This is a genomic window from Thauera terpenica 58Eu, from assembly GCF_000443165.1.
GTDB classification, from domain to species: Bacteria; Pseudomonadota; Gammaproteobacteria; order Burkholderiales; family Rhodocyclaceae; genus Thauera; species Thauera terpenica.
On record NZ_ATJV01000001.1, the window covers coordinates 168,909 to 226,579 of the forward strand.

46 protein-coding genes, 1 CRISPR repeat array and 1 riboswitch (2 of these 48 cut by a window edge) are annotated in these 57,671 nt (G+C 64.1%); of the genes, 28 read left to right on the top strand and 18 right to left on the bottom strand.

The genetic code is table 11. From position 1 onward, the window contains the following. Positions 1 to 76, bottom strand: partial view of a molybdate ABC transporter substrate-binding protein gene (gene modA / locus M622_RS21585; protein WP_021247622.1) — the start only. Its footprint begins 680 nt before the window's first position; 76 of the gene's 756 nt are visible here — the first part of the coding sequence; its start codon is at positions 74 to 76; the stop codon falls past the left edge of the window. Positions 77 to 111: 35 nt separating this feature from the next. Beyond that, a complete protein-coding gene (locus M622_RS21590) occupies positions 112 to 933 on the bottom strand; it encodes a TOBE domain-containing protein (protein WP_031346038.1) in 822 nt (273 codons plus the stop codon). A gap of 210 nt (positions 934 to 1,143) precedes the next feature. On the opposite strand from M622_RS21590, the gene M622_RS21595 reads away from it, so the two are divergent. Together M622_RS21595 and dksA are read left to right on the top strand one after the other, a co-directional pair. Then, positions 1,144 to 1,572 (top strand): TOBE domain-containing protein, encoded by a 429-nt coding sequence (locus M622_RS21595; RefSeq protein WP_021247624.1) that lies wholly within the window; start codon positions 1,144 to 1,146, stop codon positions 1,570 to 1,572. 126 nt (positions 1,573 to 1,698) lie between these two features. Continuing rightward, the gene (dksA, locus tag M622_RS21600; RefSeq protein WP_021247625.1) at positions 1,699 to 2,133 is read left to right on the top strand and encodes an RNA polymerase-binding protein DksA; all 435 of its coding nucleotides are present in this window, start codon (positions 1,699 to 1,701) and stop codon (positions 2,131 to 2,133) included. Between the two features lie 8 nt (positions 2,134 to 2,141). Here the strand turns inward: dksA and M622_RS21605 are convergent, their stop codons facing one another. From M622_RS21605 to M622_RS21615, 3 genes are all read right to left on the bottom strand, one after another. Next, entirely contained in the window at positions 2,142 to 2,939 is a 798-nt protein-coding gene (locus tag M622_RS21605) for a type IV pili methyl-accepting chemotaxis transducer N-terminal domain-containing protein (protein WP_031346039.1), read from the bottom strand. 146 nt (positions 2,940 to 3,085) lie between these two features. Further along, complete coding sequence (murB, locus tag M622_RS21610) at positions 3,086 to 4,111, bottom strand: UDP-N-acetylmuramate dehydrogenase (RefSeq protein ID WP_021247627.1); 1,026 nt, start codon at positions 4,109 to 4,111, stop codon at positions 3,086 to 3,088. Position 4,112: 1 nt separating this feature from the next. Next, positions 4,113 to 4,592, bottom strand: a complete 480-nt coding sequence (locus M622_RS21615) for a PACE efflux transporter (protein ID WP_021247628.1) — start codon at positions 4,590 to 4,592, stop codon at positions 4,113 to 4,115. Between the two features lie 302 nt (positions 4,593 to 4,894). Between M622_RS21615 and M622_RS0119695 the strand changes: the two genes are divergently transcribed. After that, positions 4,895 to 6,430: an MFS transporter gene (locus tag M622_RS0119695; protein WP_021247629.1), complete on the top strand. Its 1,536-nt coding sequence runs from the start codon at positions 4,895 to 4,897 to the stop codon at positions 6,428 to 6,430. Positions 6,431 to 6,521: 91 nt separating this feature from the next. On the opposite strand, the gene M622_RS21620 is transcribed toward M622_RS0119695, so the two are convergent. Further along, on the bottom strand, positions 6,522 to 7,460 hold the full coding sequence (locus M622_RS21620; RefSeq protein WP_021247630.1) for a sodium-dependent bicarbonate transport family permease: 939 nt from the start codon (positions 7,458 to 7,460) through the stop codon (positions 6,522 to 6,524). A gap of 145 nt (positions 7,461 to 7,605) precedes the next feature. On the opposite strand from M622_RS21620, the gene M622_RS0119700 reads away from it, so the two are divergent. Next, positions 7,606 to 8,535, top strand: a complete 930-nt coding sequence (locus tag M622_RS0119700; protein WP_031346044.1) for a LysR family transcriptional regulator — start codon at positions 7,606 to 7,608, stop codon at positions 8,533 to 8,535. On the opposite strand, the gene M622_RS21625 is transcribed toward M622_RS0119700, so the two are convergent. Beyond that, positions 8,438 to 11,701: a transglycosylase domain-containing protein gene (locus tag M622_RS21625; protein WP_021247632.1), complete on the bottom strand. Its 3,264-nt coding sequence runs from the start codon at positions 11,699 to 11,701 to the stop codon at positions 8,438 to 8,440. The genes M622_RS0119700 and M622_RS21625 overlap by 98 nt on opposite strands. 192 nt (positions 11,702 to 11,893) lie before the next feature. After that, positions 11,894 to 13,024 (bottom strand): trans-sulfuration enzyme family protein, encoded by a 1,131-nt coding sequence (locus tag M622_RS21630; protein ID WP_031346047.1) that lies wholly within the window; start codon positions 13,022 to 13,024, stop codon positions 11,894 to 11,896. Between the two features lie 410 nt (positions 13,025 to 13,434). Between M622_RS21630 and proV the strand changes: the two genes are divergently transcribed. From proV to proX, 3 genes are all read left to right on the top strand, one after another. Beyond that, on the top strand, positions 13,435 to 14,643 hold the full coding sequence (gene proV, locus M622_RS21635; protein WP_031346048.1) for a glycine betaine/L-proline ABC transporter ATP-binding protein ProV: 1,209 nt from the start codon (positions 13,435 to 13,437) through the stop codon (positions 14,641 to 14,643). Further along, positions 14,640 to 15,782 carry a glycine betaine/L-proline ABC transporter permease ProW gene (proW, locus tag M622_RS21640; RefSeq protein WP_021247635.1) on the top strand — a complete coding sequence of 381 codons (1,143 nt, stop codon included), beginning with the start codon at positions 14,640 to 14,642 and terminating at the stop codon, positions 15,780 to 15,782. The genes proV and proW overlap by 4 nt, the downstream gene beginning before the upstream one ends. Before the next feature lie 62 nt (positions 15,783 to 15,844). Then, complete coding sequence (gene proX, locus M622_RS21645) at positions 15,845 to 16,864, top strand: glycine betaine/L-proline ABC transporter substrate-binding protein ProX (protein ID WP_021247636.1); 1,020 nt, start codon at positions 15,845 to 15,847, stop codon at positions 16,862 to 16,864. Positions 16,865 to 16,949: 85 nt separating this feature from the next. On the opposite strand, the gene M622_RS21650 is transcribed toward proX, so the two are convergent. Beyond that, complete coding sequence (locus tag M622_RS21650) at positions 16,950 to 18,257, bottom strand: tryptophan--tRNA ligase (RefSeq protein WP_021247637.1); 1,308 nt, start codon at positions 18,255 to 18,257, stop codon at positions 16,950 to 16,952. A gap of 251 nt (positions 18,258 to 18,508) precedes the next feature. Between M622_RS21650 and M622_RS21655 the strand changes: the two genes are divergently transcribed. The 4 genes from M622_RS21655 (at position 18,509) to M622_RS21670 (ending at position 22,407) form a co-directional block, all read left to right on the top strand. Next, positions 18,509 to 19,354: a mechanosensitive ion channel family protein gene (locus M622_RS21655; RefSeq protein ID WP_021247638.1), complete on the top strand. Its 846-nt coding sequence runs from the start codon at positions 18,509 to 18,511 to the stop codon at positions 19,352 to 19,354. Positions 19,355 to 19,478: 124 nt separating this feature from the next. Then, positions 19,479 to 20,126, top strand: coding sequence for a DOMON-like domain-containing protein (locus M622_RS21660; RefSeq protein ID WP_040830183.1), 648 nt, complete (start codon positions 19,479 to 19,481; stop codon positions 20,124 to 20,126). After that, positions 20,123 to 21,343: an exo-beta-N-acetylmuramidase NamZ family protein gene (locus M622_RS21665; RefSeq protein ID WP_021247640.1), complete on the top strand. Its 1,221-nt coding sequence runs from the start codon at positions 20,123 to 20,125 to the stop codon at positions 21,341 to 21,343. Before M622_RS21660 ends, M622_RS21665 begins: the two co-directional genes overlap by 4 nt. Positions 21,344 to 21,462: 119 nt before the next feature. Beyond that, positions 21,463 to 22,407 carry a ribose-phosphate diphosphokinase gene (locus tag M622_RS21670; RefSeq protein WP_217995292.1) on the top strand — a complete coding sequence of 315 codons (945 nt, stop codon included), beginning with the start codon at positions 21,463 to 21,465 and terminating at the stop codon, positions 22,405 to 22,407. Between the two features lie 115 nt (positions 22,408 to 22,522). Here the strand turns inward: M622_RS21670 and M622_RS21675 are convergent, their stop codons facing one another. Next, a complete protein-coding gene (locus tag M622_RS21675; RefSeq protein WP_021247642.1) occupies positions 22,523 to 22,996 on the bottom strand; it encodes a phosphate-starvation-inducible PsiE family protein in 474 nt (157 codons plus the stop codon). Between the two features lie 46 nt (positions 22,997 to 23,042). After that, positions 23,043 to 23,465 (bottom strand): tellurite resistance TerB family protein, encoded by a 423-nt coding sequence (locus tag M622_RS21680; RefSeq protein ID WP_021247643.1) that lies wholly within the window; start codon positions 23,463 to 23,465, stop codon positions 23,043 to 23,045. Between the two features lie 154 nt (positions 23,466 to 23,619). Between M622_RS21680 and M622_RS21685 the strand changes: the two genes are divergently transcribed. Beyond that, positions 23,620 to 24,528, top strand: coding sequence for a LysR family transcriptional regulator (locus M622_RS21685; protein WP_031346056.1), 909 nt, complete (start codon positions 23,620 to 23,622; stop codon positions 24,526 to 24,528). Positions 24,529 to 24,545: 17 nt separating this feature from the next. On the opposite strand, the gene M622_RS21690 is transcribed toward M622_RS21685, so the two are convergent. The 5 genes from M622_RS21690 to M622_RS21705 all read right to left on the bottom strand — a co-directional run bounded on the left by M622_RS21690 (position 24,546) and on the right by M622_RS21705 (position 32,002). Next, complete coding sequence (locus M622_RS21690; protein ID WP_021247645.1) at positions 24,546 to 24,923, bottom strand: thioredoxin family protein; 378 nt, start codon at positions 24,921 to 24,923, stop codon at positions 24,546 to 24,548. An 83-nt stretch (positions 24,924 to 25,006) separates the two neighbouring features. Further along, the gene (locus M622_RS0119705) at positions 25,007 to 26,827 is read right to left on the bottom strand and encodes an ATP-binding protein (protein ID WP_157281915.1); all 1,821 of its coding nucleotides are present in this window, start codon (positions 26,825 to 26,827) and stop codon (positions 25,007 to 25,009) included. Between the two features lie 85 nt (positions 26,828 to 26,912). Further along, positions 26,913 to 30,674, bottom strand: coding sequence for a methionine synthase (gene metH / locus M622_RS21695; protein WP_031346058.1), 3,762 nt, complete (start codon positions 30,672 to 30,674; stop codon positions 26,913 to 26,915). A 76-nt stretch (positions 30,675 to 30,750) separates the two neighbouring features. After that, positions 30,751 to 30,827: riboswitch (S-adenosyl-L-homocysteine riboswitch) on the bottom strand. Between the two features lie 82 nt (positions 30,828 to 30,909). Next, complete coding sequence (locus tag M622_RS21700; RefSeq protein ID WP_370696020.1) at positions 30,910 to 31,491, bottom strand: hypothetical protein; 582 nt, start codon at positions 31,489 to 31,491, stop codon at positions 30,910 to 30,912. 19 nt (positions 31,492 to 31,510) lie between these two features. Beyond that, positions 31,511 to 32,002: a hypothetical protein gene (locus M622_RS21705; RefSeq protein ID WP_021247649.1), complete on the bottom strand. Its 492-nt coding sequence runs from the start codon at positions 32,000 to 32,002 to the stop codon at positions 31,511 to 31,513. 76 nt (positions 32,003 to 32,078) lie between these two features. Here M622_RS21705 and M622_RS21710 point away from each other — a divergent pair, with 76 nt between their 5' ends. Next, a complete protein-coding gene (locus M622_RS21710) occupies positions 32,079 to 32,423 on the top strand; it encodes an ABC transporter substrate-binding protein (protein WP_370696021.1) in 345 nt (114 codons plus the stop codon). A gap of 250 nt (positions 32,424 to 32,673) precedes the next feature. After that, a complete protein-coding gene (locus M622_RS21715; protein ID WP_031346062.1) occupies positions 32,674 to 33,018 on the top strand; it encodes a cupin domain-containing protein in 345 nt (114 codons plus the stop codon). Positions 33,019 to 33,157: 139 nt separating this feature from the next. On the opposite strand, the gene M622_RS21720 is transcribed toward M622_RS21715, so the two are convergent. Continuing rightward, on the bottom strand, positions 33,158 to 34,000 hold the full coding sequence (locus M622_RS21720) for a hypothetical protein (protein WP_157281917.1): 843 nt from the start codon (positions 33,998 to 34,000) through the stop codon (positions 33,158 to 33,160). An 86-nt stretch (positions 34,001 to 34,086) separates the two neighbouring features. Between M622_RS21720 and M622_RS21725 the strand changes: the two genes are divergently transcribed. The 14 genes from M622_RS21725 to M622_RS21785 all read left to right on the top strand — a co-directional run bounded on the left by M622_RS21725 (position 34,087) and on the right by M622_RS21785 (position 56,876). Then, positions 34,087 to 34,797, top strand: coding sequence for a CRISPR-associated endoribonuclease Cas6 (locus M622_RS21725; protein WP_021247653.1), 711 nt, complete (start codon positions 34,087 to 34,089; stop codon positions 34,795 to 34,797). A gap of 174 nt (positions 34,798 to 34,971) precedes the next feature. Then, positions 34,972 to 37,725 carry a hypothetical protein gene (locus M622_RS21730; protein ID WP_174377401.1) on the top strand — a complete coding sequence of 918 codons (2,754 nt, stop codon included), beginning with the start codon at positions 34,972 to 34,974 and terminating at the stop codon, positions 37,723 to 37,725. After that, entirely contained in the window at positions 37,682 to 38,752 is a 1,071-nt protein-coding gene (gene cas7d / locus M622_RS21735) for a type I-D CRISPR-associated protein Cas7/Csc2 (protein WP_217995293.1), read from the top strand. Before M622_RS21730 ends, cas7d begins: the two co-directional genes overlap by 44 nt. Beyond that, positions 38,749 to 39,432, top strand: coding sequence for a hypothetical protein (locus tag M622_RS21740; RefSeq protein ID WP_021247656.1), 684 nt, complete (start codon positions 38,749 to 38,751; stop codon positions 39,430 to 39,432). The genes cas7d and M622_RS21740 overlap by 4 nt, the downstream gene beginning before the upstream one ends. Positions 39,433 to 39,444: 12 nt before the next feature. Continuing rightward, on the top strand, positions 39,445 to 41,439 hold the full coding sequence (locus tag M622_RS21745; RefSeq protein WP_021247657.1) for a DEAD/DEAH box helicase: 1,995 nt from the start codon (positions 39,445 to 39,447) through the stop codon (positions 41,437 to 41,439). Next, the gene (locus M622_RS21750) at positions 41,417 to 41,983 is read left to right on the top strand and encodes a Dna2/Cas4 domain-containing protein (protein WP_021247658.1); all 567 of its coding nucleotides are present in this window, start codon (positions 41,417 to 41,419) and stop codon (positions 41,981 to 41,983) included. Before M622_RS21745 ends, M622_RS21750 begins: the two co-directional genes overlap by 23 nt. After that, complete coding sequence (gene cas1 / locus M622_RS0119710) at positions 41,983 to 42,957, top strand: CRISPR-associated endonuclease Cas1 (RefSeq protein WP_031346064.1); 975 nt, start codon at positions 41,983 to 41,985, stop codon at positions 42,955 to 42,957. Before M622_RS21750 ends, cas1 begins: the two co-directional genes overlap by 1 nt. Continuing rightward, positions 42,957 to 43,256, top strand: a complete 300-nt coding sequence (gene cas2 / locus M622_RS21755) for a CRISPR-associated endonuclease Cas2 (protein ID WP_021247660.1) — start codon at positions 42,957 to 42,959, stop codon at positions 43,254 to 43,256. Before cas1 ends, cas2 begins: the two co-directional genes overlap by 1 nt. 116 nt (positions 43,257 to 43,372) lie before the next feature. Then, a CRISPR array of direct repeats spans positions 43,373 to 51,148; the repeat unit is 28 nt; unit sequence GTTCCCGTTCCCCATGAGGGGTTAGGAG. A gap of 478 nt (positions 51,149 to 51,626) precedes the next feature. Then, positions 51,627 to 52,742 carry a branched-chain amino acid ABC transporter substrate-binding protein gene (locus M622_RS21760; RefSeq protein ID WP_021247661.1) on the top strand — a complete coding sequence of 372 codons (1,116 nt, stop codon included), beginning with the start codon at positions 51,627 to 51,629 and terminating at the stop codon, positions 52,740 to 52,742. A 163-nt stretch (positions 52,743 to 52,905) separates the two neighbouring features. After that, positions 52,906 to 53,838 (top strand): branched-chain amino acid ABC transporter permease, encoded by a 933-nt coding sequence (locus tag M622_RS21765; protein WP_021247662.1) that lies wholly within the window; start codon positions 52,906 to 52,908, stop codon positions 53,836 to 53,838. Between the two features lie 15 nt (positions 53,839 to 53,853). Continuing rightward, positions 53,854 to 54,951, top strand: a complete 1,098-nt coding sequence (locus M622_RS21770; protein ID WP_021247663.1) for an ABC transporter permease subunit — start codon at positions 53,854 to 53,856, stop codon at positions 54,949 to 54,951. Then, entirely contained in the window at positions 54,948 to 55,721 is a 774-nt protein-coding gene (locus M622_RS21775) for an ABC transporter ATP-binding protein (protein WP_021247664.1), read from the top strand. The genes M622_RS21770 and M622_RS21775 overlap by 4 nt, the downstream gene beginning before the upstream one ends. Beyond that, complete coding sequence (locus M622_RS21780; RefSeq protein WP_021247665.1) at positions 55,711 to 56,445, top strand: ABC transporter ATP-binding protein; 735 nt, start codon at positions 55,711 to 55,713, stop codon at positions 56,443 to 56,445. The genes M622_RS21775 and M622_RS21780 overlap by 11 nt, the downstream gene beginning before the upstream one ends. A gap of 38 nt (positions 56,446 to 56,483) precedes the next feature. Next, the gene (locus tag M622_RS21785) at positions 56,484 to 56,876 is read left to right on the top strand and encodes a rhodanese-like domain-containing protein (protein ID WP_021247666.1); all 393 of its coding nucleotides are present in this window, start codon (positions 56,484 to 56,486) and stop codon (positions 56,874 to 56,876) included. Positions 56,877 to 56,880: 4 nt separating this feature from the next. Here the strand turns inward: M622_RS21785 and M622_RS21790 are convergent, their stop codons facing one another. Then, positions 56,881 to 57,671 carry the 3' portion of a YifB family Mg chelatase-like AAA ATPase gene (locus M622_RS21790; protein ID WP_021247667.1) on the bottom strand. It continues 709 nt past the right edge of the window, so the window shows 791 of its 1,500 coding nt (coding positions 710-1,500); its start codon lies off the right edge, out of view; its stop codon occupies positions 56,881 to 56,883.

Genomic DNA, 57,671 nt, shown 5'->3' on the forward strand with positions numbered 1-57,671 from the left:
CTTCGGCGGCGTGGGTGAGGCCGGCGAAGAGACTTGCGCCCAGGGCAGCGACGAGGCGGGACAACGAGGGGTTCATGACAGCTTTCTCCAGAGGAAAGACAAGGGGGGGATTCACTCGGCAGCGCCAAGGATGACGCTCGACGCCTTGAAGATGGCGGCGGCAGCGACACCGGGCGCGATGCCCAGCGCGCGGCAACTGTCATGCGTCACCACGGCAGTGAGGCTGCGGCCGGACGGCAGGACGAGCGTGACTTCATTGTTGACCGGGCCTTCGTGCACGACGGCGACCTCGCCCCACAACTGGTTGCGCGCGCTCAGTCGCAGCGCGGGATCGATCGCAAGCAGCACCGAAGACGACTTGACCAGCGCAAACACCTCCTTGCCGATGGCCAGGGCGAGGTTTTCTGCGCTGCTGCGAGTGATGATGGCGGCAATCTCGGTGCGCTCATCGATGCGCACCCGCACTTCATAGTCGACCCCACCATCGCGCAGCCCGGTGATCACGCCGGCGAACTGGTTGCGCGCGCTGGTCTTCATGCTCATGCGCCGCATCAGCCGACGAAAGCCGCTGACATCGCAGCCACCGGCCTCATCGAGGCGCGCAGAGAGGCGATCGAGCGCGGCCTGATATTCGATTTCAAGGGCGCGGTACATCGCCACCATGTTGCGCCCGTATTCGGTCAGCTCGGTGCCGCCGCCCTGGCGCCCACCGGTGACGCGGACCACGAGCGGCTCGGGCGCAAGGTTGTTCAGCGTATCGATCGCATCCCAGGCCGCCTTGTAGGACAGCGGCACCGCCTTGGCAGCCTGATTGATCGAGCCCTTGCGACCGATTTCTTCCAGCAAGCGGATGCGGGTGTCGGAGAGCGCCACGCCAATTTCGGTCTCGAGCGACATGCGGGCGTGGAAACGGGTAGCGGTCGGGGTCTTCATTAACTATATCCGCAGGTTTATATAATTACAGGTCACAGAAGCGTCCCTTTACCGTGCTCGCTTCTTTACAGCGCATCCATGTACAGTTCGGTCCGCGGACGGAAGGACGATACCGGCGCATATTATATGCACTAAAAGCTATAACGTGCGCCACTCACAAGCTCCTGTTTTTCGCTCCGCCTTTACCGTCACCCCATCTCAGGAAAAATCATGAAAGTAAGCGCGCGCAACGTATTCGAAGGCATTGTCGGCAGCGTACACAGCGGCACGGTCAATGCCGAAGTGGGCATCGAACTCCCCAGCGGTGACAAACTGGTCGCCGTCATCACTCTGGAAAGCGTCAAATCCCTGCAGCTGACGCCGGGCAAGCCGGTGCTGGCCTTGATCAAGGCGCCCTGGGTGATGCTGATGACCGACGCCAGCGGCATTCGCCTGTCCGCCCGCAACTGCCTCGCAGGCAAGGTGACGAGCGTCAACGCAGGCGCAGTGAACGCCGAAGTCGTGGTGACCCTGCCCGGCGGCACCGAGCTCACCGCCATCGTCACCAACGACGCCGTCGCCGAACTCGGCCTCGCCCCGGGCGTGGCTGCAAGCGCGGTGATCAAGGCCTCCAACATCATCCTTGGCGTTCCGGCCTGAACTTCGGACATAGCAAACTTCGTGCAGCCACGCGGTCAGATAGCCGTGTATGTTGACGGAATGATCGGCCGCCAAGCGCACGAACCCCCTGTTCGGCTCGCATCGCAGCCAGGAGGAGGAAACACCATGAACGAGACCGCCACCACGTCCGAACTCCTGCCCACCGAGGCGGAAATTCGCAAGGCCCCGCTCAAGGACTACATGTCCGCAGCGCAACAGGCTTTCTTTCGTGCAAAGCTGATCCACGAACGTGACGAACTGCTCGACTCCGCACATCGCACGACGCTGCATCTGCAGGAATTCGAGAGCACGCCCGACCCCTCGGACCGCGCCTCACTCGAAGAGGACCACACCCTCGAACTGCGCGTTCGCGACCGCGAGCGCAAGCTGCTGCACAAGATCGATGAGGCGCTGATTCGCCTCGACAACGGCAGTTATGGCTGGTGCGAGGACACCGGCGAACCGATCGGCATTGCGCGTCTGCTGGCACGACCGACGGCCACGCTCAGCGTCGAGGCGCAGGAAATCCACGAAGCGCGGCGCAAGATGCGCCGGGGCTGAGACCGCGTCTAGCGCTGGGCTTCGTAGCCCGAAACCACCTCTTCCATCATTTCCAGGATGCGTTCGCTGGTGCTGGCCACGTTGGTGGCGCGCGTCATCGCGTCCTGCTCCTTCTGGTCCAGCGCATCCTGAAAGAAGAACCACTGCTGGGACGTCAGCTGCAGATCACGCTTGAGCTTGTCGGTGTTGAGCGGCGCGGCCTCAAGCTCAGCATGCGCGGCGCTGAACTCCTTGCGCGCGAGCGCGAGATCCTCGCGCATCCTGCCTGCAGGCAGGTTCCAGTGCAGGGCCTGGTAGAGCTTGGCCATACGCTGTGACAGCATGCGCTGGCGACCGGCAAGATTGACCAGACGGCCCGCCGGCGTTCCGGACAAGGCCTCGAACTGAGTCGTCAGCGTGTTCGCAAGCGCCAGCACCTCGTCGGAAAGCTGCAGCACCTGTGGCGCACGCTCCTGACTCGGCGCCATGCCGATCAGCACATCCTTGTAGGCAATCCAGGCCTTTTCGAGCGCCAGGCTGGTGGCGCGTGTATCCGCATTGGGCGCATAGTTCTTGAGCTCGACAAGCTGACGATCGAAGAGCGCGACCGACGCATCCAGCACACGTCGCGAACGCGTCATGTCGACATTCTGGCCGAGCTGAAGATAGGCCTTGGCCATACGCTGCGACAACATGCGCTCCCGACCGGCCTTGTTGATCGCAGCGTTCAGATCGGTGACCTGGGCCTGAGCGAGCGCCGGCATCAAAGCCAGGGCGCACAGCAGCGCAAGCAAGACAGCGCGAGGACGAGAGACAAAGCGGATCATTCGGGAATCCCTAAAATGGGCAGCACTGCAGCAGGGCTTGCAGTTTATGCTCGACGACTGAGATGCTTCATGACCTTGCTCAAGTATTTCTGTTGCAAGCTCGCGGTGCCGCGCGCGCTCCGCGTCATCTTGAGGCGGGCCGCGGTCTAAACGAAGACCGGTTCAGGCTCCAGTCGCACCCCGAAGCCTGCTTCGACATCGGCCATGATGGCCTGGGCCAGGCGCATGAGGTCCGTACCCGTCGCCCCGCCACGATTGACCAGCACCAGCGCCTGGCGCTCGAAGCTGCCCACCGCACCGAGATCCCGCCCCTTCCAGCCGGCCTGCTCGATCAGCCAGCCCGCAGCCAGCTTCACGCGCCCGTCCGCTTGTGGGTAGTGCGGCATTGCGGGGTGGCCTGCCAGCAGGCGGGCACCATGTGCTGCATCCACCACCGGGTTCTTGAAGAAGCTGCCTACATTGCCGATTTCTGCCGGATCGGGCAGCTTGCGCCGACGAATCGCGCACACCGCGTCGGAGATGTCGAGCGCGGTGGGCGAGCTCACGCCGGCTGCCTGCACTTCGTGCACCAGTTCGGCATAAGCCAGTCGCGCCTGCCACGGTCGCGGCAGCCGAAAACGCACGGCCGTGACCAGCCAGCGCCCCGGATTGCGCTTGAACACGCTGTCGCGATAGCCGAAGGCACAGTCCTGCAGACCAAAGCTCTGACGTGCTCCGCTGCGCAGATCGAGCGCGTCCAGCCCCTCGAAGCGCTCGGCCAGTTCAAGGCCATAGGCGCCGATGTTCTGGATCGGGGCTGCGCCCACCGTGCCCGGGATCAGCGACAGGTTTTCCAGGCCTGGCCAGCCCTGCGCCAGCGTCCAGCGCACGAAATCGTGCCAGCTCTCGCCACCCGCCGCCTCGACGATCCAGGCCGCCGCCTCCTCTCGCACCAGGCGCCGCCCCCTGATCTCGACTTTCAGCACCGTGCCGGAAAAATCGCCGCACAACACCACATTGCTGCCCCCCCCAAGCACCAGCCGTGGCGCGCTCGCCCAGGCGGGCTCGGCGATCACCGCCGCAAGCTGCTCGGCCGAGCGCAGGCGCACCAGGCGCGCTGCGCGTGCGCGCAGCCCAAAGGTATTGAGCGCAGACAGATCGACATCCAGCTCCACCCCAGGCGAGGCTCCCATCTCAGCGCTCCAGCACGATCTTGTCGACCGCAGCTGCGCCCGGCGCCTGCTCAATGGGGAATACGCGGTCGTAACCCATGTTGAACAGCAAGGCATACACGGTATAGGTGACTGCCAGGCCGATATCGGCGATCGCCGCCTCGACCCAGCCCATCGCGGTCCACCACACGATGATCGGCAAGGTCATGCAGAACAAGCCCATCTCAAAGCCCAGCGCGTGCGCGCAGCGCAGGCGGAAGGGGCGGCGGTCGGCAGTGCGCCCGGTGACGCGTCCCTCCACCCAGTCGAAGCAGGTGTTGTAGCTGCCATTCCAGATCGAGGCGATCAGCGCCAGCACGGCAAGCAGACCGATCGACTCGGCAATGGGCACGCCGCTCGCCCATGCGAAGGGCGGCGTGATCAGCAGCAGTCCGCCGATTTCGAACAGCGCAATCTGGCGCAGCCGATCGCCGAAGGAGCGAAGCTTGGGTTTGGATGACACAATTGAATCCTGCAAGGCAAGCGAAACCGGGGACAAGCTCCCCCAACACGGGTCGTCCCGTGAAAAACCGACGGTCGGCGCTTACAGCGGGCGGGGTCGTCCCCGCATCGGAACCAGAACGGCCGCGTGCGCGGCCACCTTCCTTGTAGCAAATCGACAGTCAAGCTGGCAAGCGCATCACGCATCACACCAGACCGTGCGAGCACAAGGCCTCTCCGCTGCGCACCGCCAGGATGGTGCACGACGGCGTCGCGGCTGCACCCTGTTACAACGCCTCCAACCCAAGCCCCCGGACACGGGCCATGAGCACCGCCTCCGGACTCCTTGCCGACTCCAAGCCTGCCGAGCTTCGATTCAGCACCATCGCAGGCTGGATCCATGCCACCAAGCGGCTAAACTGTTCACCCAAGCAACTCTCTCAGAGCGATTCCATCGCCACGTCCTGGGCGACGCGGCGACATCGCAAGGTTTCATACATGCTCACCACCCTACTCCCGACCGGCGCGCTCTTTGCCGGTGTAGCTCTTTTGTTGCTCGGCTCCGGCCTGCTCAATACCGTCGTCGCACTGCGTGGCAGTCTGGAAGGTTTTTCCGACACCACGCTCGGCCTGATCGGCTCCACCTATTTCCTCGGCTACTTTCTCGGCACCTTCATTGCGCCACGCCTGATCCGGCGCATGGGCCATATACGCGCCTTCGCCTTCTTCGGCGCGGCGGTGGCCGTGTGCATGTTGTTGCACGCCCTCATCGTCCATGCCCTGTTCTGGATGCTGCTGCGCGTCATCACCGGCGTTGCGCTGGTGGGCTTCTATGCCGTGATCGAGAGCTGGCTCAACGAGCAAACCCCCGCCGCACGTCGTGGCCAGGTCTTTGCCGTGTACATGGCGGTCAACCTGCTCGCGCTCGCTGGAGCCCAGCAACTGTTGCGCGTGGACGGGCCGGAGAGTTTCACCCTGTTCGCGATTGCCGCCATCTTCGTGTGCCTGTCACTGCTGCCGATGACCATGACACGCCTGCCGCAACCCCAGATCGGGCACGCCGCGAAGCTCGACCTGGGCATGGTGTGGCGGGCCGCGCCGGCGGCTTTCGTGGGAGCGATCTCTTCAGGCATCGCAATGGGCGCGTTCTGGAGTCTGGGCCCGATCTACGGCGAGCGCATCGGCCTCGACGCCGGCGGCATCGCAATGCTGATGACCAGCGCCATTCTCGGCGGCGCCCTGCTGCAGTGGCCTATCGGCCATCTGTCTGACAGCGGCGATCGCCGCAAAGCCCTCGGCATGGTCGCCACCGCGGCCACCGTCACCGCTGCGGTGATGGTCGCGATGGGCAGTTTCGAGATGGTCGCGCTGGTCGGGTTCTTCATCTTCGGTGGCGCGGCATTCACCGTTTACCCGATCGTGGTCGCGCACCTCATCGACCACCTGCATCAGCACGACATCCTCGCCGGCAACACCGGCATCCTCTTCCTGCACGGAGTCGGCGCAGCGGTCGGGCCGCTGATCGCGGGCGGACTCCTGGAGTATGTCGGCCCCACCGGTCTGCCCCTGCACTTTGCCATCTCGTTCGCACCACTGGCGATTTTCGCGCTGCTGCAGGCCAGGCGCAGCAAGGACGAAATCATCGATGAGGCGGCGGAATTCGCACCGATGTTGCGCACCTCGCCGGTCGCACTCGACATGGTGTCACCCGACGCGGAGACAGACTCGGCGCCCGCCTGCGCCACGGCAGACAAGGGCGAAGAAGACGGCGCGCCCGCGGTCGCTGCTGCCGAAACAGCGGCAGCAGCGACCGAAAAGGGTCGGGACATCGACTCCATACCGCCCATGCAGAGCCAATAGTTGCTGCCGCCCTCAGCAGAACCTTCGCAACAGCGGAAATCGAAGCGTTTGTTCATTTCAATCGCCGTCACGACGCAGGCTGACGCGGAGCTCAGCCTGCCATCCGCTGCGCCCACCACAGGTAGAGCGGAATCCCCAGCACCAGGTTGAAGGGGAAGGTCACCGCCAGCGCGGCTGCCACCCCCAGGGCCGGGTTGGCCTCGGGCACCGCGATGCGCATCGCGGTGGGCGCGGCAATGTAAGACGCGCTGCCAGCCAGCGTCATCATCAGCACCGTGCCGCCCAGACCCAGATCCATCGCCTGCGCCACGCCCCAGCCGCCCAGCGCCAGCACCGGCGGCAAGCTCAGCGCGCAGCCGATCAGGAACAACCCGGCACGGCGCAGATCGGGCAGGCGCTCGGCCGCGACCAAGCCCATCTCAAGCAGGAACAGGCACAGCGCTCCCTTGAACAGATCCACGAACAAGGGCGCCAGCGGCGCCGCACCTTCGGGGCCAGCCGCCCAGCCGATGAGGATGCCCCCGCCCAGCAACAGCACGCTCTTGTTTGCCAGCACTTCGTGCACCAGGGCCGCGGTGGCCGAGCTACCGTCGCTGGAACGCTGGCCCAAGCGCGCAAGCAAGGTGGCGACGATGAGCGCCGGCGCCTCCATCAGCGCCGCCAGCAGCGCGAGATGGCCTTCGACCTCGACGCCCCGCCCCGCCAGCACGGCCGCGCCCACGGCGAAGGTGACGATGCTCACCGAACCATAGTGCGCCGCCAGCGAGGCGGCATCGGCCCGGCCAAAGCGCAAGCGGAAGAGCGGAAACACGAAAAGCGGGATCACCGCCCCCAGGCCCATGGCCAGCCCAGCATCGCGCCACAGGGCGACATTCTCCGCGCGTGCAATCTCCACCCCGCCCTTCAGGCCGATGGCCAGCAGCAGGTAGATGGACAGGGTTTCAAACACTGCCGCCGGCAGGCGCAGGCCACTCTTGAGCAGCGAGGCCACAGCGCCGAGGGCAAAAAAGAAGGGAACAGCATCGATCATCGTCTGGTTTCCTGAGAATGTACGGGTAGGCCGCGCGTAGCAGCGGCTGCCTGGGATGGCTTGAGGCGCATTTTGCCGCAGCGCACACATACAGAAAAATCATTTATTCTTTTTGTTTTTATAGATTTTTATCTATGTATAAATCATGCGCCTGACCCTTCACCAACTACGCCTGCTACTCGCCGTCACCCGCGAGGGCAGCGTCTCGCGCGCCGCCCAGCGCCTGCACCTCACCCAGCCCACGCTGTCGACCCAGCTGCGCCAGCTCGCCGAACAGGTCGGCTTGCCACTGTTCGAGCGCGTCGGCCGCCGCCTGCATCTGACACCGGCGGGCGAGGTCGTGGTGGCAAGCGCAACGCGGCTGGAGCAGGAGCTCGAGCTGCTCGACGAGACGCTTGCCGAGCTGCGCGGCGACATCGGCGGGCGCCTGCGCCTGGCCGTGGTCAGCACCGCGGAGACCTTCATCCCCCGCCTGCTGGGCGAGTTCCGGCGCGAACGTCCGGCGGTGGAAGTGTCGTTGGTGGTATTGAACCGCGACGCCGTGCTGCGCCGGCTGGCAGACAACCTCGACGACCTCTACATCATGAGCCGCCCACCGCTGGCGCCGCCGGTGGTCGCCACGCCCTTTCTCGCCAACCCGCTGGTGGTGATCGCCGCCGCCGACCATGCGCTGGCCAGCCACAGCGGCGTGGCGCCGAGTGCGCTGGCCGATGAGGAGTTCGTCTTGCGTGAGCCCGGCTCGGGCACACGTCAGGCGGCAGAAGCCTTCTTCGCCAGCCATGGCCTGACGCTGCGCCCGCGCCTGGAGCTGGGCAGCAACGAAGCCGTCAGGCAGGCGGTGGCGGGCGGACTGGGCTTGTCACTGATGTCGGCACACGCGCTCGCGCATGCGGCCGAAGAGGGCATTGCCGTCCTGGCGGTTGAAGACACGCCGGTCATTACCCACTGGCAGGTGGTGCATCCCAGCGGCAAACGCCTCACTCCGCTGGCGGATGCCTTTCTACGCTTTCTGCAGGCACGCGCTCCGGAGCTGAATCGGGCGGCACAGGCACGGCTGGCAGCGGCACGGCACTAGCCGCGCCACCGTCGATGCGCCCCATGCGCAGGCGCGGCAAGGGTGCGGCATCACGGGCCGCGACCTCGCCACCCGCCACAACTTCGTCCCTGGCTACAGCCTCTTCCCTGGCTACAAGGTCACCGGCTGCAAGGTCACCGTTCACCGGCGCGGCCTGCCCGCCTGCTGGCATCAGCTCTTCCAGCGCCGGACACGCCTTGTCCGCACCCGCCTCCAGCTGCGGCAGCAGCGCCGTCGCCATCGACTTCAGGATCTGCACCGGCAGCGCCGAAGTAAAACGATGGGCGGCCGCGTCAGCTCCGATCACGTAGGCGGTGAGCACGCCAAAATGGCGCGGGCCGAGATAGAACACGAAGGTCGCCGTGCGGTTGAGCGCCGTGCCTGCACGCCCCCCGATGACGATGCGGTTGTCGCCAGTACCGGTCTTGCCGCCCAAGGTCAGCTCGCTGCCATCGGCAAGCCGGAAACTGCCCGCCAGGCGACGTGCGGTGCCACTTTCAACCACATCCGACAGCGCCCCGCGCAGGGCTGCTGCCACCTCCGGCGCCATCACCTGCTCGCCCGCGCCCGCGCGCACCGCGAAGGCGGTCTCGTAGGGCGTGGCCATGGCGAAGCGCAGGCGGTCGATGCGCAGCGTTGGCAGGCGCACGCCGTCGTTGACGATGATGCCCATCAACTCGGCGAGCGCCGCCGGACGGTCTCCCGAGCTGCCCAGGGCCGTTGCCAGCGAGGGCACGAGATGGCCGAAGGGATAGCCCAGCCGCGCCCAGCGCCTATGGATGTCGAGGAAGGCCTCGACCTCGAGCATGGTGAAGATGCGCGAATCCTGCGCGCTGCGCGAGCGCGTGCGAAACAGCCAGCGGTACACCGCCTGACGCTGCTCGGCGCTGGCCGCCAGCGCATCGGCCAGGCTGGCCTGGGGGTGCTGCATGCGATAGCCGACCAGCCACAGCTCGAGCGGATGCACGCGCGCCACATAGCCGCGATCGGGCAGATCAAAGGCTTGCGGCGCGTTACGGCTGTAAAGCTGGGCAATGCGCGCCTCAGTCAGCGCGGCATCGCCCAGGCGACGTGCGAGGAAGGCGGCGAGCGCGGCCGGCGGCGCTTCCGGTTCGAGATAGCGAAACACCGCCGACAGGCGCTCGGCGCTGGGGCGCAGGCCGTCGAGCAGCAAGCTGCGCATCTCTTCTGCCGAGCGCCCCTCGTACTTGCGCCAGAAGCGGCGCACGAAGGTCTGCCCCTCACGGTCGGCGAAACGCGCCAGATACTCGGCGCGGCGCGGGTCCTCGGCGTCTTCCAGCAGCTGCGCCGTGCTGCCCGGCACCTGGTACATGGTGTAGCGCACGATCTCGCGCATCAGGCGCACGAAAGGCAGGTTGATCGAGGCCCGCAGCGCTTCGCGCAGGGTGGGTTCGCGGCCATTGTCGCTGGCGTTGAAGTTGCCGAAAGTATGCACACCCCCGCCGGTAAAGAAACTCTCGCCCGGGCTGGCGGAGAAACGGCGTTCGAGCGCGGCCTCGAGCATGGCCGGCAAGCTACGGTCGCTGGTGGTCGCCAGATGGTCGATGGCCCAGCGCGTGAGCCTGTCCTGGCGTGCGACCTCCACCCGGCGCAGCGCCGGCACGTCGAGCACGGCAAGGCGGGCGTGCACTTCAGCCACGATCTCGAGGTAAGTGCTCAACACGCGCAGCTTGGCGGTGGAGCCGAGCTCGAGCTTGCTGCCCTCGTTGATGTCGAGCGGCTGGTCGGTGGTGTCGGTCTGCACGCGCACGCGGTTGCCGCCGGGCGTGCGTTCGACCAGGGTGAAGCTGTAACGCACCGCACCCAAGCTCGCCGGCACCAGCATGCGCTCACCGAGCAGGCCCTGGCTGCGGGCGAAGTCGGCGTCGGACAGGCGGTTCAGGTAAGTACCGACCGCCTGCTGCAAGTCGCCATGCAGCGTGGCGTCAAGCTCGGCGTCGAGCCGATCGAGGCTGTACAGCGAGCTGCCGAGCATGCCCGCCAGGCGTGCGCGCACAGCGGTCGAGCCCTTGCCCGGGCGCGCCGGCAGCAAGGCCGGGTCAGCGGCGAGCTCACGGAATGACAGGGGTTGTGCCAGTGCGGCCTCACGCAGCGCCGCGCTGATGATGCCTGCGCCGGCCAGCAGGCGCAGGTGGGCGTCGGTGCTGCGGCTCAGTTCGTCGCGGCCACGCGCCAGATACCAGGTCGGGCGACGGTGGGCAATCATCAACGCCACCACCTGGCGCAGCGCCCGGCCCTGCGCGCGCAAGACCTCACCCTGCCCATCCACCGCCGACAGCAGCGCATTGACACGGGCAAAGTCCGCCGCAAACCACACCCACAAGCCGTCGCCCAGGCCATTGACTTCGCCATGGCCGGGCGCGGCCGAGAGCGGCACAGTGTTGAGGTAGTCCAGCACCAGGCGGCGGCGCACCGGCAGCGTATTCTCGCCCTCGCGGTAGGCGCGTACGCTGGCCGACACCATCTGGCGCAGCTTCTCGCGCGCATCAAAGGTGATGCCGTCGGGCGAATGGCGGTACTTCTCGATCTGCGTCGCCAGCGTGCTGCCGCCCGGGGCGTCAAGGTCGGCATTGAACATGCGCCCCACTTGCGCCAGCGCAGCGCGCGCGAAACGCGGCCAGTCCACCGCCGGGTTCAGCGTCGGCCGCGACTCATCGAGCAGATCGCGGTTCTCGATGAACAGCAAGGTCTGCGCCACCACCGCGGGCACGGCGGCAAAGTCGGCGTAGCTGCGCTCGGGGTAGCGAAAGTCGTAGAGCGGTGCGCCACGACAATCGCGCACATCGAGCCCGGCGCGCGTTTTCTCCGCATAGGGCGGGGAGAACCCCTGATCGACGTAGTCCAGCAAAGCCGGGCTGAAGCGGGTCTGGGCAGTGAGGGCGAAACCACGCGCTTGCAGACGCTCGATGAAACGCGGCAGCTCAGTGTAGCCCAGGCGCTGATCGAAGGGGCCGTGTGCCGGATAGCGCACGGCATCGCTGTGGCCTGCAACGCGCGCATAGTCGAGCTGTGCAGCATGGCGGCTGATGAGGCGCGCCTGCAGGCGCGAGTTGTGCAGTTCGTGCGCCAGCAACACGCCCCCCGCCACCAGCGCCACCAGCACGCTGATCAGGATTGCCGCGCCCAGCACATGCAGCGGCCGCACGCGACGCGGGCGCGATGTGACAGACCTGCGGGCGGAAGAGGGTGTGCGGGAATTCACCGCGTGACGGATCGATATTGCATTGCGTCAATTATCCGCAATTTGGTGCGGAAAAATGACACTGTTACAGCCACACAACAGGAAGCCAGATCGGCAGGCGAAGCGGCCGCCAGCGTGCTGTCACGCCGCAGGCGCTCAAACGCCAAGCGCCTGCTGCAGATCCTCTAGCAGGTCCGCCACCGGCTCGATGCCCACCGACAGCCGCAACAGGTCCGGCGGGCAGCGACTGGTCGGCCCCTCCACGCTGGCACGGTGCTCGATCAGGCTCTCGACCGAGCCCAGCGAGGTGGCGCGCTTGAACACCCGCACCCGCGCCGCCACCTCACGCGCAGCGTCCTCACCCGCCCGCACCCGGATCGACAGCATGCCGCCGAAGCCTCCGCTCATCTGCGCCGCAGCGATCGCGTGCCCCGGATGCGAGGGCAGGCCCGGATACAGCACCTGTGCAACCGCTGGGTGCTGCTCGAGCGCGCCCGCCAGCTGCAGCGCATTGGCGCAGGCGGCGCGCACGCGCAGGTGCAGGGTACGCATGCCTCGCAGCAGCAGCCAGGCCTCGAACGGCCCCAGCACCGCGCCCCCGAGGTTGCGCATGCTGCGCACGCGCTGCCACAGCGCCGAATCCTCACGCGTGATGAGGGCTCCGGCGACGACATCGGAATGCCCGTTGAGATACTTGGTGGCCGAATGCAGGACGATGTCGGCACCCAGCGCCAACGGCTGGCTCAGCACCGGCGTGGCCACGGTGGAGTCCACCAGCGTGTGCGCGCCATGCTTTTGCGCGAGCGCGATCGCAGCGCGCAGATCGGTCACTTCCCAGGTCGGGTTGGCCGGGGTCTCTATCCACAGCAGACGGGTGGGCGCGGCGGCGAGCTGACGGTCGAGATCGGCGAGGTCGACGTTGTCGTAGAAGGCGAGCTCGATGTAGCCGTGCTCGGCCAGGTCCAGCAGCCACTTGCGCAAACCCCAGTACATGGCCCGTGGCGCCACGACGCGATCGCCCGCCTGCAATGCCTGCAACACAGCGCTTGCTGCGGCATGACCGGAGGCAAACACGAGCGCCTGCGTACCGCCTTCGAGCTGGCGCAATACCTCTTCCACCTCGATGTAGGCCGGGCTGCCGTCACGCGAGTACATCCGCCCTCCGGGATAGCCGCCATCCTCTCCACGCTCGAAGGTGCTGGCCAGGTGGATGGGCGGGACGATGTCCCGATAAGGCTCGGCAACACGGCCAAGACCATGAACGGTGAGGGTTTCAAGTGAAGGCATGACGGACATTTCGGTGCGGCTCCGGGAGCTGAACGGATGAGCCAGTCATCTTAATGCAGCATGCCGCCGCCTGCGCCCCGAGCGCGCACGCATCGACCACAGGCAAGCATCAAGCTGGCAGGACTGCATGCTGCGCGAGCTGCAGCCAGGTGAAAAGAGTATTATTTACATTGATACAAATATATTTGCTAGAATACAAACCTTACAACTCTAAATGCTGGCGTTTCAGTAGCACATAGCACAGCCTGTTCTGTGGTTGATCTTCGTGCTGCGTCCCGGCGTTACCGACTGCAAATGCATCTCCGCCACCCTGGCGGCATGGCCGGCTCTTTTCCGGCCATTTGTTGTGGGCCGGTTTCTCCCCTGCGCTGTTGCCATACCTGGCTGATCGCTGCGCCAGCGACTCATCGATGCAGGCAAAACTTGTCGTAAAGAATCTATACAAGGTCTTCGGGGAGCATCCCCGCGAGGCCATGAAAATGGTCGAGCAAGGGCTGGACAAAGCCGCGATCTTCGCGCGCAGCGGCCAGACCCTGGGCGTCAATGACGCCTCGTTCGAGGTCAATGAGGGCGAGATCTTCGTGGTCATGGGCCTGTCGGGCTCGGGAAAATCCACCCTGGTGCGGCTGCTCAACCGGCTGATCGAACCGACCGCCGGCCAGGTGCTGGTCGATGGCCGCGACATCGCGCGCATGTCCGACACCGAGCTGCGTGATTTTCGGCGCAAGCACATGAGCATGGTGTTTCAGTCCTTTGCGCTCATGCCGCACCTGAGCGTGGTGGAGAACACGGCCTTCGGCCTCATGCTCGCCGGCGAAGCGGAGCAGACACGCACCCAACGCGCCATGGTCGCGCTTGAACAGGTCGGGCTGGCGCAATGGGCGGAGAGCTATCCGGACGAGCTCTCGGGCGGCATGCAGCAGCGCGTCGGCCTCGCCCGCGCCCTGGCGAACGACCCCGACATCCTGCTCATGGACGAGGCCTTCTCCGCGCTCGACCCCCTGATCCGTGCCGAGATGCAGGACGAACTGGTCAAGCTGCAGGCCGGCCACAAGCGCACCATCATCTTCATCTCCCACGACCTCGACGAGGCCATCCGCATCGGCGACCGCATTGCCATCATGGAAGGTGGCAACGTGGTCCAGGTGGGCACCGCCGAGGAGATCCTGCGCAAGCCGGCCAATGACTATGTGAGGTCCTTCTTCCGCGGCGTGGACGCCAGCTCCATCCTGTCGGCGGCCGATCTCGCCCGCCGCACCCAGGTCAACATCATCGACCACGCCGGCATGGGCGTGCACAGCGCCCTCGAACGGCTGCGCAGCCACGACCGCGAATTCGGCTACGTGGTCAGCCCGGACCAGCGGCTGATGGGCGTGGTGTCGGTGGATTCGCTGAAGAAAGTGGCGCGCAGCAGCGACAACCCCAAGCTTCGCGAGGCCTTCCTGCCTGGCGTCGAAAGCGTGGCCCACGACTGCCCCATCGCCGGCCTCTACGAACCCTTGACCCAGCATCCCTACGGCCTGCCGGTGGTTGACGCCAAGGGCCGCTACCGCGGCTCCATCACCCGCAACACGATGCTCGAGTTCCTGCATGCACAAAACTCGGAGACGAGCCAATGAGCGATCAAGACACCTCCAATCCGTGGGCGACAAGCACTGAAACCACCCCTGCCCCGGCAGCACCCAGCAATCCCTGGGGCAGCACGAGCGCCGACGACAGCGCCGCGACGAGCGCACCCGGCGCTGACGACTGGCTGATCGAGGCCGCGCTGCCCGGCGATGCCAGCGCACCGGCCTTCGACTGGGCCCAGCCCTTCGACGGCGCGGTGATCCCCCTTGACGAGTGGGTGGACAGTGGCCTGACGTGGACGGTGGACAACTTTCGCCCCGCCTTCCAGGCCGTGCGCGTGCCCATCGATGCCACGCTGAACGGTATCGAGCATGGGCTGCTGGCGGTGCCGCCGCTGCTGATGATTGCCCTCATCGGGCTCATCGCCTGGCAGGCGAGCGGGCGCCGGCTGGCGTTCGGCACTGTCCTGTCACTGCTGGTGATCGGCTTCATCGGCGCCTGGAGCGAAGCCATGGTGACGCTGTCGCTGGTACTTACCTCGGTCGTGTTCTGCATGCTGCTGGGCCTGCCGCTGGGCATCCTGATGGCACGCAGCGAGCGCCTGGAGAAGCTCGCCCGCCCTGTGCTCGACGCCATGCAGACCACACCCGCTTTCGTCTATCTGGTGCCGGTGGTGATGCTGTTCGGCATCGGCAACGTACCCGGCGTGGTGGTGACGATCGTGTTCGCGCTCCCACCGCTGATCCGGCTCACCAACCTGGGCATCCGCCAGGTGCGCCCGGACCTGATCGAGGCCGCGCTCGCGTTCGGCGCCTCACCGTGGCAGCTACTCACCCGCGTGCAGCTGCCGCTGGCGATGCCGACCATCATGGCCGGCATCAACCAGACGCTGATGCTGGCGCTGTCGATGGTGGTGATCGCCTCGATGATCGCCGTGGGCGGGCTGGGCCAGATGGTGCTGCGCGGCATCGGCCGCCTCGACATGGGCCTGGCAACGATAGGCGGGCTGGGCATCGTCATCCTCGCCATCATCCTCGATCGCATCACCCAGGCCATGGCCACACAGGAGCGCAAGAGCGGGCGCTGGTACGAAAGTGGCCCCCTCGGGCTGTTGTTCGGCAAACGCCAGCCCAAGCCAGCTCAGCACCCAGCCGACGAGACCGACATCGGCGCACAGCAACGCGCCTGATCCCGACACCGGCCTATCCCCTTACTGACACACTCATTACCGCACCCACACAGGAGTCCTGCATGCAAAAAAGACGTTTCCTCAAGAACATTCTCGGTGGCGCCGCCATCGCCCTGGCCGCTGCCGCCCCTTTCCACGCCCATGCTGCCGAAATGCCGGGCGCGGGGGTGAAGGTGCAGCCGCTGAAGAGCTCGATCGCCGAAGAGACCTTCCAGACCCTGCTCGTCATGCAGGCGCTGAAGGACCTGGGCTATGAGGTCGAGCCCATCAAGGAAATCGAATACGCCGCCGGCCATATCGCAATCGGCAACGGCGACGCCACCTTCATGGCCGACCATTGGGATCCACTACATGTGGATTTCTACGAAAAGGCCGGCGGCGACGCCAAGCTGTATCGTCAGGGCGTGTATTCGGACGGCGCGCTGCAGGGCTACCTGATCGACAAGAAGACCGCAGACCAGTACGGCATCAAGAGCATCGATCAGCTCAAGGACCCCGCCATCGCCAAGCTGTTCGACACCGACGGCGACGGCAAGGCCGACCTCGCCGGCTGCAACCCGGGCTGGGGCTGCGAGAAAGTCATCGAGCACCACCTCGACACCTATGGCCTGCGCGACGCAGTCACGCACAAGCAAGGCTCCTACGCCGCCATCATCGCCGACACCATCACCCGCCAGCAGCAGGGGCAGGCCGTGCTCTATTACACCTGGACACCGTACTGGGTGAGTGGCGTGCTGGTTCCGGGCAAGGACGTGACCTGGCTGCAGGTGCCGTTCTCGGCCCTGCCGGGCGAACGCAAGGATGTCGACACCGCCCTGCCGGACGGCTCCAACTATGGTTTCCAGGCCAACAAGCAGCACATCGTCGCCAACCGCGCATGGGCCATGGCCAATCCGGCGGCGGCGAAACTGTTTGCCGTCATGAAGCTGTCGAACAACGACATCAGCGCGCAGAACAAGCGCATGCGTGACGGCGAGGACAAGGAGGCCGACATCGAGCGCCACGTCGCAGGCTGGATCAAGGGCCACGCCGACGTTTACCAGGGCTGGCTCAAGGCCGCGCGCGCAGCGGCGCCGCAGTAAGCACTCGCCTGCGTCGGCCACCTCAGCGCCCGCCCCTGGCTGCCACCGAGCAGCCGCGGGCGGGCGTTTTCCATCTGGGTGCCTGTCAGCTCCCCAAGGCAGCGAGTGCCGCACTCAGCGTTGCCGCGTCCACACCGTCCGCCAGCACACCCACCGGCGCACCTGCGAGCCACAGCGCGTTGCCCTTCATCTCGAAGGCTGCGCCCTGCTTCAGTGCCGACACCACACCACCGGCCTCGCGCGGCGAGGCAAAGCCCTCGCCCTGCAGCAGCAGCCCCCCTTCGGCATCGACGAGCTTGAAGTGAAAGCGGCCGTCGGCTTCGCGGTATTGCTTGAACTGGGGCAGCGCAGCCTTGGCCTTTGCGCTCACCACCGGCCTGGCCGCCGCGGCCAGATTGCGCAGACCAACGGCATGGCGCAACTCGCCAATGAAAGGCGTGGCGATCGCGCGCGCCTTGGCCGCGCCCTCGTGCAGCAGGCGTTCGATCTGGGTCGGATCGGCGATCAAGGCGTCGTACTTTTCCCGCATCGGTGCGACGCTGCTCTCGATCTTGTCGAACAGCGCCTGCTTGGCCTCGCCCCAGGCGATGCCGGACTCGAACGCGGCGCGCATCGCGCGTGTTTCCTCGGCGCTGGCGAAAGCGCGGTAGAGCTCGAACAGCGCCGATGTATCGGCGTCCTTGGGCTCACCCGGCGCTTTCGAGTCGGTGACGATGGAGAAGATCAACTTCTTCAGCTCGGCGGGCGGGGCAAACAAGGGAATGGTGTTGTCGTAGCTCTTGCTCATCTTGCGCCCGTCGAGTCCGGGCAAGGTGGCGACCGAAGCGTCGATCGCGGCCTCGGGCAGCACGAAGTGTTCGCCGTAGATGTGGTTGAAGCTGCCGGCGATGTCGCGCGCCATCTCGATATGCTGGATCTGGTCACGCCCCACCGGCACCGAATGCGCCTTGAACAGCAGGATGTCGGCCGCCATCAGCACCGGGTACATGTACAGACCCATGTTGACGCCAGCGTCCGCGTCAACGCCCTCAGCGAGGTTCCTGTCCACCGCCGCCTTGTAGGCATGGGCACGGTTGAGCAGGCCCTTGCCGGCCACGCAGGTGACCAGCCAGGTGAGCTCGGGGATCTCGGGGATGTCGGACTGGCGATAGAACCACACGCGCTCGGTGTCCAGCCCGGCGGCAAGCCAGGTGGCGGCGATTTCCAGCGTCGAACGCTGCACGCGCAAGGGATCGGTGGTCTTGATGAGGGCGTGGTAGTCGGCGAGGAAGTAAAAGCTCTCCACCCCCGCACGCTGGCTGGCGGCGATCGCCGGGCGGATGGCACCGGCGTAGTTGCCGAGATGAGGCGTGCCCGAGGTGGTGATCCCGGTGAGGACGCGCTGGACAGTCATGGATCGCTCCGGCAGAAACTTGGACAAAGAGCGCGAGTTTAACGGCTTACGCGCGACGGGATAAGGCGCACGACGCGTACCATTCCAGGCTCGGCGGCCACAGCCCTGCCCCAGCCAGCAGCGCAGGCGAACAGGAAATGCACGGAACAACACCCGGCGTTCGAAGACAAAACGCAGTTGCCGCCTGGCTGCACACCCGCCCCCGGGCACATTCACCCCACTGAAAAAATCGAACAAGGAGCCCTGAACCCATGCTGGAAGACCTCACCAACCTGGACTGGATAAGCACCTACGCCCTGCCCTGGGGCATCAATGTGCTGCTTGCCATCGGCACCTTCATTGTCGGGCGCTGGATCGCGGGCATCGTCGTGGGCGTGGCGCGCAAGCTGCTCACCCGCGCGCGCATCGATGTGATTCTGGTGAATTTCATCGTCTCGATCCTGAACGGCGTGCTGTGGCTGGTCGTCATCATCGCCGCCCTCAATCGACTCGGCGTGGACACCACCTCGCTGGTGGCGCTGATTGCAGCCGCTGGTCTGGCCGTTGGCCTGGCGCTTCAGGACTCGCTGAAGAACTTCGCCGCCGGCGTCATGCTGATCCTGTTCCGCCCCTTCAAGGCTGGCGACTTCGTCGAGGCCGGTGGCACCTCGGGCGTGGTGGAAATGATCAACATCTTCAGCTCCACCTTCCGCACCGTGGACAACCGCGAGATCATCGTGCCCAACGGCGCCATCTACTCCGGCGTGATCACCAACTACTCCGCCCGCCCCACGCGGCGCATCGACCTGCTGTTCGGCATCGGCTACGACGACGACATCCGCAAGGTGAAGACCATCATCGAGCAGGTGCTCAAGGCCGAGCCGCGTGTGCTGGCCGATCCCGCACCCTTCATCGGCGTCGCCGATCTGGCCGACAGCAGCGTCAACATCCACGTCCGGCCGTGGGTCAGGACAGACGACTACTTCGGCGCCATGTGCGACCTGAAGGAAAACATGAAGATCGCCTTCGACGAGAACGGCATCACCATCCCCTACCCGCAGATGGACATGTACCAGCACGTGGTGCACGCCGCCCCCGCACAGGAGCTCAAGCGCTGACCGGTATCAGGCGCGGACAGGCGCAGCAGACGTCGATCGGGATACCATTGCGCCTGCGTTCGCTGGTGCTCTTTCCATCAGCGCCCGCCCCGCCCTCCTTGAACCACTCAGCGTCGATTCCATCGTGAGCCTGCCCCCACCCGAACGACCCCGCGTGCCGACCATCACCGTCGGCCTGCGCCCTCACCCCGCGACCCGCCCGCTCGAAGCCGGCACGGACAGCGCCCCCGCCCGTGTGTCGGCGGTGGGCATGCTGCTGGCGACGATGTACGCCGCGCCCGATGGCACGGCGGTGTTCGAGTTCAAGCTCGAAGACACGGAGCTCGACGGCCTGCGCATTCCGCCCCCAGCCAGGCCGGGCCCGGCCGACGAACTGTGGAAGCACACCTGCTTCGAAGTCTTCATCGGCATCAAGGGCGAGCCCGCATATCGCGAATTCAACTTCTCGCCCTCGGGCCAGTGGGCGGTCTACGACTTTCGCGCCGAGCGCGAGCGCAACGACGATTTCCGCCTCGCGGCCGCTCCGCAGCTGCGCTTCGAGCGCGACGACAAGGAGGTCTGGCTCGAAGCATGCCTGCCCGCAGACGCGCTGCCGGCGGCAGCGCCCGGCACTGAATTCGAGCTCAGCCTCGCCGCCGTCATCGAACGCGCCGACGGCGAGCTCGAGTACTGGGCGGTGCAACATGGTCCAGGCGAACCGGATTTCCATGCGCGCGACAGCTTCGTGCTGATGTTCAAGACCTGGGCCGAGCCCAGTGAAAAATCCCGATGAGCAGCGTCCGTTTCGGCCTCGACCGCCTGCTCACCGACCCTGCGCTACGCCAGCCGCTGGCTGACAAACGCGTCGCCCTGCTCGCCCACCCGGCGTCGGTAACACGCGAACTGACGCATGCGCTCGACGCCCTCGCCGCCCTGCCCGACCTCACCTTGTCAGCCGCCTTCGGCCCGCAGCACGGTCTGCGCGGCGACAAGCAGGACAACATGGTCGAGTCGGCCGACTACATCGACCCGCTGCTGGGCATTCCGGTGTTCAGCCTGTATGGCGAGCTACGCCGCCCGAGCGCGGCGATGATGGACAGCTTCGACGTGCTGCTGGTCGACCTGCAGGACCTCGGCTGTCGCATCTACACCTTCATCACCACGCTGCGCTATGTGCTCGAAGAAGCGGCCCGCCACGGCAAATCGGTGTGGGTGCTCGATCGCCCCAACCCGGTCGGCCGCCCGGTCGAAGGCCTGACCCTGCGCCCGGGCTGGGAAAGTTTCGTCGGCGCCGGCGCGCTGCCGATGCGCCACGGCATGACGATGGGCGAACTGGCGCGCTGGTTTGTCGCCACCCTGGGGCTGAACGTCGATTGCCGTGTGATCGAAATGGAGGGCTGGCGACCCGACCTCGCGCCCGGTTACGGCTGGCCGCTGGGTGAGCGCAGCTGGATCAACCCCAGCCCCAATGCACCCAACCTGTCGATGGCACGCGCCTACGCCGGCACGGTGATGCTCGAAGGCACGACCCTGTCCGAAGGCCGCGGCACCACCCGTCCGCTGGAGCTGTTCGGCGCGCCCGCGCTCGACGCCGCTGCGCTCATCACCACCATGCGTAGCCTGGCACCCGACTGGCTGCACGGCTGCGTGCTACGCACATGCTGGTTCGAGCCCACTTTCCACAAGCACGCCGGCGAGTTGTGCGCCGGCATACAGATTCACGTCGAAGACCCCACGCACTACGATCACGCCGCCTTCCGCCCCTGGCGGCTGCAGGCGCTGGCCTTCAAGGCCATCCGCCAACTCCAGCCTGACTACCCGCTGTGGCGCGACTTTGGCTATGAGTACGAATTCGACCGCATCGCAATCGACCTCATCAACGGCTCGCCGCTACTGCGCCAATGGGTGGACGACGCCACCGCCAGCCCGCTCGACCTCGATGAGCTCGCTGGCGCAGACGAAGCGGCCTGGATGGAGACCCGGCGCCCCTATCTGCTCTACCCGGCCTGAACCCGTCTGCCTGCACCCCGGAAAATACGAGGGCTTCGCCCCTTCACGCGCGGCCGCAGTCGGGGTAAAAGAGTCAGGCGACACGACCTGCAACCCACTTTTTACAAGCGAGCCCTTGCGTGATGAAACACGGCCTCCAGATCTTTGCCTGCAACGCCAGCCGCGAACTTGCGGGCGAAATATGTCAACGTCTTGGCCTGCGCCTCGGTCAGCTGGATATTTCACGCTTCTCCAATGACAACCTGCGCGTGCAGGTGCAAGAGAATGTGCGCGAGCGCGACGTGTATGTCGTACAGTCCTTCACCGAGCCGGTGAGCGAGCACATCATGGAGCTGATGATCACGCTCGACGCCATGCGCAGCGCCTCGGCGCAACGCATCACCGCGGTGATCCCGTATTACTCCTATGCGCGCTCCGACAAGAAGGACGCGCCGCGCATCTCCATCACCGGCCGCCTCATCGCCGACATGCTCAAGACCGCCGGTGCCGACCGTGTGCTCACCATGGATCTGCACGCCGACCAGGTGCATGGCTTTTTCAGCGTTCCGGTCGATCACCTCACCGCCATCCCGGCCATCGCCGAGCATTTCCGCCGCCATCACGACCTGTCCAACATGGTCGCGGTAGCCACTGACGCCGGCGGCGCCAAGCGCGTCGGGCGCTTCTCCGAGCGCCTCGGCATCCCGATGGCGATCATCGACAAGCGCCGCGTCAGCGACACCGACGTCAAGCACGGCGAGGTGGTTGGCGACGTGCGCGGTCGTGACGTGGTGATCTTTGAAGATGAGATTTCCACCGGCGGCACCCTGGTGTCCACCGTCGCCACCCTGAAAGCCGCCGGCGCGCGCAGCATCCATGCCGGTGCCGTGCACGGTGTGCTGTGCGGCCCGGCCATCGAGCGTCTGCGTGACGCCGACATCGATTCGGTGGTGGTCACCAATACCGTTGGTCTGCCCGAAGAAAAGCGCCTGGCGAAGATCACGACGCTCAGCGTGGCGCCGCTGTTCGCCGCCGCGATCGAGCGCATCCACGGTGGGCAGAGCGTGGGCGCGCTGTTCGAGTAAAGGCGCAAGCGGGCCAGGCGGGCCGCAAATCAGCGCGCCCGGCTCGTGCAGGATACGGTTCAGCCTTGCCATTCGCGACCCGCATCTTCATCAGCAGCGGCGCTGCGTGCAGCGCTCAATCGGGTCGTGACGCCGACACCAGCCAATAGGTGACACCCAAGGCAAGAACGATGGCGCCGATACCGAGCAGGTAGGTCGGTGCCAAGGTCTGCAGGTCGAGCACGATCACCTTGCGCGCAATGGCCATCAGCGCGGTGGCGATCACGAGCTTGACGTGGATGACGTCATCGCGCAGGTAGAGCGTGATATTGACGAAGATCTCGATCGCAATCAGAACCGCGAGAAAAGCTGCGAAGACAACAAAAATATCATCCAGCCGCAGCAGAAAAACAGGTGGGCTTGCGAGCTTTTCGTAGAGCACCAGCACCACATCGGCCACGCTCAGCAAAATCACCACCACCATCAGAATCGCAAGAACACGGATTGACTGGCGGATGATCCAATGCAGCCGATCGACCAAAGGGTCGTCAGCGCGCTCACCGAGCTGGTTTTCACCACCGGCGAGCAGTTTGTCCGGTGCTATGTTCATGATGTTCTCAACAAGACAGGGGCGGCGGCAGGCCGCCCCTTGGTCCTCAGTTCAGTTCCCGCGTGCGAGCGGGAACCGTCATCGGGCTCAGGCCCCATTTCTGCAAGGCGTGGCCGAGCAGATCGACCTCGCTGGCGGTTTCGACGCCGTCGGCCTTGACCACGTCCTGCATCGCCTGCAGTAGCGCGGCCTGTAGCGCCGGGTCGCGGATGTCTTCGAGCAACAAGGCAAAGGCTTCGTCGGCCAGTTTCAGATGAACGGCGTCAAGGTAGTTCGCCCCCATCAGCAGGTCATCGCAGTATTCACGCAGGATGCGTTCAAACTCCACCTGGCCGATGCTCAGTCGGGCGGCGAGCTCGGTTTGCATGGCGGTATCGAATTCGTCCTGGCCCAGCCCACCATCGGCGAGCACAGTTGCGGCGAGAAGGCGGGCAACGGCGGGCGTGCTGTTGGTTTTGTAGTGACGCATGGTGCAATCTCCTCAGGAGTGGTTGGGTCGTGATCGCTGTCGCATTGGCCGAAGCCCGTTTTGCGAGGCAGCGGAATCCACTCTAGCGGTGAGTCATCCCTTTAAAAAGTCGAGTATCTTTTGATGAATGATCGATTTTTTGGATGAAACCACGATGACTGATCTCAACTACAAGCACCTGCGTTACTTCTGGATGGTGGGCCGGGTCGGCACCATCGCCGCCGCGAGCAAGCTGCTCAATGTCACACCACACGCAATCAGCGCCCAGCTCGCGAGCTTCGAAGCCAGTTTGGGGAGCACGCTGTTCCGCCGCGTCGGGCGGCGGCTGGAAATGACCGAAGCCGGCGAGCGCATCCTCGGCCACGCCGATGAAATCTTCGCGCTCGGCGATCAGATCGTCGAAACCCTGCGTGACGGGGCGCAAAGACGCGGGCTGCCATTTCGTATCGGCATCCCGGACTCGATGCCAAAATCGATCGTGTACCGCCTGATCGAGCCCGCACTGCACCTCGAGCGCCCGGGCCGTCTGGTGTGCCGTGAAAGCCCACTGCCGGCGCTGATGGCCGAACTGGCGGTGCGCCGGCTCGATCTGATCATCGCCGACCGCCCCATCCCGCCCAACCTCAGCGTGCGTGGCTACAGCAATCTGCTGGGTGAAAGCACGCTGACCGTATTCGGCAGTCCGGCGTTGTGCGAGCGCCTGCACGGCGGGTTCCCGGCACGGCTGCATAGCGCGCCCTTTCTGCTACCGGGGGAAGATGTCGCCTTTCGCGGTGCGCTCATGCAATGGTTCGACAAGCAGCGCATTCAGCCTGACATCGTCGCCGAACTGGACGACAGCGCGCTGATGAAGGCCTTCGGCCAGGGCGGGGCGGGCCTGTTCGTGGCGCCAAGCGCCATTGCGTCCTACATCTGCGCTCAGTATCAGGTGCGCGCACTGGGTGAAATCAGCAGCGTACGCGCGCAGATCTATGCCATCACCACCGAACGCCGGCTCAACCATCCGGTCATGGAAGCGATCCGCCTGCAGGCCGCCGCAGCGCTGCAGGCGGATGCACAGTAAGGACGTCGTGCGCCGCTTCAGCCGGCTTGCTGGCCGTCCTGCTGCGCGGCGACTTCGGCACGCACTGCGTCCATATCAAGGCCGCGCACGCCTTCGATGACCTGATCGAGCGCACTGGCCGGCAGCGCACCCGACTCGCGAAACACCATCACGCCTTCGCGGATCACGGCGATGGTCGGAATCGAGCGAATCTGGAAGCTAGCAGCAAGCTCCTGCTGGGCTTCGGTGTCGATCTTGCCAAAAACGATGTCCGGGTGCGCCACCGACGCGGCCTCGTAAGTGGGCGCGAAATTGCGGCAAGGGCCGCACCAGGACGCCCAGAAATCGAGGAACACGATCGGGTTCTTTGCCAGCACTTCGTCAAAGTTTTCGGTGGTGAGTTCGAGGGTGGCCATGTCAGCGCGCTCCGTTGGATAAAGGCCGTCGATGCTACCCCAGAGCGGCGTACGACCCAAGCCGGCGACCCGGGCCCAGGACCTCAGGCGCGGTCGGTGGGCCCGGCGTGCAGAATGCCATCCACACGCTCGTAGAGCTGAGCGATGTTGAGCGGTTTGGCAAGAAAGTCGTCCATCCCGGCGGCAAGGCAGATCTGGCGGTCTTCTTCGCGCACACTGGCGGTCATGGCCACGATCGGCGTGCGGCGCAGGCCGTGTTCGTGCTCGTGGATGCGCCGGCGCCGGCTTGCCTCCAGCCCGTCCATGACTGGCATCTGCAGATCCATCAACACCAGGTCGAACCCCTCGCGACTCATCCTGTCCAGGCCCTGCAGACCGTTGTCGGCCACACTGACCGCGTAGCCACGCCGCGCAAGCAAGGCCACGGCGAGCTTCTGATTGATCGCATTGTCCTCAACAACGAGGATGGCGGGACTGCGCTGCGTTGCGGGGGCCTCGGTGAGCGCTTGCGCGCCCACATCCACGCCAGACTCCGACTCAGGGGCCGGCCCCTTGAGCGCGAAGGGAAGGGTGAAGAAGAAATGGGCGCCCTGACCGGGATGACTCTCCACCCCGAGCGCCCCACCCATCAACTCCACCAGTCGGCGCGAGATGGACAGCCCCAGGCCGGTGCCACCGAAGCGACGCGAAGTGGAGGAGTCAGCCTGAGCAAAGGCGTCGAACACCAGCGCCTGCACCTCAGGATCGATACCGATGCCGGTATCCCTGACCGAAAACCCGACCACGAGCGCCTCTTCCAGGGTGTCTACCACCGAAACCGAGACCGTCACCTCGCCGTGCTGGGTGAACTTGATGGCGTTGCCGGTGAGGTTGGTCAGCACCTGCTTTAGCCTGAGCGCATCACCGACCACCGTGTGCGGCACATCGGGCGCGACTTCGAGGCGCAATTCAAGCCCCTTGGACTTGGCCGGTGCCGCCAGCACCTGAGTGGCGACGCGCAAGGTGTCGTGCAGATCGAAAGGCTCGCGTTCGATGTCGACCTTGTCAGCCTCGATCTTGGAGAAATCGAGGATGTCATTGAGGATGCGCAGCAGGGAGTCGGCCGAAGCCTGGATCATGCGCAGGTGGTCGGGCACTTCAGGGTCGAGCGGATCCATGAGCGCGAGCTCGGTGAGACCGATGATGCCGTTCATCGGCGTGCGGATCTCGTGGCTCATGTTGGCCAGAAACTGGCTCTTGCTGCGGTTGGCAATCTCGGCCTGATCGCGCGAGGCCTGTAGCTCCCTGATCATCTCGCGGCGCTCGACGCTGAGCCGGATCGAGTTGATCAGCATGGTGCGCAGGTTGTTGGCCCCCGCAATGATCACGCCCATGAACAGCAGCGCCGCCACTGCCAGCACCGTGTCGGCAGGCTCACGATGGTCGAAGAAGGCGATCAGCGAAATCGGCAGCACCGACACCAGCACATAGGTGCGCAAGGCCAGGCGCGAGGGCGCCAGCATGGGCACGGCGCCGGCAATGGTCGCGCCGACCATGCCCGCGGTGAAGAAGCGCGCCTCGCTGCTGACACCGATCATGAAGACGCAGACGCCCGCAGCCCAGCCGAGCGCGGACAGCGTGCTGCCAATGTAGTAGCGGCGAAACCACAGATTGGCCTCAGCCGGACCACTCACCGTGCGTTGGTATACACGCACGAGCGCGGCGCGGCCGGCGGAGATGCAGACCATCGCCGCCACCCACCACGCCGCACGCACGGGGGAAACCCCCAGAAAGACGTTACCGACCGCAATCAGCGCGGCGATGAGGGCGAGGTTGAGCTGGGCGAAGAGGGCGTTGCGGTACAGCAGCGAGACCGCTTCGTACCAGCTCACTGCGCCGACCACACCTCTGGCTCCAATGCTCACGTCTCGACCATCCAAACGTTAGGCGACCCTGCCTGGCACAAGGCCACAGGCCGCAAGGGCCTTGTGGATTCAATACAAGCCCGGCTCAGAGCAGAGGCGCCAACCAGCGTGCGGCCTCCTCCACTTCCATGCCGGTGCGCTGCGCCCAGTCCTCGAGCTGATCGCGGCCGATCCTGGAGACCGCAAAATAATGACTGTCCGGATGCGAAAAATAGAAACCGCTCACCGCGGCCGCCGGCATCATCGCGTAGCTTTCGGTCAGCTCCATGCCGATGCGGGCGCGTGCGCCGAGCAGCTCGAACAAGGGCCCTTTCGAAGTATGGTCCGGACACGCAGGATAGCCAGGCGCGGGGCGGATGCCGCGGTATTTTTCCGCGATCAGCGCCACATTGTCGAGCGCTTCATCGGCGGCATAGCCCCAGCACTCCCTGCGTATGCGCTCGTGCAGCCATTCGGCGCAGGCCTCGGCGAGACGATCAGCCAGGCTCTTGAGCATGATGGCGCGGTAGTCGTCATGCGCGGCCTCGAACTCGGCGAGCTTGGCTTCGATGCCCAGGCCGGCGGTCACCGCGAAGGCGCCGACCCAGTCTTCCACGCCGGAATCCTTGGGCGCAATGAAGTCCGCCAGGCACCAGTGCGGCTTGCCCGCCGGGCGCTCATGCTGCTGACGCAGACCGTGCCACACCATGGCCAGCTCATCGCGTGCTTCGTCGGTGTAGATCTCGATGTCGTCGCCCACCGCATTGGCCGGAAACAGCCCGAACACTGCCTTCGCCTGCAGCCAGTTGCCGGCGATGAGCGCGTCGAGCATCTCCTTGCCATCGGCAAACACCCCGCGCGCGGTCTCACCCACCACCTCATCATCGAGAATTGCGGGGAAACGGCCCGCCAGGTCCCAGGTCTGGAAGAAAGGGCCCCAGTCGATGTAGGCGACGAGCTCGTCAAGTTCGACGTCGATCGCCTGCACCCCGAGCATGTTCGGCCGCGGTGGCTGATAGGGCAGGAAGCCGGCCTGGTGCGCGGTGCTGCAGGCGGCCACCGGCGCCGCCGTCCAGTCGGTGCGGAAGGCGTTGGCGCGCGCCGCCTCCAGGCTGACGAGGGTGACGCCCTTCTTGTTGGCGTGGAGGGCGCGGATCTTCTCGTAGTCGGCCGCGGTCTCGGCCTTGAATTGCTCGCTCTGGCCTTCGGACAGCAGCGCGGTGACCACGCCCACCGCGCGTGAGGCGTCGGGCACATAGACCACCGCGTTGTCATAGTGCGGAGCGATCTTGATCGCGGTGTGGTTGCGGCTGGTGGTGGCGCCGCCGATGAGCAGCGGCACGCTGAAGCCCTGACGCTTCATTTCGGCGGCCACATGGCTCATCTCCTCGAGCGAGGGCGTGATCAGCCCCGACAGGCCGATCGCCTGCGCGCCGTGCTCCTTCGCCGCCTCCAGGATGCGGGTCGCGGGCACCATCACACCCAGATCGATCACCTCGTAGCCATTGCAGCCCAGCACCACGCCGACGATGTTCTTGCCGATGTCGTGCACGTCGCCCTTGACCGTGGCGACCACGATGCGGCCCTTGCTGCTGGCGCCGGTGCGCAACTTTTCCGCCTCGATGTAGGGGATCAGGTGGGCAACCGCCTGCTTCATCACACGCGCCGACTTCACCACCTGCGGCAGGAACATCTTGCCCGCGCCGAACAGATCGCCGACCACGTTCATGCCCGCCATCAGCGGGCCTTCGATCACCGCCAGCGGTGGCCGGCCTTCGGCTTCGAGCCTGGCGCGCACCTCTTCAGTGTCGCCCACCACGAACTCGGTGATGCCCTTGACCAGCGCATGCGACAGGCGCTCCTCGACCGGCCACTCGCGCCAGGCCAGATCCTGCACCGACTCCTTGGCCTGCCCCTTCACCGATTGCGCGAGCTCGACCAGCACCTCGCCCGGACTCTGCCCGGACGCGGTCTTGCGGTTGAGCACCACGTCCTCGACCTTTTCGCGCAAGTCGGGAGCGAGTGCGTCGTACACGCCGAGCTGACCGGCGTTGACGATGCCCATCGACAGCCCGGCCTTGATTGCGTGGTAGAGGAAGACGGTATGGATGGCCTCGCGCACCGCGTCGTTGCCGCGGAAGCTGAAGCTTACGTTCGAGACCCCACCCGAGGTCCTGGCGTGGGGAAGGTTTTCCTTGATCCAGGCCACGGCATTGATGAAGTCGACCGCGTAGTTGTCGTGCTCCTCGATGCCGGTGGCGATGGCGAAGATGTTGGGGTCGAAGATGATGTCCTCGGGCGGGAAACCCGCGCCGCCTTCGGCCACCGGCTTGATCAGCAGCCTGTAGGCGCGCTCGCAGATCTCGGTCTTGCGCTTGAAGGTATCGGCCTGGCCCTTCTCGTCGAAGGCCATCACGATCACCGCCGCGCCGTAACGCCGCGCCAGCCGGGCCTGGTGCAGGAAGGCCTGCTCGCCCTCCTTCATCGAGATCGAGTTCACCACCCCCTTGCCCTGGATGCACTTCAGGCCAGCCTCGATCACCGACCACTTCGAGGAGTCGAGCATGATGGGCACGCGCGAGATGTCGGGCTCGGTGGCGATCAGCTTGCAGAAGCGATCCATCGCCGCGATGGAGTCGAGCATGGCCTCGTCCATGTTGATGTCGATGACTTGGGCGCCGTTCTCCACCTGCTGGCGCGCCACCGCCAGCGCCTCATCGAAGCGGCCTTCGAGGATCATGCGCGCGAAGGCCTTGGAGCCGGTGACGTTGGTGCGCTCGCCCACGTTAACGAACAAGGCATCCGGACCCACGTTGAAGGGCTCCAGCCCCGACAGACGCAGCTGCTTTTCAATCCTGGGCACGACACGCGGCGCGAAACCCGCCACCGCGTGCGCGATCGCCGCGATATGTGCCGGCGTGGTGCCGCAGCAGCCGCCCACGATGTTGAGCAGCCCACTCTGTGCCCATTCGTGAATCTCGGCGGCGAGGTGTTCGGGCGATTCGTCGTAACCGGTGGCCGACAGCGGATTGGGCAGACCCGCGTTGGGGTGGGCGGAGACGTGGGTATCGCAGACGTTCGACAGCTCTTCGACGTACTGGCGCAGCTGATCCGCACCCAGCGCGCAGTTCAGACCAAAGCTGATCGGCTGCGCATGGCTGAGCGAATTCCAGAACGCCTCTGCGGTCTGCCCCGACAGCGTGCGCCCGGAGGCATCGGTGATCGTGCCCGAGACCATCACCGGCCAGCGCCGGCCCAGATCCTCGAACAGCCTTTCGATCGCGAACACCGCGGCCTTGGCGTTGAGGGTATCGAACACGGTCTCGATCAGCAGGATGTCCGCGCCGCCTTCGAGCAGCCCCCTTGCCGAGTCGTAATAGTCGTCGGCCAGGGCATCGAAGCTGGTGTTGCGAAAACCGGGGTCATTCACGTCGGGCGAGATCGACAGCGTGCGCGAGGTCGGGCCCAGCACGCCGGCGCAGTAGCGCGGCTTGGAGGGGTTGAGCGCGGTGTACTCGTCGCACAGCTGGCGCACCAGGCGCGCGCCCTCGACGTTGAGCTCATAGGCCACGGCGTCCAGGCCGTAGTCGGCCTGCGAGACGCGGGTGGCGTTGAAGGTGTTGGTCTCGATGATGTCCGCGCCGGCCTCGAGGTAGGCGCGATGGATGGCGCTGATCACCTGTGGGCGGGTGAGCACCAGCAGGTCGTTGTTGCCCTTGAGATCCTTGGGGTGATCCAGGAAGCGCTCGCCGCGGTAGTCCGCCTCGCCCAGCTTCTCTTGCTGGATCATCGTGCCCATCGCGCCATCCAGAATCAGGATGCGCTCGGCGAGCAGGCTGCGGAGTTCGGTGCTGCGATCGGCTTGCATGGGGATGTCCTCGGTCATTCAAAAGTCGCCGGGCAACGCCACCCACACATGCGAACGGCGCCACAAACCAGCTGATGGTTTGTGAGCGCCGTTGATCGGTTGCCGAGCCTGGCCCGCGAATTTCTGATCGGGGTCGCAACGCTCCTCGGCAAGGACGGGATTGTATCGGCTCCAGCCAGGACTTGCCAACATGGCGATAAACACCTGGCGACAAGGACTTACCGGGAGCAGGGGCTCACCAGTAGGGAAAGAAGGGGTGAGGCGGAAAAAACGGATGGCGGTAATACGGATAAGGATAGCCCCAGGGTCCGAAGTACGGACCTTCGCGTGGATAGAGGTAAGTCTGGCTGGTACGCACCACCTTGCCGTCGATGAAATGCACATTGAACAGCGTGCCCACACCCGGCCCGTCATTGCGCACGTTCCAGTCCCACACCTCCTCGCCCGACTGCTTGAACACCTGCTCGGAACGATGCTGGCCGAGCAGGCGGTCGACCTCCTCGCGCGTCATGCCACGCTGTACACGCGCCAGGTTTTCCTCGGAGAGCGCATTCCACTGCCGCAGCACGATGCCGCCCTGATCGACCTGCACCATCAGGCAGCTGCGCCCATTGGGCTGGGTTGCGTACTCGAGGGTGTGCGTGCCATCGCCATCCTGCCAGCGCCGCGTGGGCTCGCCCTTGGCGGCCAGGGTCTCGGCCTCGGTGGTGAAGGGGCGTGGCGGAGCGTAAGTCACGCAAGCGCTCAAGGACAGCGCACCCAGCACCGCAAGCAGCATCGCCAGCCAAGGCAAGCCCCCCGTCTTTGAATTCGTCATGGCCATGACCACCCTCCGTTCAGCGTCTGTATTGGGTGTAGCGGCTGGTGCCGACCACACGACCATCGGTATTGAAGGACACGGTAAAGAACACCGGTTCGCTGCTGCCCGCAAAGCCATGGCTGATCTTCCATTCCCACACCGTCTCCTGCTTCAACGCAAAGAACTGGCTGCGCGCGGGCTTGCCGAGCAGGCGACGCACCTCGTCGCCATTGAGCCCGTTGACCACGCGGGCGAAGCTCTGTTCGTCGAGCACCTGATCGACGCGGCGCAGGATGTTGTCCGCGCCGAGGGTGATCATGAAGCACTCGATGCCTTCGGGCTGACGTGAAAACTCCCAGGTCACCGAGCCATCCGCGTTGGTCCACTCCATCTCCGGCACACCAAAACGGTCGCGCACCTCGGTGGCGGTCGACACCCCGGGCTGGAGCTCGCGCAGCTTGAAGTAATCACAGGCGCTGATCCCGAGCGCAGCCAGGACGGTGCACAAATAGGCAAGCAGACGTTTCATGCGTGGTGTTTTCCCTATTCGCTCGCATCTGCCGGGCAGCAGATCACTGGGCTAGAATCGATCATCACCTCGGGATTTGCAACGCCCACGCGGTGACTCTTTGCAACCTTCGGAGACACGGCGCGAGTTCACCAACGACGAGGCCACCGACTTCACCGCCATCCTCACCAAGATCAAGCCCCGCACCCCCGACGCCGGGGTGCAACTCTACGCCCCCTACAGCTACGACGCCGCCACCGCGCTCATCGAAGGCATGAAGGCCGCCGACTCGACCGACCCGGCCACGTACCTGCCCGCCATGCAAAAGGTGGACTTCAAGGGCGTGACCGGCAACATCGCCTTCGACGCCAAGGGCGACATCAAGGAAGGCGGCATCAGCCTGTATCGCTACGCAGACGGCAAGTGGGAGCCGTTGAAGTAAGCGCGCTGCAGCAGCGGACGGACGCCCACGCGGCGCCCGGTCTGTGACAGATGCGAACGGCGATGGGGGCGTAAACGGCGCCCCCATCGCCGTTTACGCGCTGCGCGACCACCGCCGCAGTGCTTTCCCCGCCAGAACTACCGTTCTGGATACGTTATTGTCGAATACAGGCAAAAGCCCTGAGCCCAAACGCCCTACAGTCTCCCTGCCCTGTTGCTTGGCAACGCAAATCCGACTACTTGGAGACAACATGAATAATCCGATTACCGTTCTACGCGACACCGTGCCCGTGCCCATGCTGGATGCCGGAAAGTGGGAGCGCATCGCTGGCGAGCCGCATACCGTCAACCTCAACGCCTACCTGTCCGACGACGGCACGAAGATCATGGGCACCTGGATCTGCACGCCGGGGAAATGGCGGGTTTCGTACGACAAATGGGAATACTGCGACTTCCGCGAGGGCTACTGCATCATCACCCCCGACGGCATGGAGCCGATCCATCTCAGGGCTGGCGACATCTTCATCGTCGAGCCCGGCATGAAGGGCACCTGGGAAGTGGTCGAGACCGTTCGCAAGTACTTCGTCTTTGCCTGATTCACCCTCGGCCCGACGCTGAATTGACAAGCTCACGCCCGCAGGCATTTGTTGCCTGCGGGCGTGAGTGTTTGTGGAGGATGGCAGCGCTGCAATGGCGCGAGCCGTCACTGGCTCATCGCCGCACGACTGTCCCCGCTCATTCGACTGTTTGTGGAATCCAGGTTTCGTAGTGATCATTGCCGAACCATCGGTATCTGAGCGCCCGATCAACGTAAGGCTTGACGGCTTTTCTGACGGATGGAATGACCATCGTGTCAGGCCGACTGTTGTCGGTCATGGATGACGCCCATTCCTGCCTCAGTACCGCCGCGAGCGCCGCGGGCAACTCCGAAGACAGGCGATAAACCGCACTTGACTTGCTGTGCCAGTCCGCATCTTCAGATGAGGGCACTGCATCCCAAATCATCTCGCCGTCAATCGACTCGACACGGGCCGGAACGAGGTCGATGAACATCCCTTTCTCCTGCCCTGCGGCCCACTGCGCGTAGCCTCTGAAGTGGACGCGGTCCGGCACCTGAACCAAAGCGTGCGGACTGAAAGTCATTGGGAAGACGCCCTGCTTCGAGTGGTATTGCATGCGGACAGCGCATTTGTGGGTGCAAGCCGCATAGAGGGCGCGGAACACCTCCGCGTCGGGTTCCGGCATGAGCCCGTGAAGGGGGTTCTCCACCCGTACACCCAACGGGTAGTCCTCGGGTGCATTCTGGAACAGGATCGAAATCCCATCGAGCATGCGCACAAGGTCCGACGGGCGAGAGGGTGCGAAGCGCAATCCCTCAGAAGTATCCGCCAGCTTTCGCATCCGTCCTTGGGAGTTGATCAGCCGAACCCGATAGGTCCGCTCGAAGCGACTGATCGTATTGCGCTGCACATGCTCGCGGCTCTGCCCGAGGATCTTGGCAAGGCGCGAGGCCTGGAGACCTGACTCCCAGTAGGCCAGATACTCGAAGAAGATTTCATTAATCTTAGGCACATTCATAGTGTGTGAAAGTATCACAGTTATGACAATGAAAAATCCTTCGTGCTCGGATAAGATGACCTCGTAATTTCTCACGAGAGCATGACATGAGAGTTCTGATCGATTTTCGCAAGCAGCCCCAGCGCTACCGCTACACCGACAGCATGAACGCAGCCCTGGTCGCCGGACTGGTCGCGGCTGGCCTCCATTCAGACGACTTGGTGGGAGAAAAGGCACTTCCATGGACATTCGGCACCGCAGGCAAAGCTGGCCCGGACGGCAGGAGAACGGTGTACTCGGTCATCCTTTCATCACCTTCGCCACGCTTCGCCGAGGCGCTTGCGCGCCTTGATCCCGACGAGATTCGGGTGGCGTCGAGCAATGGCGACGCCATTTATCTAGGTGGTGCGGCACTACGCCACTGCCCGAGCTTGCCGCCCGAAGGGGTCGCGGAATTGATGGTGAGCTTTGCCAGCCCGTTCCTGGTGCCCATGCCCAAGCAGGGCCGCGAGAAAACCCGCTTTCATGATGATCTCGTCGGCGTAGACCTCAACGCCGCACTGCTTGCCGGCCTTACTCGACGTGCAGGCCGCGCCCTGGATCTGACGATTTCGAGCGATCGCCTCTCGATGACGACAGATCTCAAAAAACAGCTCGTCCACATCCGACGCCTGTCGAATGGCAAGCCACTTTTTCATCCTGCCTTTTCCGTTCCGATGACGCTGCGCGGCCGGCCAGAGGATGTCCGATTCGCCTTTCTGGCAGGTGTCGGCGCCAAGACACGTGCCGGATTCGGCTGCCCGATCCTGATGAGCTGAGGCCGAGACATGTTGTCCATTGCTCCCACACTCTTCAAGCACTTCCTCGACACCGTTGTGATCGGTGCTGCTTTCAGCGATGCAGAACGTGCGCTCACCGCAGGGCCGCTCGGTGCAAAGTCGGCACAGGAGGTCGCAGCCAACAAGCGTATCGATCACCGTGCCCCGTATCTGATGACGGTCTCCGGCAAGGGTGGATACATTCCAGGCCCGGGTTTTGCCAAACGCGAAGGCTTTCGCAACATCAGCCTGCTTGATCATCTTGTCTCTGTCGCACGCGGTAGCGCGGTGTTCGCCGAACTGGATATGCGCGCAGCGGGCATTGACGACACAAAAATCCGCTTGCGCGTCGCGCTGCTCATTGCGGTGGGCTTCCTGCACGATGCCGACAAGATTCTCGGCCTCGCGCGCACGGACGAACTCACGCCAGAGCATGTCGAAAATCTTCTGGAACGATTCCAAGTGGGTCGCTTCCTCGAACAGGCCGGGGTGAATGTGTCTGCGGCCGAGCTGCTTTCCATGATTCATGCAGTGGAGCTCAGCCGCAGTGGCACATTGAAGCCCGGCATGCGCTTGCTTTCGGCAGCAGAGAATGCCGACTGCGGCTATGTGCGGCTTGCTGATCGGCTTGAGGGGCTGTTCCTCAACAGCGCTCTAGGCCCAGCAGCGATGGTGGCAGAACTGCAAAAATTCGGCGGCTTTCGCAGCCCGTTTTTCACCACAGGCTGGCGTGTACTGCACCTCCGTTCAGGCCATACCCCCTTCCTGCTCAACGCACTTCAGCGCGGCTTGAGTGCACAAACCGTCGCCCTGTGCGGCATGCCACCCCTGCTGGAAGTCCATCATGACGGCGAGCTGTTCGCGATCGTTCCAGAGCCAGAGGCCAACAGGATCATCGAAGGGGGAATACAGCGCGCAACCCGGCCCTTGAATCTGAGCCTGCGTGTGATCGTGCCGCAAGGAAACGGCATGCGTGACATTCAGGACGGCGGCGCGGGCGTGGACGACTTGCGCGAGGCCTTGCAAGACGACCCGACTTGCGCGGCCAAGTCCTTGTTCGTGCATATCGACTTGTTGATCGGCGACGCGTCCTTGCGAGATGAAATCGACCGCCTGTTCGGGCCGCTCGGCTTTGCGCCCAACTATGCCGGCATCGACAAGTTTGCCGGCAAGCTCTTCCAGATCTGGCCAGTTCGCTCGGCAGACGACGAGCTGATTCGCACGCTTCGCACCGAAGCAGCCATGATTGCGGTCGCGCTCGGGTGCACCGAACCCACTCTCAAGGCGCTGGCGGCGCAGGTGCCGGCGGCCGAGGTGCGTGAAGCCGAACTCCTTGCCACACTGGCGCAGTGTGGCCACGTGGCGCCGGCATGGCTGACGGCGGTCGCTCACCGTCTGAGCCGCCAGTCCCTCCTGGGCGCGTGGGCGGCAGCCCTTACGGAACAGAACGAGGACTTGCGCGAGCGTCTTTTCGGGGACGATGGCCTGCTCCAACTCTGGCTCTGTGGTGACAAGGGCAATCGCGCCGGCCTGTTGGACAAGAACGGTGATCCCGGCGCGGCGCTGGTTGACGCAGCCATGCAGTGGTTCAAGGCGGTCCTTGGTCGTCGCTTCATGGTGTCAGCGACCGAAGACAGCGCGGGACGATGCCATTTCACCAATCTGCCGGTCGGCATCGAAGTCCGCATCGACTCAAAGTCTGGTCTGGACGGCATCAAGACCAGCGCGTTCTCCGGGAGGGAGGGTCGACCGGAGTCGTTTGAAAGCAGCAAGGCCCAAACCCTGGTTTCGCCCCCTGTAGCCGCTGAACATCGCCTACGCACGCTGATGAGCGAGGGTCGTGGCAATGGTGATGTTCCAGCCTATGTCTCTGCACCAACCATGATGGGACTCTTTGCCAGCCTGAGCATGAGAGCGGACGCCGATTTCATTCAACTGAATCACTACGACCTGATGCGTCAGGAAATCAAACCGGACAGGCCGGTTTTCCCCGAAAGCGAGATCTACGGGCAGCGCCTGATGTTCGGCCGTCACACCTCCATTCCCGCCAAAACCGTGGAGATCATCGCCTTTGCGCGAATGATGCTGCAGTCCGCATTGCGAATGGGGCGACCGGTGCACGTATTCCGGGGTCTGCCCACACCTGAAAACGCTTTCGTACATTTCGACTTCCTGCCTGGCGCCATCGAACGCGGTATCGGTGGGCGCTCCTTGCGACTGGAGCAGATTCCGCCGGCAATCGAACTGTTGCGCGCACTCGAAGCGATGAGCGAAACCCCGAATCTCGGACTGGAACTGGCGCTGCGCTACGCCGACCCCACTACTCGCTTTGCCGCCGCCTGCGAAGCACTCGCGGTGCTTAATCGCCTGTCGGACGACAAGCTTAACAAGCTCGGCAGCCTCAGAACCACCCTTCAAACTTTCACCCGGAGCCCGGATATCAACATGACACCGTCAGACAACGTATTGATCGAATTTGCCCGGGCGATGACTCGGGTGCAGGACGCGCCTTCACGCGACGCAAGCAACGCGGTTCGCACGCTCGGCCTCAAGGTCGCGCTTGATGCCGTCGAAGCTTGCGCAACGGCCCTTCATCAAACAGGCAAGGAAACACAGATTGCGGCCATCGCAGGCACGCTCGAGAACGAATTCGAGCGCTCGTCCCGCCTCGCGTGGCGTGGCAGTCAAAAACAGCTGCCATTTCCCCGCGTGGCGGCGACGGCGGCAGCCACCCTGTTCGTGGAAAAGGTCTGGCCCATCGCATTCAAAAGCCGCCCGCCTGCGTCGAAAGCACGTCGAATCGCAATGGCTGTCTATCAAGTGGCCTTCGAGGTCGAATCCTACCGTCCTCGCGACAAAGCGAATTCTGAAGCCACGGTAGCCGATGGCGCTGCCAAGACCCAAACAAGCGCTGAACCCAACACCTGAGTCTGAACTGGAGATCATGATGCCCCTGAACACCCTCAAGCCCTACCTGGGCGACATCGACGCGCTGCTTTCCATCACCGAAGAGGACGCAAAGAAATCCTACGCCCAACCCGCGCTGAAGAACTTGGGCTCGGTCACCTTCGTGGTGCTACGAGAACTCATCTCACCGGCCTCGTTTCGCAACGCCGAATCAGAGATTACCGATATTGAATCGCGAGGCCGTCGTCATGTCCGCGCAGTGGCCAACAAGTTCAAGTTTGGCGAGCGCGCGCGCGGGCTACAGGTATTGCGCTTTTTCGCAGCGGGCGGCGTTTCCGCACAAAACAAGACCGCCTTTTACGGCAAGGAAAAGCCGTCCGACAAGTTCGACCTCAATGCCCTGGTGTTCGGTGACAGTGCCAATGCGGGCAACAAGGTGTTGCCGGTGAAAGCCGCGGCGCAGTATTCAGACGCGATCTCACTGCAGGAATATGGCGACGCGGTTGATGTCACCTTCCACAACCGCGCATCGGAAGACGGCACGCTGTTCAATGCGCAAAAGAAAGAAAACTCGGTCAACCTGTTCGACCGGCACTTTGTCCGCCCCGGCACCCTGTTGCTGCAAACCATCTCGTTCAACGGCAAAGTGGCGCCGCTCGAGGCAGTCGAGCACTTGATCCTTTCGATGGGTCTGGCCGGCGCCTATGGCGGACAGACGTCGATCTACGGCGTCAATGTGCGCAATCATGTGGTCGGCTGCTACGCCGGGCGCTTCGAGCGCGACCTGGCCAGCCCCTATGTGGCCGTCGACGCCCTCTATCAGGCCGGCGTGGATGTTGCAGATTCCGTCGCCGTCGTGGATGCCTTGAAAAACCTGTACTCGCACGCCTACCCGATCGAGGTAAACGGCGCTGAGATTGTTGATGTGCAGAAATCCCTCATCGCCCGACTCGAGGCCGAAGACGATGGCATGCGTACAAGCTATCAGGGCAATGCGAAGAAAATTGGCATGTATTTCGACGCCTGGTTTGAGGGAATAGGCGGATGAGCACGCCGACTGCCACACCGGTCCGGGCCATAAGCCTGACGCCGTTTCACTATCACAGCCTGGCAGTGCCTTCGGGCACAGCGACGCTGGCGGCCTATCTGGCCGATCGTTCAATGTCGTATGCACTGGCCGGCGCCATGGGGGCGCTCGCGCCCTCGGCAGCCTTGCCGCAAAAGGACTATGCACGCGATCTGCGCCAACTACCCTGGCTGTGCTCGGTCTTCGAAGCGCGCAATCCTCGTCTGTTGCCAGCGATCGGCAAGCGGCTGAACCTGGACACCGAGGGCGGCTACCAGAAGCGGGTCATGGACGCGACCGGCACCGGCAACCTGAAGACCTGGTTCTACATCCAGGAAGTGCCCGTCGGCGTGGAATACGACGGCGCCATTTTTGGCATGGACCCGTTTCGCATGGCCAGCGAGGTGGAGCAAAAGGAAGTCACGGAAATCATCGTCCGCACCGGACGCCACTTGGGCGGTCTGCTTTCACTCACCCGTCAGCAGGACAGTAGACCCGTCCGACTCAACGCTCACACCGCCCATCTTTTCGGACAGCGCCCCGAGGATGACCCCGCGCTGGCGGTGGATGTCTTCGCCTTGTACGACATCCAGGTGACCGCGCCGATGGAACTCGACATCGCAGCGGCCACGGTGGGCAACTGGCGAGACTTTCAGGCCTGAGGGGCGGTGGACATGGAGCCGATCGAGTTTGTCATTCCGCGCCACGCCGTGCCATCCGACCCGCACAGCGGCCTGTCGCCGCTACAGGAGCGGATGCTGAACGAAGCGGCACCCATCCGCATCTTCTCCGCACCGACCGGAGCCGGTAAGAGCTACGCCTATCAAAAGGGCATGCGCGAGCGTGACGAGCGGGTGCTGTTCATCGTTCCCACTCGCCGTCTGGCGCAGAACCTTGCACAAGGACTGGTCAGCGACCTGATGCACGACGGTGTGCCGGAGAAGAAAGCGCTGAAGCAGGTGTTGCTGTGGACCTCGGACGAACGCCAACGTCAGGAAGCCGAAGAACCCCAGATTCGCAGCCGCGACCGCCGCATTGCACAGGTGCGCGCAGAGGCGACGCGCAGCGGTGGCGGCTTCATGGTCGTTGCCACCCCGGAAAGCGTGGCTTGGTATTTGTTGAATGCGCATCTGCGTACCGACGGCATCGATCCGGAAAACCTGCTCGACCTCCTGCGCCTGTCTCATGTCGTCTTTGACGAGTTCCATACGATCGAGGCGCGTGGCATGGGCATGGCCTGTGCGCTGGCCACTTTTGCCTGGCAGGCGCTGGGCACCGCACGCATCAGCTTTTTGTCGGCCACCCCGATCGATCTCAAGACCACCCTGGTCGGTTTCGGGATCCCAGCGGAGCAAATTTTGATCGCAGCAGAAACCGTGGTGACGGGCAGCGCGCTTGAAACAGCCGACATGCGCGCAATCCATGGGGATGTCTCGATTCGGATTGAAGATGGCGAGGGCTTGATCTCTGCGCTGGATATCCACCGCACGCAGATCATCGACACGCTGGCACGTACCGATGACGGGCGGCAAGTGGTGTTGGTGTATGACTCGGTAAAGCAACTGCTGGCCGACAAGCACGCACTGGCGACCTGGTTTGGCAACATCGGCGTCGGGCCAGCTGAGCGACTGGCGGTCAACTCGGTGGACGACAGCGTCGAGCACGAACTCGATGAGCTGTTCACCATCGGCCGCCAGACCGACCCACGGCAGTTCAAGGTCTTGGTTGCGACGTCGAGCATCGAGATGGGCGTGAGCTTCAAGGCTGGCCTGATCCTGATGGAGCCCGGACATGATGCCTGCTCATTCGTGCAGCGCATTGGCCGCGTCGCGCGAGGCGATCTGCCGGGGGCGGTGATCGTGCATGTCACGCGCGCGCAGCTTGACCGTCACGCGTGGTTGCGCCAGTTGAGGCTGGACCTGGCACAACAAGCACCACGCATCCCGATAGACCGCTTCATCGACCTGGTACTGAAGGCGGTGCGAACCCGCTTCGATGTCAGCGCTGACGAACTGATTCAGGATCAAGGTGATTTTCGTCGCATGCCGCAATCCGCTATCTGGTGTGCCGGCTTGTTCTGGGCTGCGCTGCAGCGCAGCGCACGCTACAAGGGCATGAGGGATACTTTGCGCAACTTCCAGCCTCGCCACGCAGCCGTCGTTGACGCACTGCTGAGAAAATTGGAGCACTGCGGCCTGGATGCCGCGCGCACGTGGGCTCGAGCCTTTCTCGAGGAGGCCAAGCGGCTGCGCATGATCCTGCCGAAAGTCTGGCTGGTCGATTCATTGGGCAAGAGGAAAGCCATTCCATGGCACCTCTACGCAAGCACCGAAGCCTTGATCACTGCACCCACACGCCCGGGGAAAAACGATCAGATCGAAGTACTGCTTTCCGGCTCGATCGTAGAGATCGAGTGTGCCTTGGGCGGGCGTTGGGTGCGGCGCCACGAAGAGGCCTTGTTCCCGCATGCAGGGTGGACGAAGTCGTTCGAACTGGACGCGATCAGGGAGGCCTGGTTGCGTACCGTCAAGTCCGAAAAGCGCGACCCCGGCCTGTCCGACCAGCAGCTCACAGCGCTCGAAGCCGCTGAAAAGCTTGTTCGACTGTCGGGCATCGTGCCCATGAGCACGGGCGAAATGGTGGCCAATGACGCAAGCCTCATCTGCTGAGCTCGGCGAATGGGATGCCCCGGTGCGCCGATTTCATGCGCTCGCGGAGCAATTCGACCTGCATGGCCTGCTGTTCCAGCACCTCGAATTGTGCGAACGACGTGCCTGGCTACATCTGAATCGAATCGACTATGCCCATCTGGAACCGCGCATGCAGTTGGGCATTGTCGCGCATGAGATTCATCGACCCCGTGATCATTCGGTCGAGGGGCTGATGGGGATCGCACCGGACCGCGTAGATTGGGCTCGTCGCGAAGTCATCGAAGCCAAGGCGGGGGCCGGTGCGCGGGCGGCCGTTTCATGGCAGACCCGCTTCTACGCAATCATGCTGATGGCCGCCACCGGAGTGCGCTGGTCGGCGGCCAACGAGATTATCGGCGGCCGCAAGCACATCACGGTTGAAATCAAACTCGCCAACATTATCGAGATGGTCGAGATGGCGCAGCGCCTGGTGCGCTTGCGCGCCGACCCGCTGCCGCCCGCCGCAGCGCAAAAACCAATTTGCGCATCCTGTTCATATCGCTTCCTGTGTGGGCATAGCTGATGGAAACGCTTTACCTGACCAAGGACGTAAAGCTGGTGCGTGAGCACTCAACCCTGGTGGTTATTCCGTCCGAGGGGCCTCGGCGCCGGGTGCCGATTGAAGGCTTGCGCAATGTCATCGTTGCAGGAGAGGCGCAGTTGACCACGGCCGTGCTCGGGCTGTGCGGTCGAGGCGCGGTCCGGGTAACCATTCTCGACTGGCACGGAAACGTGGTTGGAAGTTTCGAACCCAAGGGTTCGCCCGCTGCCGGAAAGATTCGACTTCTTCAGGCTGCCGCGCACCTCGACCCCGCTCGTCGCATGGAGTTTGCGCGTGCGTTCGTAATGGGTGCAGCGCGCAATATAAAAGTAAATCTTAAATATCGAGCCTACCGAGGCAATCGTGACCTGGAACGAAGCCTGTCCTTGATAGACCCGCTGATCGCACGTATTCCCCAGATGGAAACCGTAGAAAGCCTGATGGGTATCGAGGGCCAGATCCGGGCGTTCTATTACGACGCCTGGGGCATGATCGATCATCGGCTGGACTTTGGCGCACGCAGGCGCAGACCACCGAACAATCCCATCAACTGTCTCATCTCCTGGTTCAATGGGCTGGCCTATGCGCTGGTCCGCAACGAAATCGCAAAAACCCACCTGGATGACTGCATTTCGTTCCTGCACTCCAGCCAGGAGGCGCGCGCATCGTTGGCGCTGGACCTCTCCGAGGTATTCAAGCCCGCCATCTGCGACACCTTGATCTTCGAGGCTGTGCTCCGCGAGCAAATCAAGCCCGAGTGGTTTCATCAGGAAGACCAGGTGTGCCGTTTGTCCGAACTTGGACGAGGCAGCACGCTCGAGTCATGGGTGCGCAAAACTGAGGAGCGGGTTCAAGGCGAACCGTCCTTTCGTGAAGTGATACGCCAGGAAGCACTGGCGCTGGAGCGGGACCTCCTTGGAATCAAGGAGTACCGCCCCTGGCGGAGGAAGATCTGATGTTCATCGTCATTACATACGACGTAAGAGCCCACCGAACCGAGATCTACAAGCGCCTTCTGCTAAAATTTCTGACCCACGAGCAGAACTCAGTCTTTGCTGGCGACTTGACCGAGGCGCAGTATCGCAAACTGCGCGCCAGCATTTCCAGAATTGCAATTCCGGACGACCGGGTTTTGCAATTCCGCGCAATGAACCGCCATAACATCCAGGCATCCATCCTGGAAAAGAATAGCGGAAATGGCGCACTGACCGAGCGCTCCCTGCTCCATCACGAAATGAATGCGTTGATCCTGTGACTACGATATCGGATCGTGCAAAAAAGAACGGACTGCGTAGCTCTTTTGGCATGTTTGCGCAGGCCCTGTTCCGTTTTTTTACCCTCTCGCAGTCGTTAAATGACGAGAAACGGAGGGTTCCCGTTCCCCATGAGGGGTTAGGAGGAAAACGCCACCCGTAACCGTTGTGCTCGCCAGCGTGTTCCCGTTCCCCATGAGGGGTTAGGAGTCGTACTTGAGCGCGTATGCCTCGAGCGCATCCTTGTTCCCGTTCCCCATGAGGGGTTAGGAGGCCAGTGCGTCCTTCAGGCTGCGGGTCAGCAGCTCGTGTTCCCGTTCCCCATGAGGGGTTAGGAGTCCGACGCCTTGGCGTTGGCCGCAACCGCAGTGGTCGTTCCCGTTCCCCATGAGGGGTTAGGAGGGGCGCTCAGGAGCGGGCGCGCGGTCGTCGTTGCCGTTCCCGTTCCCCATGAGGGGTTAGGAGGTCGTCAGCTTCAGGCCGGTGAGCTCGGCCAGTGTCGTTCCCGTTCCCCATGAGGGGTTAGGAGCGCATCAATGGCGTGATCGGCAGCTGGGACAAGGGCGTTCCCGTTCCCCATGAGGGGTTAGGAGGGCGCCACCCACATCGAGACTGTCGAGGACGAAGCCGTTCCCGTTCCCCATGAGGGGTTAGGAGGACGCCTGGCGCGCCGCCAAAACCGACATGCTGGGCGGTTCCCGTTCCCCATGAGGGGTTAGGAGACCAGCGCGCTGGGGTTTGGCGCGCCAGGGCAGGGCGGTTCCCGTTCCCCATGAGGGGTTAGGAGACGCCAGGGGAGCGGAAAAGTTGAACGCCAAGCGTGTGTTCCCGTTCCCCATGAGGGGTTAGGAGGGGTTCGGGGGCGTTGAGGGCAGCCAAGGCGCGCTCGTTCCCGTTCCCCATGAGGGGTTAGGAGCTTGCCGGATCCCTCGAACTGCTCCACGACCTCGATGGTTCCCGTTCCCCATGAGGGGTTAGGAGTCTGCGATCTTTGCTTCGAGCCGCTCGCACTTGCCTGTTCCCGTTCCCCATGAGGGGTTAGGAGCAGATCCTTCAGCCCTTCCAGGCCGGACCCGCGCAGCGTTCCCGTTCCCCATGAGGGGTTAGGAGGAGGCGTTGGTCAGCGCGACGCCCGTACCCTCGGCGTGTTCCCGTTCCCCATGAGGGGTTAGGAGAGCTCAAAGAACTCGCCTTGGTCAAGCGACTCGAACGCGTTCCCGTTCCCCATGAGGGGTTAGGAGCATTGACGTGCAAGTCTTCGGCCAGCATTCTGAGTTGTTCCCGTTCCCCATGAGGGGTTAGGAGAGGCGCTGCATCGCGTTTGCGAAGGCATGGGGCTACGTTCCCGTTCCCCATGAGGGGTTAGGAGTGTGCTCAAGGTGGATAGCGATGGAGCCATCGGGGTGTTCCCGTTCCCCATGAGGGGTTAGGAGGACAGCAGTCCGCCTTTCGCGCAGTCACGAACGGACCGTTCCCGTTCCCCATGAGGGGTTAGGAGTCTTGCCCACACAGCGCGAACGGCAGCCTTCCACTCGTTCCCGTTCCCCATGAGGGGTTAGGAGAACGCCCGCCGCTCGAAGCTGCAATGGCTGCTCGCGGGTTCCCGTTCCCCATGAGGGGTTAGGAGACGTCCTCGGCCTTGTTCTGGCTGGCCGCGTCCACGGTTCCCGTTCCCCATGAGGGGTTAGGAGGAAAACTGTTGGTCGCCCTGCGCTTGCGCGTCAGCCACGTTCCCGTTCCCCATGAGGGGTTAGGAGACGACACGCTCGGCATCCAACACGACGGTTGGAATTGTTCCCGTTCCCCATGAGGGGTTAGGAGGTCGCCCAGGCGCGCAAGGCGTTTGCCGATCACTGGGTTCCCGTTCCCCATGAGGGGTTAGGAGACAAGCCGCGTCACGCACGAGTGCGCACAGGGCTCCGGTTCCCGTTCCCCATGAGGGGTTAGGAGTACAGCAAGGCGGGCAACGGAACCACGGCAGTAAGCCGTTCCCGTTCCCCATGAGGGGTTAGGAGAACGAGGGCATCATCGTGAAAATCGGCCTGCTCGGGAGTTCCCGTTCCCCATGAGGGGTTAGGAGTACTTCACGACGACCGACGGCACGACCGAAGGGACGTGTTCCCGTTCCCCATGAGGGGTTAGGAGCCGAATGGAGCGCCGCGACAAGCTACACCGTCGGGCAAGTTCCCGTTCCCCATGAGGGGTTAGGAGGTCGCCGCTCTGGTTGCCGCGCTCGCTGCGTTGAATTCGTTCCCGTTCCCCATGAGGGGTTAGGAGGGTGCTGGGACGAGTTCGGGATGATCGGCGAATTTAGTTCCCGTTCCCCATGAGGGGTTAGGAGCTCGATCTGCATCATGCGCGCCAGTGCGGCTTCCAGCGTTCCCGTTCCCCATGAGGGGTTAGGAGTGCGCGATGTGTTCGACCGCTACGACGTACAGGCGAGTTCCCGTTCCCCATGAGGGGTTAGGAGCCGGTGTAGTCCTGCATGTCAGCCGTGCGCGAAAACACAGTTCCCGTTCCCCATGAGGGGTTAGGAGCGGAAACAGGAGTTCTTACTTGGAAGAGAAACACCCCGTTCCCGTTCCCCATGAGGGGTTAGGAGGTCAGCACCAAGGGCGCGCTGTCAGAGGCTCAAAAAGGTTCCCGTTCCCCATGAGGGGTTAGGAGTTCGCCGCCTATGCGGGGCTTGAGTGGCAGGACCACATGTTCCCGTTCCCCATGAGGGGTTAGGAGCCGTTCTAGGAGTCTCATCATGAACGAAGCTGAAGCGTTCCCGTTCCCCATGAGGGGTTAGGAGTAGAGAGCGACGTTGCGCGGATCTGCTCGGTGCTGAGTTCCCGTTCCCCATGAGGGGTTAGGAGCTCGCCGACACCGGCGACATGGCCGCGGTCACGCGCCGGTTCCCGTTCCCCATGAGGGGTTAGGAGGATCCTCCGCGCGGCCTTTCGCCCATGTCCGCTCTGGTTCCCGTTCCCCATGAGGGGTTAGGAGGTGTGCGGCCCGGTCGGGTGAATGCAGCGGTCGTGCTGGTTCCCGTTCCCCATGAGGGGTTAGGAGGCGCATGGGTGCCGCGATGCGCTCTGCCCGCTCAAGGTTCCCGTTCCCCATGAGGGGTTAGGAGACCGCAGCTTTCGGCTTGACCGTCTGATCTAATCCCGTTCCCGTTCCCCATGAGGGGTTAGGAGACTGTCCATGGCTGTGCCACACGACTGCGCAAGCAGGTTCCCGTTCCCCATGAGGGGTTAGGAGCAAAGCAGCGCCAGCACGGCGCAGCGCCTGCGCATCGAGTTCCCGTTCCCCATGAGGGGTTAGGAGCTGGACGGGCTCGATGTGGTCGGCGTCGCTGTGCAGTTCCCGTTCCCCATGAGGGGTTAGGAGGGGATCAGTTCGGCTGTCACGTTGTCGGCTTGGTCGTTCCCGTTCCCCATGAGGGGTTAGGAGACTTCCGCCTCGTTCCTCACGAACTTGAATTGTATGGTTCCCGTTCCCCATGAGGGGTTAGGAGCTCACCCGTTCGGTGCTCGCCTTCGGCTGCGCTCCGGTTCCCGTTCCCCATGAGGGGTTAGGAGTTGAATGGGGGCCTGTTTGTGATGCGGCGGAGGCCGGTTCCCGTTCCCCATGAGGGGTTAGGAGTTAGCGGTAGTTATTCTGGTTCGCTCGGTGGTCGGGGTTGTTCCCGTTCCCCATGAGGGGTTAGGAGCTTGGCGCGAGGATCGGCCATCTCATCCTGCAAAAGGTTCCCGTTCCCCATGAGGGGTTAGGAGTGGATCGACCGCATCTATTCGCCGGACTGGCCGTGCGCGTTCCCGTTCCCCATGAGGGGTTAGGAGGCCGCCAGCACGTGGTCGTGTTGGGCTTCCAGTTTGGCGTTCCCGTTCCCCATGAGGGGTTAGGAGAGCGTGAAAACCTGATTCGCGGGCTTGAGAAAGCACAGTTCCCGTTCCCCATGAGGGGTTAGGAGAGCGCCCTGGTCGTCACCAACGAAGGCGCCACCACCGTTCCCGTTCCCCATGAGGGGTTAGGAGGCCATCAACCACGACCCCGAGGCCGTGGCCATGCACGGTTCCCGTTCCCCATGAGGGGTTAGGAGCTCGCCCGATCGGCCTCCAGCCGCTTAACCCGCTCGTTCCCGTTCCCCATGAGGGGTTAGGAGCACGCCGTCCTCACCATCGCCCAAGGGTTCGTCGGATGTTCCCGTTCCCCATGAGGGGTTAGGAGAAGTTGTTTAGCTTTTCTCGTGCTTGTTCGTATGTGGTTCCCGTTCCCCATGAGGGGTTAGGAGTTGATCTCTCCGCCCATACCCGGCCCGAAGGACAATCGTTCCCGTTCCCCATGAGGGGTTAGGAGCGGATCGACGTTGAACCGCCGCATCGTGCTACCTGGCGTTCCCGTTCCCCATGAGGGGTTAGGAGCACTGATGGACCGTCGGGACAGAAACGCCTATTGCTCGTTCCCGTTCCCCATGAGGGGTTAGGAGCGCCCCGCGAACGCGCTCAGCTTGCAGATGGTGGGTGTTCCCGTTCCCCATGAGGGGTTAGGAGCTCGCCGCAGGGAAGCTCGACTTCAACAAGCCGCTTGTTCCCGTTCCCCATGAGGGGTTAGGAGGACATCGGCCCGAGCACGCTCGCCTGGGTTACCGAGGTTCCCGTTCCCCATGAGGGGTTAGGAGGAGATCTGCGCCGGCATCGAGGACGCCACCGACGGCGGTTCCCGTTCCCCATGAGGGGTTAGGAGCGGCACTCAACGCCGACGACGCCGGCCTGGAGGGCGAGTTCCCGTTCCCCATGAGGGGTTAGGAGATGAGCCGGCTCGCACACGCAGCGCTCGGGGCGCCGGGTTCCCGTTCCCCATGAGGGGTTAGGAGCCCGTCCTTCAGGGCGGGGAGGATGTCAACTTCGCAGTTCCCGTTCCCCATGAGGGGTTAGGAGCAGGTTTCTCATCCGTCCAGGCTGTATGTGACCGACGTTCCCGTTCCCCATGAGGGGTTAGGAGAGCAGCGTCGCGTTGCCGAAGTAGAGCGAGGCCAGCATGTTCCCGTTCCCCATGAGGGGTTAGGAGGGACGCCTCTTCAATCGCTTGCTGAATCAGTTGTGCGGTTCCCGTTCCCCATGAGGGGTTAGGAGATGAGCATTTGCAACGCCGATGTGAGCGGTAACGAGGTTCCCGTTCCCCATGAGGGGTTAGGAGACTGTCGAAGCCGCCATCAAGCAGATGCAGAGCGCCAGTTCCCGTTCCCCATGAGGGGTTAGGAGATCGCCAAAGCTGCTGGGCGTAGGGGTCGGAGTGGCGTTCCCGTTCCCCATGAGGGGTTAGGAGACGACCCACATGCCCCTGTCACGCAAGGCGGTCACGGTTCCCGTTCCCCATGAGGGGTTAGGAGTCCCTCTTGGCCCGGCCTTTTGCGCCGGGCATTTTTGTTCCCGTTCCCCATGAGGGGTTAGGAGAGCAGCTACTGGCGCAAGCCGGATGCGACGTTCCACGTTCCCGTTCCCCATGAGGGGTTAGGAGGACGAGCTCGATGAGCGTGTCGCCGGCTACCTGCCGTTCCCGTTCCCCATGAGGGGTTAGGAGCCAGATCATGCCGGCGGGCAGTTCGATGCCGTCGAGGTTCCCGTTCCCCATGAGGGGTTAGGAGATCTCGGCGTTCGTGCGACCGACCATCTGCGCGTTGAAGTTCCCGTTCCCCATGAGGGGTTAGGAGAAGTGCTGATTCGCCCGCCTCCATGGCACTAACGATGTTCCCGTTCCCCATGAGGGGTTAGGAGACGCTGGTGGCCACGCTCAAGCCCAGCTTCACCGCACGTTCCCGTTCCCCATGAGGGGTTAGGAGCTCAGCCAAGGCGACATAGACGCACTAAGCTACCTCGTTCCCGTTCCCCATGAGGGGTTAGGAGAAGAATGCGCCGGATCGTGAGGCGCTCCTGATCAAGGTTCCCGTTCCCCATGAGGGGTTAGGAGGGCGCAAAGTTCTCGCACACCTCGAGCGCCCGCCCGCGTTCCCGTTCCCCATGAGGGGTTAGGAGTGCAGCACTCGTTCGAGCAGTCCATGTAACTCCGTCGTTCCCGTTCCCCATGAGGGGTTAGGAGTTCGGCGATTGGCCGGAAGAGTCGGCCGAGGGGGCGAGTTCCCGTTCCCCATGAGGGGTTAGGAGTGGTCGTCGGCGCCTGCCTGAGGCAGCTCGCGCACCGTTCCCGTTCCCCATGAGGGGTTAGGAGTGGTCGTCGGCGCCTGCCTGAGGCAGCTCGCGCACCGTTCCCGTTCCCCATGAGGGGTTAGGAGCGCATCCACAGGTCGTAGCGGGCGATGGGCTCCATGCGTTCCCGCTCCCCATGAGGGGTTAGGAGACCATCAAAACCAAACTCGCCGCCGGCATCTACAAGTGTTCCCGTTCCCCATGAGGGGTTAGGAGAGCGTCGCATCAGCCGCAGGGGCATGCACGGGCGCAGGTTCCCGTTCCCCATGAGGGGTTAGGAGCCGACGAAAGGGCGCGGCTACGACTCGCCTCACTGGCGTTCCCGTTCCCCATGAGGGGTTAGGAGGCCGACATTCAGCGCTTCGATGTCGTCGTCGCTCGTGTTCCCGTTCCCCATGAGGGGTTAGGAGTCGATCGCCCGCCGCACCGCCGGGCGCGCGCGCCGCTGTTCCCGTTCCCCATGAGGGGTTAGGAGGCCCGCCGGCGGTGCGGTACAGCTTGAGTTCCGTCCAGTTCCCGTTCCCCATGAGGGGTTAGGAGGATTGCGACTCCAAGTTGTTCTTGAACTCGAGCGTCGTTCCCGTTCCCCATGAGGGGTTAGGAGACCAGCGGACGCCCCTCGGCGTCCACCACGCGGCTGTGTTCCCGTTCCCCATGAGGGGTTAGGAGTGGACCCGGTTCAACCCAGACGTCGCGCGGATCAAGGTTCCCGTTCCCCATGAGGGGTTAGGAGTGTGCCGACTGCTGCTCTGCCGCGGCGCGGCGCATTGTTCCCGTTCCCCATGAGGGGTTAGGAGTGGGTCGGCTGCTGGCCCATGGCATGGAGCTGCATTGTTCCCGTTCCCCATGAGGGGTTAGGAGACGATTGCTGCGTCGGCGTGCAGGTCGGGTGCGGTGGTTCCCGTTCCCCATGAGGGGTTAGGAGAACTTCTACGCCTGGGACATGCCCACGCGGGCGTACGGTTCCCGTTCCCCATGAGGGGTTAGGAGTCGTCCTCGGTGTGCTCTTCCCCGTCGAAGCCCTCGAGTTCCCGTTCCCCATGAGGGGTTAGGAGAAACTCGCGCCGCTCACAATGCCGCCTACGGCACAAGTTCCCGTTCCCCATGAGGGGTTAGGAGACCCTGTTTGCCGGTGGCGCCACACCCGCCGTGGCTGTTCCCGTTCCCCATGAGGGGTTAGGAGTCGCCCTGATAGCCATGCGCACGCGCCACGCGCTGCGTTCCCGTTCCCCATGAGGGGTTAGGAGTTGGTCGTCCAGTCTCGCCGTGCCCACAGCTCCTTCTCGTTCCCGTTCCCCATGAGGGGTTAGGAGGCCGAGCAGCAGGGTTACAGGCTCGGCCGCAAGGCGTTCCCGTTCCCCATGAGGGGTTAGGAGTCGACGTGCACCGCGTAAGTCGCGCCGCGCCGTTGCGTTCCCGTTCCCCATGAGGGGTTAGGAGCTGCGGCCACCGACGCCGATCGGGACGGTTGGCGGCGTTCCCGTTCCCCATGAGGGGTTAGGAGGATCACGGCTGGCCTCGCTCGAATCGAGCGCAGGGAGTGTTCCCGTTCCCCATGAGGGGTTAGGAGAGCTTCATGGGTCGCCTCGGGGGTTCTGGTTGGGACGGTTCCCGTTCCCCATGAGGGGTTAGGAGTGCGGCGCGACGGCCTCAGCGGCCGGCTTGTCCTGTTGTTCCCGTTCCCCATGAGGGGTTAGGAGGATCGCGCAGCGTCGTTCGTGGGTCGAGTCCCGCTCGTTCCCGTTCCCCATGAGAGCCGGATACCCGGGAAAACCTTGAGCACGTCGGGTCCATACCGGAGCGGCTTCCCCACACCTCCACCCCTGATCAGGGTTAGCCGCAACACCACATCAATTGTGCTACGCAGCACCTGGCCGTAACGCCGAAACAGCCGCCCAGATCACGCAGAACAAGCCTTGCTGACCCCCCACCTCAAGCATCTAACATTTTTTACCGCACTGCAGCACCCGCAGCAGGCAGCGCCGCCCCGCAGCAGCGCGCGCCTGCGCTGCGTTTATGTGCAGAATACGCAAGCTTTTGTCCCATTCGCGACCATCGCGGGGGTGACAAGGGGAAGAAGGGGCGCCACCAATACGGTGCCGACGAGGGGAGACAAGACCTCGCAGATGCAGCAGAAAACAACATCAGCCATCACTTGCATTCGTCGGAGGATCAAGCATGAAGCACAGCATCGTTGCACTCGCGATCATGAGCGTCGGACTGGGCGCGGCCCAGGCGCAGGACGTCGTCAAACTGGGCAATGCGGCGCCGCTGACCGGCACCATTTCGCACCTGGGCAAGGACCTGGAGAACGGCAGCCGCATGGCGGTCGATGCGATCAATGCCCAGGGCGGCGCCGACATCGGCGGCAAGAAGGTGAAGTTCGAGCTCATCGGCGAGGATGACCAGGCTGACCCGCGCACCGGCACCACGGTGGCGCAGCGGCTGGTGGATGCGGGGGTGAAGGGGGTGATCGGGCACCTGAACTCGGGCACCTCGATTCCGGCATCGCGCATCTATGATCAGGGCGGGGTGCCGCAGATTTCGCCGGCGTCGACCAACCCCAAGCTGACCCAACAGAAATTCCCGGGCGTGTTCCGCACCATTGCCAACGACGTGCAGCAGGGCGGTGCGCTGGGCAACTTTGCGGTGAAGACGCTGAGCGCCAGGAAGGTGGCGATCATCGACGACCGCACGTCCTACGGCCAGGGCCTGGCCGACGAGACCGAAAAGGCAGTGAAGGCGGCAGGGGCGCAGGTGGTTGCGCGTGAATTCACCACCGACAAGGCGACCGACTTCAACGCCATCCTGACCAAGATCCGCGCCACCGCACCTGATGTGGTGTTCTTCGGCGGCATGGATGCCCAGGCCGGCCCGATGCTGCGCCAGATCAAGCAGTTGGGCATCAACACCCAGTTCCTCACCGGTGACGGTGGCTGCAGCCCGGAGATGATCAAGCTCGCGGGCGACGCCATCAACTCGAACACCTATTGTTCGATGGCCGGCCTGCCGCTGGACAAGATGCCGGGTGGCGCCAAGTTCCGCGCCGACTACAAGGCGCGCTTCAATGGCGAGGTGCAGCTCTACGCCCCCTATGCCTACGATGCGGCGATGGCGATCGTGAAGGCGATGGAGAAAGCCGGCTCGGTCGAGCCCGCCAAGTACCTGCCCGAGCTCAAGACCATCAACTTCGAAGGCGTCACCGGCAACGTCGCCTTCGACGCCCAGGGCGACATCAAGGAAGGCGCGGTGACCATGTACCAGTTCAAGGACGGCGCCTGGCTGGCGCTGTAAGCGCCCTGTCTGCTCTGTCCCAAAACACCCTCACGCCCACGGCGTGAGGGGCAAGGCCTGCGGGTTGTGTCACCGCCAGCCGGTACACCCTGCTCCTCCAAGCCGTACGCCCCCATGGGCCGTGCGGGCCACTCCGACCTCCTTTCGGTGCTAAAAGCTCAAAATGGAAACCCTCATCCAGCAACTCATCAATGGCCTGGTGATCGGCAGCGTGTATGCGCTCATCGCGCTCGGCTACACGATGGTGTACGGCATTCTCGGCCTCATCAACTTCGCCCACGGCGACGTGCTGATGGTGGGCGCGCTGACCGCCTTGCAGACCATGCTGTTCCTGATGGGCGTGGCGCCCGGGCTGTCGCCGATCTACATGCTGACGATCGCGCTCATGGTGGCGATCCCGGTGTGCATGACGCTGGGCTTCCTGATGGAGCGGCTGGCCTACCGACGGCTGCGCAACGCACCCCGCCTGGCGCCGCTGATCACCGCGATCGGCATGTCCTTCTTGCTGCAGACGGTGGCGATGATCATCTGGGGGCGCAACTACCACACCTTTCCGCAGCTCATCTCCACCACGCCGCTGGAGCCGATCGCGGGCGTGTTCATCACCCCGGTGCAGGTGGTGATCATCATTGCCTCGGCGGCGATCATGATCGGCCTGTCGCTGCTGGTGACGCGCAGCAAGATCGGCCGCGCCATGCGCGCCACCGCCGAGAACCACCGCGTCGCCAGCCTGATGGGCGTCGACACCAACGCTGTGATCGCCTTCACCTTCGTCGTCGGTGCGGCGCTGGCCGCCATCGCCGGCGTGATGTTCGCCAGCAACTACGGCATTGCCCACTATGGCATGGGCTTCATGCCCGGCCTCAAGGCCTTCACCGCGGCGGTGCTGGGCGGCATCGGCAACCTGGGCGGGGCCATGCTCGGGGGCATCGTGCTCGGCCTGGTCGAGTCCTTCGGCGCGGGCTACATCGAACACCTGAGCTTCGGCTTTCTGAACTCGTCCTATCAGGACATCTTCGCCTTCATCATTCTGGGCCTGGTGCTGATCTTCAAGCCCACCGGACTGCTCGGCGAGCGCGTGTCGGACCGGGCATAAGGAGGCCGGACGCTCATGAATGAACTCGTCTCCGCCGTGCCCTGGCTGGGCAAGCGCAACCCGATGGCGGCGCGCTGGCTGATCATCATCATCGCCCTCGTGGCGCCCCTCATCGCCTGGCAGTTTGGCCGCAGCTGGGTGCGCATCCTCGACTTTGCCCTGCTCTACATGATGCTGGCGCTGGGCCTGAACCTGGTGGTGGGCTTTGCCGGCCTGCTCGACCTAGGCTACATCGCCTTCTACGCGGTCGGGGCCTACGCCTTCGCGTTTCTGGCCTCGCCCCACTTCGACGTCCACATGCCGTTCTGGATCGTGCTGCCGCTGGCGGCGGGCTTCGCGGCACTGGCGGGCATCATGCTGGGCTTTCCGGTCTTGCGATTACGCGGCGATTATCTCGCCATCGTCACCCTGGGCTTCGGCGAGATCGTGCGCATCTTCCTTCTCAACCTGAACTACCCGATCAACATCACCAACGGGCCGCAGGGCATCAACATGATCGATCCGATCAACCTGTTCGGCTGGGATCTGTCGCGCAACCTGCAGATCACCGAAAACTTCTCGATCAACTCATTGTTCCTGTACTACTACTTCTTCCTGCTGTGCGTGGCAGGCTCGATCCTGTTCGTGCAGCGCCTGCAGATCTCGCGCATTGGCCGCGCCTGGGCGGCGATGCGCGACGACGAGCTCGCCGCCAAGGCCATCGGCATCAACACGCGCAACATGAAGCTGCTGGCGTTTTCGCTCGGCGCCACCTTTGGCGGCGTGGCGGGCGCGCTGTTCGGCGCCTTCCAGGGCTTTGTCAGCCCTGAGAGCTTCAGCCTGATGGAATCGATCGCGGTGCTGACCATGGTGGTGTTCGGCGGCATGGGCAACATCGCCGGCGCCATCGTCGGTGCCTTCGTGCTCGCCCTGCTGCCCGAGATCCTGCGTGACGTGGCCGTGCCCATGCAGCAGACCCTGTTCGGCACCGTGATCCTCGACCCCGAGGTGCTGCGCATGCTGCTGCTGTCGCTGGCCATGATCCTGATGATGTTGCTGCGCCCCTCGGGGCTGATCCCCGCGCGCGCACGCTACGCCCACGCCGAGAACATGAAGCGGGAGGGCGCACAGTGATCACCTTGCTCGAAGCCCGCAACATCGGCAAACGCTTCGGCGGCCTGCACGCGCTGACCGAGGTCTCGCTCACCATCCACAAGGGTGAGGTCTACGGCCTGATCGGCCCCAACGGCGCCGGCAAGACCACATTCTTCAACGTGCTCACCGGCTCCTACACGCCCGACGGTGGCGAGTTCGTGTTCAACGGCAGCGAGCTGCCCAGCGGCAAGCCGCACAAGATCGTCGGCCGTGGCATCGCCCGCACCTTCCAGAACATCCGCCTGTTTCGCGACCTCACCGCACTCGAGAACGTCATGGCCGGCCACCACATCCGCACCAAGGCGGGGGTGTGGGGCGTGCTGACGCAAAACCGCTTCACCCGCGAAGAAGAGCGCCTCACCACCCAGCGCGCCAACGAACTGCTCGACTACGTGGGCATCGGCCACTTTGCCGAGGTGGTGTCGAAGAACCTGTCCTACGGCGACCAGCGCCGGCTGGAGATTGCACGCGCGCTGGCCACCGAGCCGCAACTGCTGGCGCTGGACGAGCCCGCGGCCGGCATGAACGCTACCGAAACCGGCCAGCTCAAGCTACTGATCGAGCAGATCCGCCGCGACGGCATCACCGTGATGCTGATCGAGCACGACGTGAAGCTGGTGATGGGCTTGTGCGACCGCGTCGCGGTGCTCGATTTCGGCAAGAAGATCGCCGAGGACATACCCACCGTGGTGCAGAAGGACGAAGCGGTGATCGCCGCCTATCTGGGTGGAGGCAAGCATGCAGACTAAGCCCGGCTCTCCCCTGCTGAAGTTGCAGAACCTGCAGATTTCCTACGGCGGCATCCAGGCCGTGAAGGGCATCGACCTCGAGTTGTGGGCGGGCGAACTGGTGTGCCTGATCGGCGCCAACGGCGCCGGCAAGACCACCACGCTCAACGCCATTGCCGGCGTGCAGCCGATTGCCGGCGGCGACATCCTCTACGCCGGCGACACGATCAACGTCCTGCCGGCACACAAGCGCCTGCGTCGCGGCGTGGCGCTGGTGCCCGAGGGGCGCGGCATCTTCACCCGCCTGACGGTGGAAGAGAACCTGCGCATGGGCGCCTACTCACGCAACGACAAGGCCGGCATCGAAGCCGACCTCGAGCGCGTGTACACCATGCTGCCGCGTATCAAGGAACGTCTGCCCCAGGTGGCTGGCACGCTGTCGGGCGGCGAACAGCAGATGGTGGCAATCGGCCGCGCGCTGCTGTCGCGGCCCAAATTGCTGCTGCTCGATGAGCCGTCGATGGGCCTGGCGCCGCTGGTGGTGGAAAAGATCTTCGAGGTCGTGCAGTCGGTGGCGAAAGAAGGGGTGACCATCCTGCTGGTGGAGCAAAATGCCAACCTGGCGCTGGAGTTTGCCCAGCGCGGCTATGTGATGGAATCGGGCAGGATCACGCTCACCGGCAGTGGCGACGAGCTGCTCGCCAACCCCAAGGTGCGCGAAGCCTATCTCGGCGAGATGGTGTGAAGGCCGTGCCCGAATTCCGCGCCCAAGGAGAACAAGACATGAAGCAGATCACCCCCACCGAGGCGTACGCCTTCCTGCAGGCGAACCCCAGCGCGCTGCTGATCGATGTGCGCAGCGAGATCGAATACCTGTTCGTCGGCCACCCCGTCGGCGCCATCCACGTGTCGTGGAACGACGGCCCCGACTGGGAGGTGAACCCACACTTTGTGGGCGAAGTCCGCAAGCTGGTGGGCAACGGCGACCAGCGCCCCATCCTGCTCATCTGCCGCTCGGGCAACCGCTCCGAGACCGCCGGCCAGGCCTTGATCGACGCCGGCTTTGGACAGGTGTTCAACGTCCAGCATGGCTTCGAGGGCGATCTCGACGACAACCACCATCGCAATTCGCTCAGCGGCTGGCGCTTCGACGGCCTGCCCTGGCAGCAGTGCTGAGGCCTCAGCGTCCGTCCAGGCTGCGCCGGTACTGGATGGCCTCGGCCACCTGCGCCACACCCGGCTGCGCCACCCCCGCCATGTCGGCCAGCGTGCGCGCCACGCGCAGGATGCGGTGATAAGCGCGCGCCGACAGATCGAGGCGCGTCATCGCCTGTTGCAGCAGACCTGCCCCCGCGCGATCGGGCACGCAGTAGCGCTCGACCGCGCGGCTGTCCAGACGGGCGTTGAGCATGCCCTGGCGTTCGGCCTGGGAGGCACGCGCCAGCACCACGCGCGCGCGAACCTCGGCCGAGGACGCTGCCGGCGCAGTGGAAGTGAGCTCTTCATGGGCCAGCACCGGCACCTCCACCACCAGGTCGATGCGATCCAGTAGCGGCCCCGACAATCGCCCCCGATACCGTGCCACCTGCTCTGGCGAGCACCGACAAGCCTTGCGTGGATGGCCGGAATAGCCACAGGGACAGGGGTTCATCGCCGCGACCAATTGAAAGCGCGCCGGGAAGTCCGCTCGCCGGCGCGCACGTGAGACGCTGATATGGCCGGTTTCCAGCGGCTCACGCAGGGATTCGAGCACCCGCCGGTCAAACTCGGGGAGCTCGTCCAAAAATAAAACTCCGTTATGAGCGAGCGAAATCTCACCTGGCCGCGGGTTTGCGCCGCCCCCCACCAGCGCCGCCGCCGACGCCGAGTGGTGTGGCCCCCGGAACGGCCGCTGCGCCCAGCGCGTGGCGTCGAAGCTGCCGTCCAGCGAGCACACCGCCGCCGTCTCCAGCGCCTCGGCTTCGGACATCG

What these genes read in the sequence shown, in the direction of transcription:
- M622_RS21595 (WP_021247624.1), top strand. Translation starts at nt 1,144, where the DNA reads ATGAAAGTAAGCGCGCGCAACGTATTCGAAGGCATTGTCGGCAGCGTA.
- M622_RS21780 (WP_021247665.1), top strand. Translation starts at nt 55,711, where the DNA reads ATGCAGACTAAGCCCGGCTCTCCCCTGCTGAAGTTGCAGAACCTGCAG.
- M622_RS21760 (WP_021247661.1), top strand. Translation starts at nt 51,627, where the DNA reads ATGAAGCACAGCATCGTTGCACTCGCGATCATGAGCGTCGGACTGGGC.
- cas7d (WP_217995293.1), top strand. Translation starts at nt 37,682, where the DNA reads ATGGCGCTGCCAAGACCCAAACAAGCGCTGAACCCAACACCTGAGTCT.
- M622_RS21715 (WP_031346062.1), top strand. Translation starts at nt 32,674, where the DNA reads ATGAATAATCCGATTACCGTTCTACGCGACACCGTGCCCGTGCCCATG.
- M622_RS21620 (WP_021247630.1), bottom strand. Translation starts at nt 7,460, where the DNA reads ATGATCGATGCTGTTCCCTTCTTTTTTGCCCTCGGCGCTGTGGCCTCG.
- dksA (WP_021247625.1), top strand. Translation starts at nt 1,699, where the DNA reads ATGAACGAGACCGCCACCACGTCCGAACTCCTGCCCACCGAGGCGGAA.
- M622_RS21785 (WP_021247666.1), top strand. Translation starts at nt 56,484, where the DNA reads ATGAAGCAGATCACCCCCACCGAGGCGTACGCCTTCCTGCAGGCGAAC.
- cas2 (WP_021247660.1), top strand. Translation starts at nt 42,957, where the DNA reads ATGTTCATCGTCATTACATACGACGTAAGAGCCCACCGAACCGAGATC.
- M622_RS21770 (WP_021247663.1), top strand. Translation starts at nt 53,854, where the DNA reads ATGAATGAACTCGTCTCCGCCGTGCCCTGGCTGGGCAAGCGCAACCCG.
- M622_RS21725 (WP_021247653.1), top strand. Translation starts at nt 34,087, where the DNA reads ATGAGAGTTCTGATCGATTTTCGCAAGCAGCCCCAGCGCTACCGCTAC.
- metH (WP_031346058.1), bottom strand. Translation starts at nt 30,674, where the DNA reads ATGCAAGCCGATCGCAGCACCGAACTCCGCAGCCTGCTCGCCGAGCGC.
- M622_RS21650 (WP_021247637.1), bottom strand. Translation starts at nt 18,257, where the DNA reads ATGACTGTCCAGCGCGTCCTCACCGGGATCACCACCTCGGGCACGCCT.
- M622_RS21685 (WP_031346056.1), top strand. Translation starts at nt 23,620, where the DNA reads ATGACTGATCTCAACTACAAGCACCTGCGTTACTTCTGGATGGTGGGC.
- M622_RS21630 (WP_031346047.1), bottom strand. Translation starts at nt 13,024, where the DNA reads ATGCCTTCACTTGAAACCCTCACCGTTCATGGTCTTGGCCGTGTTGCC.
- cas1 (WP_031346064.1), top strand. Translation starts at nt 41,983, where the DNA reads ATGGAAACGCTTTACCTGACCAAGGACGTAAAGCTGGTGCGTGAGCAC.
- M622_RS21655 (WP_021247638.1), top strand. Translation starts at nt 18,509, where the DNA reads ATGCTGGAAGACCTCACCAACCTGGACTGGATAAGCACCTACGCCCTG.
- proV (WP_031346048.1), top strand. Translation starts at nt 13,435, where the DNA reads ATGCAGGCAAAACTTGTCGTAAAGAATCTATACAAGGTCTTCGGGGAG.
- M622_RS21705 (WP_021247649.1), bottom strand. Translation starts at nt 32,002, where the DNA reads ATGAAACGTCTGCTTGCCTATTTGTGCACCGTCCTGGCTGCGCTCGGG.
- proW (WP_021247635.1), top strand. Translation starts at nt 14,640, where the DNA reads ATGAGCGATCAAGACACCTCCAATCCGTGGGCGACAAGCACTGAAACC.
- M622_RS21605 (WP_031346039.1), bottom strand. Translation starts at nt 2,939, where the DNA reads ATGATCCGCTTTGTCTCTCGTCCTCGCGCTGTCTTGCTTGCGCTGCTG.
- murB (WP_021247627.1), bottom strand. Translation starts at nt 4,111, where the DNA reads ATGGGAGCCTCGCCTGGGGTGGAGCTGGATGTCGATCTGTCTGCGCTC.
- M622_RS21690 (WP_021247645.1), bottom strand. Translation starts at nt 24,923, where the DNA reads ATGGCCACCCTCGAACTCACCACCGAAAACTTTGACGAAGTGCTGGCA.
- M622_RS21665 (WP_021247640.1), top strand. Translation starts at nt 20,123, where the DNA reads ATGAGCAGCGTCCGTTTCGGCCTCGACCGCCTGCTCACCGACCCTGCG.
- M622_RS21590 (WP_031346038.1), bottom strand. Translation starts at nt 933, where the DNA reads ATGAAGACCCCGACCGCTACCCGTTTCCACGCCCGCATGTCGCTCGAG.
- M622_RS21680 (WP_021247643.1), bottom strand. Translation starts at nt 23,465, where the DNA reads ATGCGTCACTACAAAACCAACAGCACGCCCGCCGTTGCCCGCCTTCTC.
- M622_RS21740 (WP_021247656.1), top strand. Translation starts at nt 38,749, where the DNA reads ATGAGCACGCCGACTGCCACACCGGTCCGGGCCATAAGCCTGACGCCG.
- M622_RS0119700 (WP_031346044.1), top strand. Translation starts at nt 7,606, where the DNA reads ATGCGCCTGACCCTTCACCAACTACGCCTGCTACTCGCCGTCACCCGC.
- M622_RS21750 (WP_021247658.1), top strand. Translation starts at nt 41,417, where the DNA reads ATGACGCAAGCCTCATCTGCTGAGCTCGGCGAATGGGATGCCCCGGTG.
- M622_RS21745 (WP_021247657.1), top strand. Translation starts at nt 39,445, where the DNA reads ATGGAGCCGATCGAGTTTGTCATTCCGCGCCACGCCGTGCCATCCGAC.
- M622_RS21700 (WP_370696020.1), bottom strand. Translation starts at nt 31,491, where the DNA reads ATGACGAATTCAAAGACGGGGGGCTTGCCTTGGCTGGCGATGCTGCTT.
- M622_RS0119695 (WP_021247629.1), top strand. Translation starts at nt 4,895, where the DNA reads ATGAGCACCGCCTCCGGACTCCTTGCCGACTCCAAGCCTGCCGAGCTT.
- M622_RS21720 (WP_157281917.1), bottom strand. Translation starts at nt 34,000, where the DNA reads ATGAATGTGCCTAAGATTAATGAAATCTTCTTCGAGTATCTGGCCTAC.
- M622_RS21675 (WP_021247642.1), bottom strand. Translation starts at nt 22,996, where the DNA reads ATGAACATAGCACCGGACAAACTGCTCGCCGGTGGTGAAAACCAGCTC.
- M622_RS21765 (WP_021247662.1), top strand. Translation starts at nt 52,906, where the DNA reads ATGGAAACCCTCATCCAGCAACTCATCAATGGCCTGGTGATCGGCAGC.
- proX (WP_021247636.1), top strand. Translation starts at nt 15,845, where the DNA reads ATGCAAAAAAGACGTTTCCTCAAGAACATTCTCGGTGGCGCCGCCATC.
- M622_RS21730 (WP_174377401.1), top strand. Translation starts at nt 34,972, where the DNA reads ATGACGGTCTCCGGCAAGGGTGGATACATTCCAGGCCCGGGTTTTGCC.